Below are 57,472 nucleotides of genomic sequence, written 5' to 3'. Positions count from 1 at the left end.
ACCGGCATGGGCGACGACGGCGCCCGCGGCATGGAGGAAATGAAGCAGGCCGGCGCCTATACCGTCGCGCAGGACGAAGCCACGTCGGTGGTGTTCGGCATGCCGAAGGAAGCGATCGCCCGCGGCGGCGTCGCCAAAATCCTGCCGCTCGACCAGATCGCCCGGGAAATCATGCTGACGCATTCCCGCTTCTGACGCCTTTCCCTTCTACCCTTGGGGAGAAGGTGGCCCGAAGGTTCGGATGAGGGCGCGCGACACGGCAGAACTTTTGCTTGTGGCACCCCCTCATCCCCCTGCCGGGACCTTCTCCCCGCTGGGGAGAAGGGGCAGGTGGCGCCCTCTCATTCCATCTGCGATAACCCCGTCTTGCAGGGGAAGCCGGCGTGTCGCCGGCTGCCTCAACTCTTCTGCCGGAAATTGGCGCCGTCGAACGGCGGCAGGTCGCCCTGGTAGCGGTTCATGCCGATATCCCGCAGTGCGGAGCGGCGATGGATCTCCGCCATCACCGGCTCGAAAATGCTGTTGCGCCGTTCGAGTTCGGCATGCTCGGCGAGGTAGGCCGGCATGAGTTCGGCAATCTCGTCGAAGACGGCGGCCTCGTCGACCGTCGTCAGCCGGCCATCCTGCATGACGATACGGCCGGCGACCATGACGGTCTCGATGGAGGAGCCGTTCTCGGCATAAACGAGGTGCTTGGCCGCATCGTTGAACGGCATGAAGGGATAGGAGCGCAGGTCGAGGATCAACAGGTCGGCCGCCTTGCCGACCTCCAGCGAACCGGTGACATGCTCCAGCATCGCCGTCCTCGCGCCGCCGATCGTCGCCATGCGCAGGATTTCGTCGGCCGTTACCCATTTGCCATGATCCGGACCGGACACGGAATGGACGAGGCCCGCGACGCGCATGACGTCGAAGATGCGGGCCGTGTCGTTGGAGCAAACGCCGTCGGTACCGAGACCGACGGTGACGCCGGCATCCAGCAGGCGGCGCAAGGGCGCGATGCCGGCGCCGAGCTTCTGGTTCGACACGGCGTTGTGGGCGATGGACATGCCCGCCTCGCCCATCAGCCGCATATCCTCGTCGCTGACCCAGACGGAGTGGGCAAAAGTGGTGTTCCGCCGGAGCAGGCCGAGATCGTGGAGATAAGCCACCAGGCTCCTGCCGTAAAACTCATGGCCGGTGACGGCCTGCGTCTTGGTTTCCAGCACATGGGTGTGGAAGGGCACGCCATGCTCCACCGCAAGATCCATGCAGGCCGCCATGAGATCCGGGGTGCAGCGTTGCGGCGCCGAGGGCGCCAGCATGAAATTGAGGCGGCCCGCACGACCATGCAGGTTCGCAAACGCCGACTTGCAATAATCGGCATAGGCGTCCGCCGAGATCGGCGGACCGAAATCGAGCAGCGCCTGCAGCCTTTCCGGCATCACCTCGCGGGCGAATGGCAAGGCATCGAGCGTATGGATGTTCATCACCGCGCTGGAGATGTTGGCGCGGATGCCGGCGTCCTCATAAGCGCGGAAGACGGTGCCCAGCCGATCGAGGTCATGGGCCGGCGGATCGAAAAAATCGTCGCAGAAAGTGGTGACGCCGTTGCGCAGCGATTCCATCGCCAGAAGCAGGCTGCGCAGATAGAGCAGCCGCCCGCCGATAGCATCGTTCATCAGCAGCGGATAGGCGTAGAGCAGCCAGATCTCCAGCGGCATGCCCTCATAGCGTCCGCGGAAGAAGGTCTCGCTGGAATGGGTGTGGGAATTCACCAGTCCTGGCATGACCAACCTGTTGCGACCGTCGATGATCCGGGCGTCCGGCGCGGCCGCGAGATTGTGGCCGATGGCGGCGATCGTCTCGCCGTCGACCAGCAGGTCGGCCTCGAACGGCGCCGTGCCATGCGCCGCATCCACCGTCAGCAGCCTGGCGTTGCGGATGAGGGTCTGGCTCATGGCAGGTTTCCGAGCGATTGCAGCAGAAGGTCGTAATAGAGGGCAGGATCGCCGTCGCGGACCCAGAAGGCGTTGCGGGGCAGATCGGTGATCTGCCACCAGTCGGCCACCGTCATGCCGAGCGTCACCCGGCCGGCAAGCTCGACGGAGACGTTGATCTGGCGGCCTGCGAAGATTTCAGGCGCCAGCATGAAGGCCGGCACGCACGGCCCGTGCAACGGCGCGCCTTCCCAGCCATATTTGCGCAGGTCGAAGGCTTCGGAGAATTCCAGCATCTCGGCCGTGGCGATGCCGCAGCGATTGCCGAGCGCCCGCATCGCCTTCAGCCGCGCCGGCGTCGACAGCATCTTGTGGGTGACGTCGAGCGGCAGCAATGTCGTCTTGATGCCGGCCTTCAGCACGATGTCGGCCGCTTCCGGATCTACGTAGCAGTTGAACTCCGCAGAGGGCGTGATGTTGCCGACCTCGAAGTAAGCGCCGAGCATGGCGACGATATCGGCGATCTTTTCGGCGATATCGGGCGCCTTGCGCAGCGCCACCGCCAGATTGGTGAGCGGCGACAGCGCGCAGATCGTCACCTCACCCGGAAGGGCGCGTACCGTGCCGATGATGAAATCGACGCCGTGCTTCTCCTGCGCCCGAATGGCGGGTTTGGGCAGAACCGGACCGTCCAGTCCGGTTGGACCGTGCACGTGATCGGCGATCACCAGCGGCCGCATCAGCGGCTGGGGGCAGCCGGCGAAGACCGGGATATCCGGCCGGCCGGCCAGTTCCATCAATTTCAGGCAGTTGTCGAGCGTATGGTCGAGATGGATGTTGCCGGCGGTCGCGACCAGCCCGAGCACCTCGAAGGCATCGGTGCGGCCGAGGATCATCAGGATCGCCGCCGCCTGATCCTGGCCGGGATCGGTAAGGATGATCAGCTTGCGGGTCATGCCGCATCCTCGACGCGGCCCGGCGCGCCGCCCTCAAGCCAGGCGTAGAGTTCCCAGGTTTCGCTGTCGGGACCGTAAAAATACAGGCCGCGGGCATTCCAGGCATAATCGGCCGGCGGCCCGACGAACTCGACTTTCCTGGCGGACAGGTCCTGGTACAGCCGGTCGATCTCCGCGGGACTGTCGAGTTTGACGGCGATGAGCACGGCCGAAGCCGAGCCGGCTTTGACACGAACATTGGCATGGTGGGCGATGTGATCCCGCTCCCACAGCGCCAGCGTCAGGCCGGCGCCGGTGAAATCGGCAAAACCGGGAGCACGATGTTTCAGCCGGAAACCGAGCTTTTCAGTATAGAAGCGGATCGAGGCTTCGATATCGGTGACGAGCAGGCAGATATCCTGGATCGGATGGATCTGGGCGAATTCCATGGGCTCTAATCCTCTCTTTACTGGTCTTTCAACTCGCCGAATGAGCCGGCGGTCTTGGCACCGCCGAGCTTGCCGGAGAGCCAGACGCCGAAGACGGTGGCGAGATAGGGCAGTGCCTGCAGCAGGTCGTGGGGCACCTTGTCGCCGAACATCAACTGGGCGCGGATGCCGAGCGCGCCGGCAATGGCGAAGAACAAGGCAGCCGCCGTCGCGCCGATCGGATGGGCCGCGCCGAAGATGACGGCGGCAAACGCCATGAAGCCACGCCCGGCGGTCATGCCTTGCGCAAAGAACTGCAGGCTGCCGGTGGCAAGCTCCGCCCCACCGATGGCGCACAGGATGCCGCCGATCGACAGCGCGATGAGGCGCATGCGCACCGGCTGGATGCCGACGCCGCGGGCAGCGAAGGGGTGTTCGCCGCTTGCAGACAGTTGCAGGCCGAAACGGCTGCGCTTCAGCAGCAGCCATAGGGCGAAGACCACGAAAGGCATGGCGGCGACGAAGATCGACAACACGCCATAAGCGCCGAAGGCCGCCCCGAGTTTTGGCGCGCCGAAGGGGGCCGTGACCGTCGCCTGGCTGCCGAAGATCGATTCCACCGCCAGCGCCGTGCCGCCGATGCCGAGACCGGTCAGGCCGAGGCCGGCGATGATCGGATTGGCTTTCAGTTTTTCGATGACGAACCACGACAGCACGGACGCGATGACGCACATGGCGATGGCGATCACAATCGCCGCCGCATAGGACTGCGTCAGCATGATGCCGAGGATGGTGGCGCAGGCGCCGATGATCATCAGGCCTTCGAGGCCGAGGTTCCAGACGCCGGCGCGCTGGGCGATGACGCCGGCGAGCGTGACGTAGACCAGCGGCGTGCCGGAACGAAGAATGGCGATGATGACGTCATTCATGACGAACGTCTCCCCAGGCGCAGGAATTTCTCGACGAGGTTGGAACGGGCGGTGATGAACAACGCGATAGCGGCATTGATGATGTCGATCGCCGCGGCCGGCAGGCCGGCCATGATCGGCAGGTAGAGTGCCGCGGACGCCAATCCCCCGAAGAAGATCGCGGCGGCGGCGGTGCCGACCACCGAAAGATTGGCGACAAGCGCAATCAGGATCGCCGTAAAACCGTGTGTCGGCAGGAAGCCGGAGGCGATGCGGCCGTTCGGCCCCATGAATTCGATGGTGCCGGCAAGGCCTGCGAGCGCGCCGGAAATGACGAAGCTCGACAGGCCGAGCTGCCAGAGTTTTGCCCCCTGCCAACGCACCATGGTGCCGTTCCTGCCGGCAAGGCTCGCCAGCACGCCGAAACTGGTGCGGTTGACCAGCAGCCACATGAGGATGCCGACGACGATGGCAATGCCGATGATGGTCGGCGACAGGCCGAGCGAATTGGAAATGCGGTAGGCGGCATCGAGCGGCCGGCTGGACGCCTGCTGGCCGCTGCCGGACGGATCCTTGAGCGGGCCGGAGGTGACATAGACCAGCAGCAGGCCGGCGAGGAAATTACCCATCAGCGTGGTGATGACTTCGTCGGTGCCGGAGCGCAGTTTCAGGAGGCCGGGCCACAGCGCCCAGAGCGCGCCGCCCGTCATGCCGGCCAGGAAAATCAGCGGGATGACGATGAAAGCAGGGCCGCCCCTCAAGGCTTCTGCCGCGAAGGCGGCGGCAATTGCGCCGACATAGAACTGGCCCTGCGCCCCGATGTTGAAGAAACCGGCACGGAAGGAAATGCCGACGCCGACAGCGGTGATGAACAGCGGCAGCGCCCATCTCAGGCTCTGCTCGACGGCGCCGGGCCGCAGGAAGGCGCCGTCGACGACGGCCGTCAGCATCTGCGGCGCGTTGTAGCCGGCGAACTGGAAGACCACGGCGCAGAGGATCAGCGAGAAGGAGACGAAAATCAGGCTGCGGAGGATGGCGATGGCCCGGTCCTTCATCGTTGTGTTCCCGTCGCGGCAGCGCCGGCGCCGGTCATGGCGGCGCCAACGGATTGAATGTCATAGGGGGCGGCAAACGCGCCGGCGACACGGCCGGACAGCATCACCACCACCCGGTCGGAGATGTCGAACAGTTCATCCAGATCCGAAGAAATCAAGAGGATGGCAGCCCCTTTATCGCGCGCCGCCCGCAGCGATTCCCAGACGAAGGCGGTGGCACCGATATCGAGGCCCCGCGTCGGCTGGGCGGCGATGATCAGCTTGGCATCGTCATCGATTTCGCGCGCCAGGATGACCTTCTGGGCATTGCCGCCGGAGAGCGAGCCGGCGCGCTGCGACGAGGTGTGGTAGTGGACGCCCCACTTCTTCAACGAACCGTCGCACAGCGCCCGGATGCGGGCGGGATTGACCAGCCGTAACAGTGGACCCTGCAGCAGTTCCCGCGCACTCCAGTTTTCCCAGAGCGAACTGGTGAGGCTCAGGCCCTCGATATTGCGTTCGAACGGGATGATGCGCAGGCCGGCCGCACGGCGCGCCGCCAGCGATTTGCGGGTAATGTCCTCGCCGCCCAGGGCGATGGTGCCGGCGGAAAGGCCGGCAAGATCGGCAATGGCCCGCACCAGCGTCTTCTGGCCGTTGCCTTCCACCCCGGCAATGCCGACGATTTCGCCGGGACGGATGGAAAGGCTGACCTTGTCGAGCGGCGCGCCTTCGCTATCCGGCACGGTGGAGACGGCAGACAATACCAGCGCCGGTGCAAGCGATGCATAGCGCTGATGGCCGGATGGTACGTCGGCATGGGCACCGCCGTTGCCGACGAGAGCATCCCGGTCCCCCGGCTTATGGCCTTTGACGGCATCACCGACGATCAGCGTGGCCAGATGGTCGGCACTGATGTCTGCTGCCAATACCGGCCCTTCGACGCGCCGGCCGCCACGCAGCACGGTGATCGTATCGGCAATGCCCAGAACTTCGCGGATCTTGTGGAGGATGAGGATGACGGTCACGCCGCGCTGCTTCAGCCGGCGGACGCGGGCGAACAACATCTCGATGCCGACCGGCGACAGCACCGCAGTCGGCTCGTCGAGGATGAGGACCCTGGCATCGGTGATCAGCGCCCGGGCGATTTCGATGCTCTGCTGGGTCTCCACCGGCAGGTCGCGGATGCGTTTGGAAAAATCCACCTGAATATCGAGGCCGGCGAGATGGGCGCGCCATTTCTCCGCCAGCCCCTTGCGGGAATAGAGGCGGCCGCGGCCGGGTGCGCCGAATTCCATCGCCTCGGCCACCGTGAACGACGGCGGCAGGGCAAAACTCTGGTGCACCAGTTCGACACCGGCGGCGCGGCTTTCGCGCACATGGCCGGTGCGGATCACCTGGCCGGCGATTTCCACTGCGCCGTTCGTCGGCTGCACCAGTCCGGACGCGACACGGGCGAAGGTCGTCTTGCCGGCACCGTTCTGCCCGACCACCGCATGGATCAATCCCGGTTCGAAAGCGACAGACACGTCCGACAACGCCGTAACGTCGCCGTACCGGACCGTGACGTCACGGCATGCCAAAGCGGGCGGAGAGTGAATGGACATCAACGAGTTCCCGACACGAAATGGAGATGTGCTGGTGTGAAGCGTCTCCGGACAACCGGATCGCGGAAACGCCCTATCTTTTTGTTTTTACGCAATTCCGGGAAAACCGCCACGCGGTTTTCCCGGAAATTTCTCGCGTTACAGGGTGGTGTTGAATTCCACCTTGACGGAACCGTCGAGGATGCCGGCACGCACCTTGTCGACATCCTTCAGCGCTTCCTTGGCCTTGGCCGTCAGTTCGGCCGGACCCTGTTCGGCAAACAGCGGCGAGGCGATGAAATCGATGACGCCGGTGCCGAGGCCGGTATGTTCATGCGTGCCGCCCTTCCAGTCGACGCCGAGCGCCTTGGTGACTTCGTTATAGAGCGAGATGCCGAAATCGAGGCCGACGATGGAGATCACCGACTTCGGACCGAGCGGAAACTGCGCCGGCGACAGGCAGCTGACCATGCGGCCTTCCTTCTCGTTGGCGGCGGCGATGATGCCGCCGTCGGTCGCCGCCGCATCCGTCTGGATGTAGTCGATGCCGTCGTTGAACATCTGGGTGGCGATTTCCTGGCCCTTGGCCGGGTCCTGGAAAGAGCCTGCAAAGGCGGCGGTAACGGTGGCATCCGGCCGAACCGACAGAACGCCGGCTTTCAGGGCGTTAAAATCGGCATTGAGCGGCGGGATCGACACGCCGCCGATGAAGCCGATCTTGCCGCTGGTCGACATCTTGGCGGCAAAGACGCCCGACAGGTAGCAACCGAGATAATAGTCGTAGGAGACGGTGACAACGTTCGGGATCGCCGGCTCGAAGGGGTCGGCGAAGAGCTGAATCCACTTGGTGTCGGGATAGGACGAAGCGAGCGCCTTGAAGGGTTCGGCGACCTCGTTGAAGGTCGAGACGATGATCGAGGCGCCGGCATCGCCGAGCGTGCGGAACACGGTCTCGTAGGTCGCCGGGTCCTGGGCGTAGACGGCGCGATAGGTGAAGCCCTGCTCTTCCGAAAGCTGCTTGAGCTTGGCGATCATGGCGTCGACCGGGCCGTTATCGCCGGCTGCCTGGGTGTGGACCAGAGCCACCAGCCCGCCGGCGGCGCGCGCCATCTGCGGCATCAGGCCGGCAGTGAGACCGAGTGCGGCCGCACCGGCGCCGAGCTGCAGGAAGGAGCGGCGGTCGATGCCGCCGGGAAACGTATTTCCAGTCTTGATGTTCGTCATGTCAGTTCCCTCTTTTGTGTTTATTTTCAAACTCTCGATGTCACTTGTCTTGCGAAATCGGCGGCGAAGACGGAGCAGGGTTCATGATCATCACCTCCTGCTTCTGGATGGCGTCCAGCGCCCAGACGCCGGCGATGAACGTCTGCCATTCCGGGTCGGCATACATGGCTTGCCGCCGGGCCTCGCGGTCGGCGAGGCTGTCATAGGCCCACATCAAAACCGTGGTGTGCAGCGTGCCGATCTCGGAGGCATAAAGACCAACGAAGGTGTTCAGATGCCGCTTCTGGATCGGCAGGCCCTCGGACTCGTATTTCTTCATCCATTTGTCGACCGTGCCCGGCTTGAAGGTATAGGTGCGGTGTTCGAGTATCATCGGGCTTTCCTCAGGCATTCAGAATGAATTCGGCGCATTTTTCGCCGATCATGATGGCGGGCGCATTGGTGTTGCCGCTCGAGATGATCGGCATGATCGAGGCATCCGCCACCCGCAGGCCCTCGACGCCGTGCACCCGCAGGCGGGCATCGACGACGGCCATCGGATCGGTGCCCATCTTGGCAGTGCCGACCGGGTGGAAAGTGGTCATGGCGGTGGCGCGCAGCCATTTCGTCAGATCGGCATCGTTGTCCGCGGTGGGGCTGGGCGCCAGTTCCTGGCCACGATAAGGGTCGAACGCCTTCTGGCCGACGATATCGCGGGTGAGGCGAATGCCGTCGATCATGGTGCGAATGTCGAAATCGGCCTGCAGGTAGTTGGCGAGGATTTTCGGTTTGTCGGTCGGGTTGGCCGAGCGCAGCGTGATTTCGCCGCGGCTGACCGGATTGACCGGCCCGACGCGGATGGTGAAGCCGTGGTTGGCCTCGACGCGCTGCTTCTTGGCGAACGGATTGGGGAAATGCAGGTTCGCGGTCTTTTCCAGGGCCGGCATGAAATGCAGCTGGATGTCGGGCGCGATCAGCCCGTCGTTGGAACGCACGAAGGCGCCGGCCTCGTAGGGGAATGTCGTGGTGATGCCTTCGCCGAACAGCATGCCCTGCGCCACCGCAGGGATGAGCTTGTCAGCACGCAGATCGCCAAACAGCGTGATCGGCTCGCGGCATTCCCAGCTCATGACGCAATCGACGTGATCCTGCAAATTCTTGCCGACGCCCGGCAGATCGAGGAGCGGCTTGACGCCCACCGCCTTCAACTCGTCGGCGGGGCCGATGCCGGAGAGCAGCAGCGCTTTCGGCGTATTGACGACACCGGCCGACAGCACGATCTCGCGCGCGGCCCGCGCCGTCTGCAGATTGCCGTTCACGAGGTATTCGACGCCTGCGGCACGGTCGTTTTCGATCAGCAGCCGGGTGGTTTCCGCCCCTGTAATGACGGTCAGGCTGCCGCGATCCATCGCCGGGCGCAAAAAGGCCCAGGAGGTCGACCAGCGCTTGCCACGCTTGATGGTGAAATCGTAGCGGCCGAAACCTTCTTGCGTCGCGCCGTTGAAATCGTCGTTCAGCGGATAACCGGCTTCTTCGCCCGCCTGGCAGAACACGTCCATCAGCGGATTGTGGCCGCGGGCGCGGCAGACCGTCAGTTCGCCGTCGCCGCCGTGGAATTCGCCGTTGCGCTGGATATGTGCTTCCGAGCGGCGGAACGCCGGCAAAACCTCGTCATAGGACCAGCCGGGAAGGCCGAGTTGCGACCAGCGGTCGTAATCATGCCGGTTGCCGCGCACATAGATCATGCCGTTGATGGTGGAAGTGCCGCCGAGCACCTTGCCACGTGGCCAGTAAAGCGAGCGGTTGTTGAGATAGGGTTCCGGCTCGGTGTGGTAATGCCAGTTGTAGATGCCGGAGTGGAACAGCTTGCCCATCAGCATCGGCAGGCGGAACAACGGATTGCGGTCCTTGCCGCCGGCTTCCAGCAAAAGCACGCGGTTGGCCGGATCCTTCGACAGGCGGTTTGCAAGCACGCAGCCCGCCGATCCCGCGCCGACGATGATGAAATCATATTCCGGTGTCGTTGCCATGGGTCACCATGCGACGGGCTGCGCGCCCATCGCCTCAAGATAAGAATTGCAGAGAAGGAACGGGTTTTCGCGGCCGAGCACGCGGTCGGCGAAGGCCGGATGGTCGCGTTGAATCAGCGCGTATCCATCGGCAAGACCCTCGGCCAAGCCGGCCTGCGCAAAAATATCCGCCGCCGCATCGCCGAAACCGATGAACACCACCGGCCGGCGCATGGCCATCACCGTCTCGATCACCTTCAGCATCAGCGGACGCCAGAACGGCAGGTGGCCTCGCGCCTGGTGCGGATCGATATCCACCTTGAAGCGCGACAATGTCAGGGATGCATTGAGCAACAGCATGCCCTGCCCCACCCAGCGATCGGCGATAGCGGACGGCCCTTCGAAACCGGCGGAGGGGTCGCAAAGCATGCGCCTGACATCCGGCCAGCGGTCGAAATTTTCCGATAGCGCCGTGTCGCCGAAACGTGCTGCTGCGATCAGCTGCATATAGGCGCGGATGCTCTTCGAGAACATCTTGTCGAGTTCGACCCAAGAAGCGAGGTTGCCGGCCTCGAAGGCACGGCCGGTGGCAAAACCCGGCTCCGGATAAGGATCCTGACCGAGGATGACGCAACGCACGTCCTGTGGCGCAATGCCGTCGAAGGCGGCGAGCGCATGGGCACCCTTCGGCTGGCCGGGAAAATGCCTGCCGCGACGTGCCGGGAAGATCGGCTCCCACAGCTCGAAATCGAGATCCGCGTCGACACGATCGAAATGATCGCCGACGGGTCCGAGCGCTGCACGCCAGGCGGCCGGCAGATCGGCCTCCCAGCCGGCGAGCGTCCCAGCCATCGCCTCTTTCAGTGTCATCGGCATCTCGCCGTCCCCATTTTCGTTGTTGACGGGAGACTAGACAAAACCTGACCAAAGTGTCAACTTCCTGAAAATCGAAAAATGACGGTTCGGTCAATTTTTCTCGACCGGATCGTCAACTTTCTGAGTGGTGCCGATCCCTTGCTTTTCCGTGGAAAAGCGAGCAATGGCAGCTGCGCGCTGTTGCCATTTTCGGTTGCCAGTCGGAAGCATGTGGGAGTGGGAGACTGGCATGGCACGGGCACCGAAGGATTCGGACGAGAAAATTCGCGAGCGGAATGTCCGGCTGATCATCAAGGCCGGCATCGAGATCTTTTCGAGAAAGGGTTTCGACGGCACCCGGATCGCCGAGATTGCCGAGGCGTCCGGCCTGCCCAAGGCCAACGTCTATTATTATTTCTCCTCGAAGGAGGAGATCTACACGGCGATCATCGCCCACCTGCTGGCCGGCTGGGACGACGCGCTGAAATACATCTCCGCCGATCGCGAACCGGCGGAAGCCTTCAACCTCTACATCAGGGCCAAGCTCGACTACACCCGCCGGAACATCGCCGAAACCCGCCTCTTCGCCAGCGAAATCATCCAGGGCGCCCGCTTTCTCAAGAAGAAAGACCGCCAGCACATGCGCGACATCACCGACAAACATGTCGCCGTGATCGAAGGCTGGATCGCGGCGGGCAAGATGCTGCCGGTCAATCCACGGCATCTGTTCATCATGCTCTGGGCATCGACGCAGTTTTACGCCGAATTCGAACCGGTCGCCGCCGATGGCCTGCGCAAGCCCCGCCTGAAGGCGGAGGATTACGACATGGCGGCAAAAACCATTGCGGAAACGGTGCTCCGCGGCGTCCTGCCGGCGACATGACCCGTAGGCAGCTTGGCCGGCATCACCAAAAATTGACGGCGCCGGCCGACCGGCCGCCAGAAAGCATGGTACAATCCATCCGCTTGAAACGCAGCGAATGGATTGCCGATGCTCACCACGCTCGCAATGCTCTTCAGCCTCTCCAGCACGCCGCCGCTCGTTGCCCAGGCAGCCGGCAGCGAGGTGGATGTCAAGCTGGTGCTCGCCGTAGACACCTCCCGCTCCATGGATTTCGAAGAGGTCCGCATCCAGCGCGAGGGATATGTCGAAGCTCTACGGCACAAGGAATTCATCGACGCTGTCCGCAACGGCCTGAATGGCCGCATCGCCATCAGCTATTTCGAGTGGGCCGGCCAGGTGGTGCCCGGCTCCGTGATCGACTGGCAGCTCATCGAAACGCAGCAGGATGCGATGGCATTTGCCGATGCGCTCGAACGGCGGCCGATCAACACGCAGCGCAGAACCTCGATTTCCGCCGCCATCGCCCACGGGGCGGCGATGATCGTTTCCAGCCCCTTTTCCGGCATGCGCCAGGTCATCGACGTTTCGGGAGACGGCACCAACAATTCCGGCAATCCGGTCGCAACGACACGCGACAAGGCGGTGGAGGCCGGTATCGTCATCAACGGGCTGACGCTGATGCTGCGCCCCTCCGGCGCGCCCGGCGGCCTGGATAAATATTATGCCGATTGCGTCATCGGCGGGCCCGGCTCCTTCGTGCTGCCGGTCCACAGGATCGAAGATTTCGCCATCGCCGTGCGCCGCAAGCTGGTGATGGAGATCAGCGGCCTGCACCCCCCGGCGCAGGTCCACAAGGTTGCAGATACGGCAAAAACCGATTGCATGGTCGGCGAAAAGCAGTGGCAGGATCTGTTCGACCGCTGACGGTGCGCCGGCCCGGAGACGTCCATTCGACAGTCGTCAGGAACTGCTTTCCAGCCGGTACCGGCTTCCCGGATACAACAGCCGCACCGACGTGACGACCCGCTCCGAGGACCAGGTGCGGCGGCGGATCAGCAGGCAGGGTTCCGAGCGCACGATCGCAAGGTGCTTGCATTCCCACGGCTGCGGCAGCACCGCTTCCACGAACTGCTCCGTATGCGAGATCGGCGCAACGCTGGTCAGGTAGGCGTTCGGCGTGATCCGGGTAAAATCCTGCGCCAGATAATCCGGCGCCACGGCGGGATTGACGAAACGGTCCTCCAACTGGATCGGTACGTCGTCTTCATGATGCAGGATCACCGAGTGGAAGGCCGGCATGCCGACCTCGACTCCCAGAGCCTCCGCCAGCTCGTGGCCGCAAATCTCCATCTGCGCGAGAATCACTTCCGGCGTGTGGACGGAGCCGCGCTCGTTGATCTCGTCGGCAATGTTGCGGACACCCATGAAGGGTGCGCTTTTCTTCTTGCTGGCGACGAAGGAGCCGCTGCCCTGCACCCGGACGATGACGCCTTCGCTGGCAAGCTCCCGCAAGGCCCGGTTGGCGGTCATGCGGCTGACATTCAGCGTTTCGGCAAGCTCGTTTTCGGACGGCACGCGGTGATGCGCCGGCCACTCGCCGGTCTCGATCCGCTTCTTGATGTCCGCCTTCAAGCGCTCGTAAAGCGGCATCTCGCGCGGCCCGGAAGCTCGGATGATCTGATCGCCTTCCGGCATGCGCGCTTCTCCTAACTGCTGTTTCGATGTGCTTACAAAATATGCATCGAAAATAAAGTCTAAACTTTTCGCAAGCCTCTTGCCGACCTTGAAAAACTCTGCCATGTTCCCTATACAACTTTTCAAGGTCACGCAAATGCCGGCACCGAAGTCTCTCTTCTGCAGACAGATATTGCTCCCGGAGGGCTGGGCATCCGACGTGGTGCTGGGTATCGGCGGCGACGGCAGGATCACCTCCGTCGGACCCTGCAGTGAAGCGGCGGGTACTCCGGAAGAAGCGGCCGGTCCAGTGGTTCCGGCCCTGCAAAACCTGCATTCTCACGCGTTTCAGCGCGCCATGGCCGGCCTTGCGGAGATCGCCGGTTCTACCGACGACAGTTTCTGGACCTGGCGCGACACGATGTACCGTCTGGTCGGCCGCATGTCGCCGGACGATATTGAGGCAGTTGCCGCAAAGTTGTACAGTGAACTCCTCAAAGGCGGCTTCGGCCACATCGTCGAGTTTCATTATTTTCATCATGCGGCCGGCGGCCGGCACTATGCCAATCCGGCCGAAACCTCGCTGCGGATCATCCGCGCCGCGAAGGCGACCGGCATCGGCCTGACCCATCTGCCGGTGTTTTATGCCCATGCCGGCTTTGGCGGAACCGAGCCCGGCGAGGGGCAGCGCCCCTTCATCCACGATATCGATCAGTTCCTCTCGCTTCTCGACGCCCTGCAGCCGGAATGCGCCGCAGCGAGCGCAACGCTCGGCCTCGCGATCCATTCGCTGCGTGCAGCCACCCCGGACGAGATGCGGACGATCCTCGCCGCTGAAAAGACCGGTGGCCCAATCCATATCCACGTCGCCGAGCAGGAGCGCGAAGTCGAAGACTGCATCGCGTGGAGCGGACGGCGCCCGGTGGAATTCCTGCTGGACGAGATGCCGGTCGACGATCGCTGGTGCGCCATCCACGCGACCCACATGACGGCCGACGAGACGGCACGGCTGGCACGCTCCGGCGCTGTCGCCGGCCTGTGTCCGGCAACGGAAGCCAATCTTGGCGACGGCATTTTCCCCGCAACCGATTTCGCCGCGCTGGGCGGCGCATACGGTGTCGGAACGGATAGCCACGTCGCAACAACGGTTGCCGAGGAACTGCGCCTGCTCGAATACGGGCAGCGGCTGCGCGACCGCCGCCGCAACCGGCTGGCCACCGGCGCCGGCGCCTCCGTCGGGCGGACTGTGTTCGACGCAACCCTCAAGGGCGGCGCGCAGGCAGCGGGACTGGGCAGCAGTGGCATCCATGTCGGCGCGCGCGCCGATCTCGTCGTGCTCGACGGCAACGATCCGTTCATCGGCACGGCCAAGGACGACCAGATCCTCGACCGCTGGCTCTTCGCGCTTGGAAACGGCGCGGTCCGCGACGTCATGGCCGCCGGCCAATGGGTCGTCCGGGAGGGCCGCCACAACCAGGAAGAATCCATCGACAGCGCGTTCCGGGAGGTTCTCGCCAGGCTCGTCTGAGCCGGAAAATTTACATCCACGTCACTTGAACAGCAAACAAAAGGGGAATTTCATGCTGAACACCAAACTGAAATACACGCTGCTTGCCACCGCGCTGATGCTCGGCGGCTCGTTCACCGGCGCCAATGCCGCCTCCTATTGCGCCGACGGCAAGACCGTCACCTTCGCTGGCATCGACTGGGAAAGCGGCGCGCTGATCACCGAAGTCATGAAGTCGATTCTCTCCAAGGGTTACGATTGCAAGGTGGATTCGATCCCCGGCAACTCGGTGACGCTGGAGCAGGCGACCGCCAACAACGACGTGCAGATCTTCGCCGAGGAATGGATCGGCCGCTCGGATGTCTGGAACAACGCGTCCGCCGCCGGCCAGGTGACCTCGGTCGGCAAGACCTTCGTCGGCGCCTCCGAAGGCTGGTTCGTTCCGGAATACCTGATCAAGGGCGACGAAGCCCGCGGCATCGCAGCCGCCGCGCCCGACCTGAAGAGCGTTTCGCAGCTTTCCGACCCGAAGATCGTCGAGCTGTTCAAGGATCCGGAAGAGCCGTCCAAGGGCCGCTTCCTGAATTGCCCGTCGGGCTGGACCTGTGAAGGCGTCAACACCGCCAAGCTCGAAGCCTACAAGCTGACCGAAACCTACGTGAACTTCCGTCCGGGCACGGGCACCGCCCTCGATGCCGCCATCAGCGCCGCCTATCTGCAGGGCGAGCCGGTGCTCTTCTATTACTGGAGCCCGACCGCCGTCATGGGCAAGTTCAAGCTCGTCCAGTTGGAAGAGCCGGCCTATGACGAAGCCTGCTGGAAGGAACTGACCAGCGCCACCGGCAAGCGTGACGCCGGCTGCGCCTTCCCGGCGGTCGAAGTGGCCTACGGCGTCAACAGCACCTTCGCCAAGGAAGCGCCGGAAATCATCGAGATCCTCGAAAAGGCGACCTTCCCGCTGGAAGAAGTCAATGCCAGCCTTGCCTACATGGTCGACCAGAAGGCCGATGCCGTGGCTGCCGCCGAGCAGTTCCTGAAGACCAAGGGCGATATCTGGGGCGCATGGGTTTCGGCCGATGCCAAGGCCAAAATCGAAGCCTCGCTGAAATAGTCTCAAGCGGCCGCGCGCATCCTTTTGCGCGCGGCCTCCTTCATATTGGCATGTGACCGTCAGCCATCTCAAGGACTTGAGCGATGTTTCCAGAATCCCTGCATGTTTCCATACGTGAGCCGATCAACGCCGCCGTGCAGGCGCTGGTGGTCAATTACGGCTTTGTCTTCAAGGCGATTTCGCACGCCATCCTGCAGGCGATCCTGTTCATCGAATGGATCGTGCGCGGCCTGCCCTGGTGGCTGATGATCATCCTGTTCATGGCGCTGACCTGGCAAGCGACCCGCAAGGTCTCGCTCGTCGCCGTCGTCGCGGTGCTGCTCTTCGTGATCGGCGCGCTCGGTCTCTGGGATCTCGCCATGCAGACGCTGGCGCTAATGCTGATGGCGACGCTGATCTCGGTGGCGATCGGCGTTCCGATCGGCATCTGGCTTGCCAAGAGCCGGCCCATGCGCAGCATCACCCTTCCGGTGCTCGACGTGATGCAGACCATGCCGAGCTTCGTCTATCTCATTCCGGCGATCATGCTGTTCGGCCTCGGCAAGGTTCCGGCCGTGCTGGCGACCATCGTCTACGCCGTGCCGCCGCTGATCCGCCTGACCGATCTCGGCATCCGCCAGGTCGACAGCGAGGTCGTGGAGGCGGCGACCGCCTTCGGCGGCAGCCCGCGGCAGATCCTGTTCGGCGTCGAGCTGCCGCTCGCCACGCCGACGATCATGGCCGGCCTCAACCAGACGATCATGATGGCGTTGTCGATGGTGGTGGTCGCCTCGATGATCGGCGCCCGCGGCCTCGGCGAGCAGGTTCTCAACGGCATCCAGACGCTGGATGTCGGCAAGGGTCTCGAAGCCGGCCTCGGCATCGTCATCCTCGCCATCGTCCTCGACCGCATCACGCAGGGCTTCGGCCGCTCCAAGCTGGAGGACGGCAACAATGGCTGAGATCGAAATCCGCAACGTCTACAAGATCTTCGGCCGCAATTCGACCGAAGCCATGGCCATGGCCCGAAACGGCGCCGACAAGGCCGCCATCCTGGAGCGTACCGGCTGCAGCGTCGGCCTCAACGACATCAGCCTCAAGATCGGCGCCTCCCGCATCTTCGTCATCATGGGCCTTTCCGGCTCCGGCAAATCGACGCTGGTGCGCCACATCAACCGGCTGATCGAGCCGACCAGCGGCCAGATCCTCGTCGACGGCCGCAACGTGCTCGACCTCAATGCCCGCGACCTGCGCGAATTCCGCACCCGCCGCGTCAGCATGGTGTTCCAGAGTTTCGGCCTGATGCCGCACCGCACCGTGCTGCAGAACGTCGTCTACGGTCAGCGCGTGCGCGGCCTCAGCAAGGCCGATGCCAAACCCATCGGCATGAGATGGATCGAGACGGTCGGCCTGCTCGGATACGAGAACAAGTTCCCGCACCAGCTTTCCGGCGGCATGAAGCAGCGTGTCGGCCTGGCCCGGGCGCTGGCCGCCGATACCGACGTCATCCTGATGGACGAGGCGTTTTCGGCGCTCGACCCGCTGATCCGCAACGACATGCAGGATCAGCTGCTGCAGCTGGAAAAGAACCTCTCCAAGACCATCGTCTTCATCACACACGATCTCGACGAGGCGCTGCGCATCGGCGCAGAAATCGCCATCCTCAAGGACGGCAAGCTGGTGCAGGTCGGCACGCCGAGCCAGATCCTCAACACGCCGGCGGACGATTACGTCGCCCGCTTCGTCCAGCGTCGTGCCGGCGCGGAGGCTGGCCATCATGGCTGATACCGTCATTCTCGATACCCCACTGACCTGGAAAGAGATTGCCGCTGTCGCCAACGGCGCGGCGCTCGCTCTCTCCGACCAGGCCCGGCAGCGTATCGTCGCCGCACGCGGCATCGTCGAGGCCTTGGTGGAGCGGGAAATCCGCGGCTACGGCATCAACACCGGCGTCGGCGCGCTCTGCGATGTCATCATCAGCCGCGAGAACCAGCAGGCGCTGTCGCGCAACATCATCCTCAGCCATGCCTGCGGCGTCGGCCAGCCGCTGGAAAAGGCGGAAACGCGGGCGGTGATGGCGGCGCAGATCGCCAACTTCGCCCACGGCTATTCCGGCATCAGCATCGAGGTGATCGATACGCTGCTGGCCCTGCTCAACGCCGACATGCTGCCGGTGATCCGGTCGCGGGGTTCGGTCGGCTACCTGACGCATGCGGCGGCCATAGGCCTGGTGCTGATCGGCGAAGGCGAGTGCCGCCATGGCGGCGCGCTCATCCCCGGCGGCGAAGCGCTGCAACGCCTTGGCCTCGCACCCCTGACCCTGAAGGCCAAGGAGGGCCTTAGCCTCGTCAACGGCACGCCTTGCGCCACCGGCCTCGGCGCGCTTGCGGTCGCCCGCCTGTCACATCTCCTGGACTGGGCCGATGCGGCGACCGCGATGACCTACGAAAATCTCGGCGCCCAGGCCGATCCGTTTGCCGAAATGCCGCTGGCGCTGCGCCGGTCGCCCGGCTTGCAGCAGGTGGGCCGCAACCTGCGCCGCTGGCTCGAAGGCAGCGCGCTGCTCGCCAAATCCGCCGGCAGCCGCACGCAGGACCCGTTGAGCCTGCGTGCCGTTCCCCAGGTCCACGGCGCCGTGCGTGATGCACTTGCCCATGTCATCGAGGTCGTCGATCGCGAACTGTCCAGCGTTACCGACAATCCGGTCGTCTCGGGCTCGGCCGTGGCACCCGAGGTTCATTCGCAGGCGCATGCCGTCGGCGCGGCGCTGGGCCTTGCCATGGACAGCCTCGCGACGGCCGCTGCGGAACTCGCGGCCATCTCCGAACGCCGGATCGACCGTCTCGTCAATCCGCTGGTCAGCGGCCTGCCGGCCTTTCTGGCTGCCGGCAGCGGCGTCTGCTCCGGCTTCATGATCATCCAGTACACCGCCGCGGCGCTCGCTGCCGAAAACCGGCGCCTGGCGGCACCGGCAAGCCTCGACGGCGGCATCACCTCGGCCCTGCAGGAGGACATCCTGACGCACGCCACGCCCGCCGCCGACAAGGCTCTGGCGATCCTCGGCAACCTGCAGACCGTTCTGGCCATCGAGGTCACGGCGGCGGCGCAGGCCTACGACCTGCAGGCCGGAACGGCCGCCAAGGCACGGCGTACCGCAGGCCTCTACGATCGGGTGCGTGAAAAAGTGCCGTTCTATCGCGACGACCGGCCGCTGAACGGCGAGATCGCCAAGATCCGCACCCTGATCGAAACGACCGATATCGGCCCGCAAGGAGAAACGGCATGACTATCCTGCTGCGCAACGCCCGGCTCGCCACGCTGGCGCCCGGCCTTCCTGGCCCCGGCATCGTCGAAAGCGGCGCCGTCCTGATCGAAGGCGACCGCATCGCCTTTGCCGGCGAGGAACGGGATCTCGCCGCACCGTCCGGTGCCCGGGTGGTGGATTGCGAAGGCCGCTGGATCACGCCCGGCCTGATCGACTGCCACACCCACATCGTCCATGCCGGCAACCGCGCCAAGGAATTCGAAATGCGGCTTGCGGGCGCCTCCTACGAGGAGATCGCCCGTGCCGGCGGCGGCATCGTCTCGTCGGTGCGACAGGTGCGCGAGGCCAGCGAAGCGGACCTGATCGCCGAAAGCCTGCCGCGGCTGGATGCGCTGCTCGCCGAGGGCGTGACCACCATCGAGATGAAGTCCGGCTACGGCCTGACCGTCGACGACGAAGTAAAGATGCTGCGCGCCGCCCGTGCCCTGGCAAGACAGCGGCCGGTCGGCCTCTCCACCACCTATCTCGGCGCCCACGCGACGCCTGCGGACTACAAGGGCCGTAACGGCGATTTCATCCGCGACGTCGTGCTGCCCGGCCTGCAGGCCGCCCATGGCGAAGGCCTGGTCGATGCCGTCGACGGTTTCTGTGAAGGCATCGCCTTTTCGCCGGAAGAGATGCGCATCGTCTTCGATGCCGCCAAGGCTCTGGGCCTGCCGGTGAAGCTGCATGCCGACCAGTTGTCCAACCTGCATGGCGCCGCCCTCGCCGCCGAATACGGCGCGCTCTCGGCCGATCATCTCGAATATACCGACGACGAAGGGGCGGCGGCGATGACGAAGGCCGGCACCGTCGCCGTGCTGCTGCCGGGCGCCTATTATTTCATCCGCGAAACGAAGAGGCCGCCCGTCGACCTGTTCCGCAAGCATGCAACGAAGATGGCGCTCGCCACCGACAACAACCCCGGAACCTCACCGCTCACCTCGCTCTTGCTGACGATGAACATGGGCGCCACACTGTTCCACCTGACGATTGAGGAATGCCTGGCGGGCGTCACTCGCGAAGCCGCCCGTGCTCTCGGCCGCCTCGACAGCATCGGCACCATCGAGGCCGGCAAGCGGGCCGACCTCGCGATCTGGGACATCGAGAGCCCGGCCGAACTGGTCTACCGCATCGGCTTCAACCCGCTGCACCAACGGATCTGGAGCGGTTTTCTGCCGGAGGACAAGGCATGAGCGTCTTCGAAATTTCGCAGGGCACCTCGCCCGTCATCCTGGCCTTCCCGCACACCGGAACCGAGGTGCCGCAGGACATCTGGAACAGGCTCAACGACAACGGCCGGATTCTCGCCGATACCGACTGGCATATCCACGATCTCTACGCCGGGCTGCTGCCGCAGGCGACGACGGTGCGCGCCACCTTCCATCGCTACGTCATCGATGCCAACCGCGACCCGGACGGCACCAGCCTCTATCCCGGCCAGAACACCACCGGGCTGGTGCCGGAAACCGATTTCGACGGCAAGCCGATCTGGAAGGAAGGCGAAGCGCCGTCGCAAGCGGATATCGCCGACCGGGTGAAGAATTTCCACGCACCGTATCATGCGGCGCTGCTCGCCGAGGTCGAGCGGGTGAAGGCGCTCCATGGCGTCGCCGTGGTCTACGACTGCCATTCGATCCGCTCGCTCATTCCATTCCTGTTCGAAGGCCGGCTGCCGGATTTCAACACCGGCACCGATATGGGCCGCACCTGCGATCCGGCGATCGAAGCGGCTGCCGCCGACGTCGCCGCTGCCGCCGAAGGCTACAAGGCCGTCGTCAACGGCCGCTTCAAGGGCGGCTGGACCACCCGTCATTACGGCAGGCCGCAGACCGGCGTGCACGCCATCCAGATGGAACTCGCGCAGATCTCGCATCTGGCAACGGAGGCGCCGCCCTTCGCCTATGACGAGCGGAAGGCCGAACGGCTGCGCATCCACCTGAAACACATCCTCACAGGCATCGAAGCCGTTGCAAACCAATTGAAGACGAAGGGGGAATGACATGAACAACCCACGCCACAATACCCGCGAAGTCCGCGCCCCGCAGGGCACCGAGCTGAACGCCAAGAGCTGGATGACCGAAGCGCCGCTGCGCATGCTGATGAACAATCTCGACCCCGACGTCGCCGAACGGCCGCACGAGTTGGTGGTCTATGGCGGCATCGGCCGCGCCGCCCGCACCTGGGAGGATTTCGACCGCATCGTCGCGACGCTGAAGACACTGACGGAGGAAGAAACCCTCGTGGTACAGTCCGGCAAGCCGGTCGGCGTGTTCCGCACCCACAAGGATGCGCCGCGCGTTTTGATCGCCAACTCCAACCTGGTGCCGCACTGGGCCACCTGGGAACATTTCAACGAACTCGACCGCAAGGGCCTTGCCATGTACGGCCAGATGACGGCCGGTTCGTGGATCTATATCGGCACGCAGGGCATCGTCCAGGGCACCTACGAGACCTTCGTCGAGGCCGGCCGCCAGCATTACAACGGCAACCTCAAGGGCAAGTGGATCCTCACCGGCGGCCTCGGCGGCATGGGCGGTGCCCAGCCGTTGGCGGCCGTCATGGCCGGCGCCTGCTGCCTTGCCGTCGAATGCGACGAAACCCGCGTCGATTTCCGCCTGCGCACCCGCTATGTCGATGCCAAGGCGCATACGCTGGACGAAGCGCTGGCGCTGATCGACCAGTGGACCAAGGCCGGCGAAGCCAAGTCCGTCGGCCTGATCGGCAATGCCGCCGAAATCTTCCCGGAACTCGTCCGCCGTGGCGTCAAGCCGGATATCGTCACCGACCAGACCTCGGCCCACGATCCGATCCACGGCTACCTGCCGGTCGGCTGGACGGTGGCCGAATGGCGCGCCAAGCAGGAGAGCGACCCGAAGGCGGTCGAAGCCGCCGCCCGCGCCTCGATGAAGACCCACGTCGCCGCCATGGTCGATTTCTGGAACATGGGCGTGCCGACCCTCGACTACGGCAACAACATCCGCCAGGTGGCCAAGGAGGAAGGCCTCGAAAACGCCTTCGCCTTCCCCGGCTTCGTGCCGGCCTATATCCGCCCGCTGTTTTGCCGCGGCATCGGCCCGTTCCGCTGGGCAGCGCTCTCCGGCGATCCGGAAGACATCTACAAGACCGACGCCAAGGTCAAGGAACTGCTGCCCGACAACAAGCACCTGCATAACTGGCTGGACATGGCGCGTGAGCGCATCGCCTTCCAGGGCCTGCCGGCGCGCATTTGCTGGGTCGGCCTCGGCGACCGTCATCGCCTGGCGCTCGCCTTCAACGAGATGGTCAGGAACGGCGAACTGAAGGCGCCGGTCGTCATCGGCCGCGACCATCTGGACTCCGGCTCGGTCGCCTCGCCGAACCGCGAGACGGAAGCGATGAAGGACGGTTCCGACGCCGTTTCCGACTGGCCGCTGCTCAACGCCCTGCTCAACACCGCCTCCGGCGCCACCTGGGTGTCGCTGCATCACGGCGGCGGCGTCGGCATGGGTTTTTCGCAACATTCGGGCGTCGTCATCTGCGCCGACGGTTCCGACGATGCCGCCAAGCGCCTCGAACGGGTGTTGTGGAACGATCCGGCCACCGGCGTCATGCGCCATGCCGATGCGGGCTACGAGATCGCCCTTGAATGCGCCAGGGAAAAGGGCCTGCGCCTGCCGGGCATCCTCGGTAACTGAAGCAATTCCAGCAAAAGTGCGCAGCGATTTTGCGTTCGGAATTGCGCAAGAACAAAAGTTGGAGATTTCCGCGATTCGAAGAAAAGCGGAAATCTCCAGCCACGCGAAAGGGACCGGATCATGCGTATTCTGCGGGCAGCGGATCACAAGGCGATGCCGTGGAAGAACGGCGGCGGCGTCACCCGCGAGGTGGCGCTGGCGCCGGCGGAAGGCGCCGCCTTCCTCTGGCGGCTCAGCCTTGCGACCATTCGTGAATCCGGTCCATTTTCCACCTTTGCAGGGATCGACCGCACGATCGTCGCGCTGCGCGGCAATGCCGTCGACCTCATGGTGGACGGTGCTCCTGCCACGCGCCTCACCGCGGCGGGCGAGCCCTTTGCCTTTGCCGGTGAAGCCGCCGTCGAAGCCCGGATCGGCGACGGCGAGACCACCGACCTCAACATCATGACGCTGCGCGGCCACGCCCGCCACGTGATGAAACGCATCGCGTGGTCCGGTGACTATTCCGTTACCGGCGAGCATTCGTACACGATGGTGGTTCTCACCGGTTCCGTAGCCGTTGTAGAAGCGGACGGCAGCCATATGCTTGCCGCCGACGACGTGATCGCCGATCTTTTAGCCGGGGACGAACTGACGCTGATCGGCTCCGGCCCGTCCGTCGCCTATCTCGTCGGCATCGATATCCCCTGATCTTCGATTCGCAACGCACCCCGATTATACCCGTCTCAGGAAGAGGCGGGGATATTGGCAGCAGACATACAAACACGCTACACACGCAATGCGGTCGGCAAGACCGATCTTCAACGAAAGGCGTGAGAGATGTCAGTAGAAAAGGTAGCCATTGTGACGGCCGGCGGCAGCGGCATGGGAGCGGAAACGGCAAGACGTCTCGCGGCCGATGGCTTCAGGCTCGCCATCCTCTCCTCCTCCGGCAAGGGCGAAGCCCTGGCAAACGAACTGGGCGGCATCGGCATCACCGGCTCCAACCAGTCGAACGACGATCTCAAGCGCCTGGTCGATGCAACGATGGACCGCTGGGGCCGTATCGACGTGCTGGTCAACAGCGCCGGCCATGGCCCGCGCGCCCAGATCGTCGAGATCACCGACGAACAGTGGCACACCGGCCTCGACGTCTACCTGATGAACGTCATCCGCGCCGTACGCCTCGTCGCGCCGATCATGCAGGCGCAGAAATCCGGCTCGATCATCAATATTTCCACCGCCTGGGCGTTCGAGCCTTCGTCGATGTTCCCGACCTCGGCAGTTTTCCGGGCCGGGCTCGCCGCCTATACCAAGATTTTCGCCGATACCTATGCCGGCGACAATGTGCGGATGAACAATGTACTGCCCGGCTGGATCGACAGCCTGCCTTCCACCGACGAGCGCCGCGACAGCGTACCGATGAAGCGTTACGGCACAAGCGCCGAAATCGCCGCGACCGTCGCCTTTCTGGCGTCGGACGGCGCTGGTTACATCACGGGACAGAACCTCAAGGTGGACGGCGGCCTCACCCGCTCGGTCTGACGGCCGGAAGGGGCTCGGCACCCGACTCTGTCGCTTCAATCCATGTCTCCGCGTGGAGGCGACCCTCATACCAAAATAGCGTCCGCGCAGATGGCGTAATTTCGGGGGCGATTTGAGTGGAGAAAGCGGTGGAGACTGCGCTGCATTTTCCGCGGGACCCAGGTGGGCAGCGGGCCCGTCGGAGAAGGTGGAGTTGCAAAGCTTCAACCCGACCGAAACGGAGACCCCGATGACCGACGAAAGATTCGCCCTTGCCGAGTTTGCTGAAAGAGCGGCGATGCGGATTTTCTTCGCGCCCTTGCCGAAAGCGTGCTGCAAGTGATCACGGAGGCCGACGTCGACGGCCCGATCAGGGCAAGCCGATACGAGCGCGGCGAAACCCGCCAGACCTGGCGCAACGGCTATTGTGACCGCACGCTCGACACGCGGCTCGGCTTATCAAAACGGCATGACCTTGTTGTGATGGGCTCATGACCGAATGAACGATCCTTCCATCCTTGCCAAATGTAATGTGTTGGGTGTTCTCCCTGGGAACTGGATCCTCTACTGTAATGCCAAAACAGCCAGTGATGCAGCGAGCGCCGGCACCATCACCATGAAGCCGATCTTCAGGAAGGCCCAGGCGCCGATATGCAAACCCTCGCGACGTAGCGCACTTAGCCAGAGAATTGTCGCGAGCGACCCGGTGACGGAAAGGTTCGGACCAAGATCGACGCCGATCAGCACTGCGCCGGCGACCTTGTCGGACACATCCGCCAACTGGACGGAGCTTCCTGCGACCAGTCCCGCCGGCAGGTTGTTGACGAGATTGGTCAGCAGCGCGACCAGCGCGCCGGCGCCAGCGATAGTCCAGGTCGGAGATGTCGACGCATGATGAGAAAGGGCCTGCGCGAGACGGTCGATCAATCCCGTTCGGTTCAATGCCTCGACGACGACGAACAATCCGGCGACCAGCGGCAACACGCTCCAAGAGATACCTTTCAACGTCCCTACAGGACTTTGCCGGGTGATGAGCAGGACCGCGGCTGTCGCTACGCAAGCGGCAATAAACGTCGGAAGACCGAGGTCGAAATGCATGAGCGACGCGCCGAGCAGGATGACGGCCGTGCCACACAACGCGAAGCCGGCCAGCTTGCCGCTCCATGACAACGGTACGGCCTGCACATCCAAGGCGACGCTATCGGCCCTGATGACAGAGCGCTGGGTCCAGTACAATGCGAGGAACGTCACGACGATGGACGCAATCGCAGGCAGGCCGAAGGTTGCGAGCCAGCGCGACAGCGGCGGCATGTGCCCGCCCCCGAATATCACCAGATTCGCCGGATTGGAGATCGGAAAGACGAAGCTCGCGGCATTGGCGATGAACGCGCAGATGAACAAGTACGGCATGGGATCGCGCATCTTGGCCGCCTTGCAGGCCGCATATACGGCCGGCGTCAGAACCACCGCGGTCGCGTCGTTCGACAGGAACGCGGTGACCACGACGCCGACGGCATAGATCATGACGAACAGCCGCCTGGGCGATCCCTTTGCACAGGCGGTCGTGATCGAAGCAAGCCAGTCGAACAGGCCTTCCTGGCGCGCGAGTTCGGACAGCAGCATCATGCCGACGAGGAACAGGTAAACGTCCATCCCCTTGGCGACACCGGTCCAGGCCTCGGCCGGGCCAATCAGCCCGAGCCCCACGAGCAGGAGCGCGCCGGCGACCGCCCATATCGCCTCCGGCCAGGCAAAGGGCCTGGTGATGACACCGAGCGCGGTCAGCCCGGCTATACCCCAGGTCATGGTGAGTGCATTCATCATATGTCCAAACCGAATTTCGCAACACCCGCCGGCACATGGCCATCAGCGACCGGTCGTGGCATCCATATCGTTATTTTTCAGCGGAGCAATACTCTCCCGGCCAAGCACGAAGGCTGCGACGGCGAATGCGGCAACGCCGCCATGCACCCAATAGGCAAGCCCGTAGCCTCCCATGTCTGTCAGCCAGCCGGCGACGATATTGCTGAGCGACGCCCCGATCCCCTGCACGGTCATCACCGCGGCAAGACCGACATTGAACCGTCCCGTGCCGGCCAGGATCCGTTCCACCGCAACGGGGGTCGCGATGCCGATCAGTCCGGCACCGATGCCATCGAGGATCTGCACGGGAAAGATGATGGAAAAATCCGTGAACGAGCCGGCAATCGCGCCGCGAGCCGGCAGCGCCAGCAGGCCGATGAGGAAGATGCTCGCCAGGCCAAAACGGCGGATAAGAAACGGCGCCGCGAGCGCCATGACGATCATGGCAAGCTGCGAAACGCCCGTGGTCACTGCCGTGGTGAGGAACGGGGTGCCGAGCCGGATGGAAAAATCCTGGGCAATCAGGCGGCTGATCGGCGCGTTGCCGAAGTGGAAGATCATCAGCGTCACGGCAAGCAGGATAAGCCCCTTGCTGCTGACCAGAACGGAATAGCCGGACGGACCGGGGGCGCCGTCATCATGGGCAAGGCCACGCGCGACGTCATGATTGATCTTCTTGGGGTCGATGGCGAGCGTCGCCACCACGGCGGCCATCGCCGTCAGGACCATCAGCCCGATGATGCCGTTCAGGCCGAACGCGACGGTCGCCGCGTAGATGCCGGCAAGGGAAGCGACGTTGCCGAGATGGTTCCAGAATTCGTTTCTGGCCACCTGATGCGAAAAGCGTTTCTCGCCGACCAGCCCCAGCGTCAGGCCCATCAACGCGGGGCCGACGATGGCGCCGACGATCGCCGTTGCCGACTGACCGCCGAAAACCGACGCGTTACCGGGGCTCGCAAGCGTCCACAGCGCCGCTGCATTGACCAGGATGACGGGAACGATGATCAGCGTGCGTTTGCGGTGAGACGCATCGACCCAGGCCCCGAACAACGGCGTCGCGACCATGCCCAGCACACCGCCGAGCGTGGCGACAACACCCAGCGTCATCGGTGACCAGCCGTGGGTCGCAAGAAAGCCGTCGAGGAACGGACCCAGGCCGTCGCGCGCATCGGCAAGGAAAAAATTGAGGAAGGCGAGCGCCACCAGAGACCGATCGGTCAGGCCTGTCCGTGAAGTGGTTTGCATTCCGGTCTCTTCGTGCACGTGGCGTTATGGGATGTGATGGCAGCCTGAAACGAACGATGAATACGAAAGTTCCAGGCGGCCGATTTTGCTGTAGAACCCCGAATATCGTCAGGGTCCGTCATGGCGCAGCATGTCTTCGATCAGACCGTGGCGCGGCGGTCCGCCGGCCGGCCCAAGCGCTTCGACGCTGCCGTCCTGGCGGATGATGTAGGTCGCATGCAGGAAGCCGTGCTCGAAGCGGCCCTGGACGCTGACGGGTTCGTTGAGCGCGACGAGCTTTCCGCTGTCGCCGGCAGGCCCGGTCTCCACCAGCGCGCGTCCGCTATCGTCCTGGACGATGAACTTGTTGCCGAAGACTTCGGCCACCTTCCCTTTGACGGTCACGAGGCTCCATTCCTGCATCGCCGAAATCGCGACCGGCGTTGTGGGGGCGAGTTCCATGCCTGGACGCGCCAGTTTCATCGCACCGGCGCCGGCGGCCGCGCCGAGCGCCAGGATGGCGAACGCCGTGACGCCGAACGCCGCCGGATGACGCGTCCTGTTTCTGTGCGGCCGATGTGGCCTGCCAGCGTCCGTCTCGTGATGATTGTCGGAAGCGTTATCGTCTATGGTCGACATTTTGGTCTCCTGTCCTTGTTCGACGGGAGAGTTTTAACAGCCCATTGCCATCAGCAGCCTGAACCTTGCGGTTCAGGTTGAGTTAAGCCTGATTGCCGTAACAATGCGGCGTTCCAATCAGAAACGGACCAGCCATGCGCGTGCTTCTTGTCGAGGATGATGCCGACCTGTCCAGGCGCATTGCCGCCAGCTTACGGGCGGAAAGCTTCGTCGTCGACATCGCTCGGAACGGGGAGGATGCCCAGCATGCCGGCCTCACGGAGTTTTACGACGTCGCAGTGCTGGATCTGGGATTGCCCAACATCGATGGCGTGTCCGTTCTCAAAGCGTGGCGCGCCGCCGAACGCACCTTTCCGGTGCTGATCCTGACGGCCCGCAACGGATGGCCGGACAAGGTCGAAAGCTTCAAGGCGGGCGCGGACGATTTTCTGACCAAGCCGTTCAAAGTGGAGGAATTGGTGTTGCGACTGCGCGCGCTCGTGCGGCGCTCGACAGGACATGCGAGCTCGAAAATCGCTTGCGGACCGCTGACGTTCGATGCCCAACTCGGCACTTTCGAACTGAGCGGCCTGCCGTTGAAGCTGACGGCCCTGGAATGGCGCGTGCTGTCATGCCCGATGCTTCGGAAAGACATTATAGTTGACCGGCGTGAACTGATCGAGCGCGTCTATGAGGGCGACGCGGAGGTCGATTCCAATTCCATCGAGGTCATTGTCGCGAGATTGCGGCGCAAGATCGGGCCGGAGTTGATCGAGACGGTGCGTGGACGCGGCTACATGCTGACGGTCGCGTTATGAACGGCCTGGAATTCTTCAGGCGCGCATCGATATCGCGGCGGCTGGTCGGTTTTTCGCTGCTCTTCGTGACGGCGACGGTCGTGGTCGCATCGGTCATTCTCTATCTGATCGTCGCAAGCGTCGTTCGCGAACAGATCGACCAGCGGCTCGACACTCAGATCGACGGGCTGCGCGGCGCGCTTTCTGTTGGCGCGGACGGAACCATTGTGCTCACGACCGCGCTGGACGGGCCGCCCTTCGACCGCCAGGGCTCGGGATGGTATTGGCAGATCTCGGGGGATCGATTGCACGTGACCTCCAGGTCGCTTGCCGGCCAGACCATCGACAGCCCTCCTCGCCCGTTCGACTGGCGGCAAGCCTTGAGCGGGGAGCCCGGTCCGGCAGGCCGCGTGGAGTTGGGTGAAGAGGACCTCTACGTGCGGGTCGCCGGGGCAAGCATCGCTGGCAAAGCGGTTGAGATCGCCGTCACGGCGCCGCAATCGGCGCTGAGTGCGCCGGCGCGGCGCGCTTTGTTCTGGCTGGCGTCCGCAATGGCCTTGCTCGGGGCCGCACTGGTTGCCGGCATCTTTGCCCAGACGCGCTACGGCCTGCGCCCCCTCCGGCAACTCACCGTCGACGTTTCGGCGATCACGGCTGGCAACCTGCCCCGGTTGCCCGATACGGATGTGGAAGAGCTGCGCCCGGCGTCTCAGGCGATCAATCGCCTGGTCGATCAAAACCTCCAGCGGTTGACCGATACGCGCCTGCACTTCGCCAATCTGGCCCATGGCCTCAAGACGCCGATTACCAGTCTCTCGCTTGCGCTCGATTCCACAAACGACCCCAGAGGAGAGATGCGCAGCCTGGTCGGCAGGATCGACCAGCGTATCCGACATCACCTAGCCCGCGCCCGAAAAATAGCCGCCGGTGGACCAGGCCTGAGCATGCCCGTCAGGCCCTGCGTCGATGATCTCCTGCTTGTCATGTCGCGGATTTACGCCGAACGGAGTATCATGGCGCATTGCGAGATCGATCCCAACCTGTCGGTTACCTGCGCTGAAGACGATCTCGACGAGATCCTTGGCAACCTGATCGACAACGCCTTCAAGTGGGCAAGAAGCTCAATCGTTATCTCGGCCAAGTCCGAGGGTAGCATGACCATTATCGAAATTGTAGACGACGGCCCCGGCATGACGCCAGCAGCCGTCGGACAGGCATTCCTCCCCGGAAAGCGCCTTGACGAGACAACGCCAGGCGATGGCTTCGGGTTGTCGATCGCCAGTGAACTTATCCAACTCTACGGGGGTACGATTGCACTCTCCGCTGTCGATAACGCGGGGCTGCGATGCTTGATTTCGCTGCCGCGCGCCGGGCCTTGAAGTGCGCAAAGAAGCCCGGCGCGGTTTGACCGTCCCAGATAAACGGGCCGCTGCTTTAGGCGTAAACTCATAAAATCACTTGTTATTTAGCCGTGCCGATGATTCAGGGCTTTCGAATTAGGGAGCCTTGGAATGATGCGCCGCCGCTAAGAACTCACCGACCACTCCGATTGGGGCTTCAAGGGCCTGAAGCTGCATCCAACCATCAACGGCTATCACCTGGCCGACCCGGAACTGCGCGTGATTTTGTGACGAGCGAAGAAGCGCTGGATCGTGCCGAACCTGAAGAACAGCTCGTGTTCGGCGAGGCAATGGCGAACCTCTTCAATCGTCGCATCCCTGTCCGGTCCCAACGCGTCGAGAATGGTGGTCATATGTGCATCGATCCGGGCGGAGCGTTGGTCTCCACCCAGTGCACGAGGCCGGGCGTCGCCTTGTTCTCGCGCTCGCTTGCGCCAGCGACTGATGCTGGCCGCACTGACATCAAAACGCTCGGCAGCAGCCCGATGCGACAGGCCCTGTGAAACCGCTGCAAGCACCCGAACCCGCAAATCCATCGATGTTGAAATGTAAATCCTTGCTGCGAAGTTCCGCAAAAGTCCGGAGTTTCGCGGCAGATGCTTTCGACAGAAAGTATTCCATATTTTAATCACGAGCCGGCGCGTGGCCGGCCCTTTGACGTGTTTACCAGCAGCAGAAGCCGCCGTCGACGAGAAGATCGACACCCGTCACGAAGCTTGAGGCATTCGACAGCAGGAAGACCGCCGGCCCGACCATTTCATCGACATTCGCCATGCGCTGCATCGGCGTCTGCTCTTCGAACAGTTTCGTCTGGTGCACCATTTCCGGCCGGGTGTTCATCGGCGTTGCGGTATAGCCGGGGCTGATGGTGTTGACGCGGACGCCGCGGCCGACCCATTCCATCGCCATCGACTTGCTCATGTGGATGACGCCGGCTTTCGAGGCATTGTAGTGGCACTGGTTGAGGCCACGGTTGACGATGACGCCGGACATCGAGGCGATGTTGACGATGGAGCCGCGGCCGGATTTCAGCATGGCGCGAGCCTCCGCCTGGCAGGAGAGGAAGACGCCCTTCAGGTTGATGTCCATCATCGTCTGGAACTGGCTTTCCTCCATCTCTTCCGCCGGATTGGCGTTGGCGATGCCGGCGGCGTTGACGGCAAGCGTCAGTGCCCCGAGTTCCGCTTCGGTGCGTGCAACCGCATCGTTCAACGCCGCACTGCTGGTCACGTCAGCGGCGATCTGGATGCTGCGGCGCCCTGCCTTGGCGATGAACTCGGCGGTCTTCGCCAGCCCGTCGTCCGAGCGGCGGTCGAGCAGCGCCACGTCGGCACCGCACTGGGCCAGGCCCATGGCGATCCGCTGGCCGATGCCGCTGCCAGCGCCGGTCACCAGGGCGACGTTGCCGGAAAGATCGAACATTTTCGGCGCATTGAGGGTGATTTCAGACATAGAGTTGTTCCTGTTCAGATCGTTGCCAGTTCCATGACAGAGACGTCGTTGGCGTCTTCGCGGTTCAGGATACCGGCCTGTTTTCCCTGGGCCATCACCATGATGCGGCTGGAGACGCCGAGCACCTCCTCCAGATCGGAGCTGACCACGATCACCGCCACGCCTTCGCGGGCCAGATCGACGATCAGGTCGTAGATCGACGACCGGGCGCCGACATCGATACCACGTGTCGGCTCGTCCAGCACCACCACCTGCGGCCGCTGCGCCAGCCATTTGGCAAGCACCACCTTCTGCTGGTTGCCGCCCGACAGCTCGCCGGCATTCTGGCCGCCGCGGCCCTTGACGCCGAATTTCCGGATGAACTCGTCGGCAAACTCGCGGACGCGGCGCGATGATATCCAGCCCTTGCGGGCGATGACGCCGAGATTGGCGTAAGCGATGTTTTCGGCAATCGAATGATCGAGCACCACGCCCTGATGCTTGCGATCCTCCGGCACGAGAACGATGCCCTTGCGGATCGCCTCTATCGGCGAACGCGGTGTCACGGGCTTGCCGTGCAGCAGCACCTCGCCGGCGGAAATGGGGTCGGCGCCAGTGATGGCGCGCACGAGCTCCGTGCGGCCGGCGCCCATCAAGCCGGCAATGCCGAACACTTCGCCCTTGCGGACGGAGAAATTGATGTCGCGGAACGTGTTGGACGGCGAGCACAAGCCGCGGACTTCCAGCGTCACCTCCTCCGTCGGCGTCGGCAGCGTCGGGAACATGCGTTCCAGCGAGCGCCCGACCATTGCCTCGACGATGGTGCGGATCGGCACGTCACCGGTGTCGAACTCCTGCACCTTGGCGCCATCGCGCATGACGACGATGCGGTCGGCAATCTGGCGGATTTCCTCGAGGCGATGCGAAATGTAGATGACGCCGACGCCGTCCGCCTTCAGCCGCTCGATCTGGCGGAAGAGCAACTGCGTCTCCTCGCCGCCGAGCGCCGCAGTCGGCTCGTCGAGAATGAGCAGGCGGGCATTCAGCGTCAGCGCCTTGGCGATTTCGATCAGCTGCTGCCTGCCGGTCGACAGGCCTTCGACCAGCCGGTCGGGCGAGACGTCCAGGCCGAGCCGTTTCAGGCCGGCCCGCGCCCGCTCCTCCATGCCCTTCCGGTCGATGCGGCCGGCCTTCATCGGATAGCGGCCGACGAAGATGTTCTCGGCAATCGAGAGTTTCGGCAGCAGTTTCAGTTCCTGGTGGATCATGCCCACGCCCTCGTCCATGGCGGCGCGGGGATCGGCGGGCGCATAGGGATTGCCCAGCCAGGTCATCTCGCCCGCAGAGGGCTGCACGGTGCCGGAAATGATGTTCGACAGGGTCGATTTTCCGGCACCGTTTTCACCGAGCAGCGCCACGACCTCCCCCGGATAGATGTCGAGGTCGACACCGTGGAGAACCTTGATCGGACCGTAGGACTTTTGAACGTCTCGGAGCGACAGGATTGGAGAGCGGGTCGTCATGGCGCGGCTGCCTTTCAGGACCGGGTTACGGATGGCTCTTGACGAATTCCGGTGCGTTTTCGCACGTCGTCAGAACGGCGTTCGGCGTCTGGCGCTCTTCGACCTTCTGGCCGGCGGCGACGGCAATCGCGGATTCGACAGCGAGAACGCCCATCTTCTGCGTGCTCTGGGTTGCCGTTGCGATGAACGGACCCTTGCACTTTGCGAGGTATTCGAGCGCCGAGACGTCACCGTCGTAACCGCCGATGATCACCTTGTCCGAGAGGTTGGCAACGTCGACGGCCTTGGCCGCACCCATGGCGAGACCGTCAGCCTGGCCGAAGATGATGGTGATGTCCGGGTTGGCCTGCAGCATGTTCTGCGCGATCGAGAAACCCTCGTCCGCCGACCACATGTTGCTCCACTGCTGGTCGACCAACTCGACACCGCTGTTTTCGTCGATGGCGCGCTTGCAACCGGTGAAGCGGTCGACTTCCGGCGTCGTGCCCTTCTGGCCGTGGATGATGGCCATCTTGCCCTTGCCGCCGGCCTTCTCGATGATGTGCTTGCACACCGCATAGGCGGATTCGACGCTTTCACCGGCAATGAAGGTATCGCCCGGCGCGCCGTCCGGAACGCGGTCGACGTTGATGACGGGGATGCCGGCTTCACGGGCGAGGCGGGTCGGAACGGCAGCAGCCGCTGCACCGGCCGGGATGTAGATGAAAGCGTCGATATCCTGCGTCATCAGGTCCTGCACCTGGCTGACCTGGGTGTTGGTGTCGTTCTTCGCATCGACGACGACAACCTCGATGCCCTTCTCCTTGGCATGCTTTTCGACGCCGAGCTTGATCTGGTTGAAGAAGTCGGCCTGCAGGTTCGGAACGGCGAGGCCGATCTTCTTGATTTCGGCCGCCGCTGCCGGCGCGGCGAAAATTGCAGCAGCAGTCGCCGCCATCAGGATTTTGGACAGTTTCATGGTTTCTCCTCCGAGTTGCCCGGTGGTTTGCTGCCCTGGCAGAAGACCACCTTCCCTTTTGCCGGCCCGCACCATTGCAGACCGTTTTCAGTCCCCCGCAGCGCTGAGGCTGCGGCGTGAAAGTCGTTACTTGCGCTTGCGGTAGGTTTCGGCCGTGACGGCGAGCACGATGACGGCGCCGATGATGACCTGCTGCATGAAGGGCGAGACACTGAGCAGGTTGAGGCCGTTGCGCAGCACGCCGATGATCAGCACGCCGATGATCGTACCGCCGATGCCGCCGGTGCCGCCCGACAGCGAGGTGCCGCCGATGACGACCGCGGCGATGGCGTCGAGTTCGTAGGAAACGCCCGAGGACGGCTGGACCGAGTCGAGGCGGGCCGCCAGCACCATGCCGCCGAGGCCGGCGAGGAAGCTGCAGACCACATAGACGAGCACGGTGGCGCGCTGGACGTTGATGCCGGCAAGGCGGGCCACTTCGGCGTTGCCGCCGATGGCATAAAGCACGCGGCCACCATGGCGATAGCGCTGGTAGAGAAGGCCGATGGCGAAGACCGCGATCATCACGGCAACCGTCAGCGTCAGGAAGCCGCCGAAGCGCACGATGGCCATCATGTTGAACCAGGCCGGAAAACCGATGATCTGCTGGCCGTCGGTGATCATGTTGGCGATGCCGCGCGTCATCGACATCATGGCAAGCGTGGCGATGAAGGCCGGAACATTGAAGCGTGTAATCAGGATGCCCGCGACAAGCCCGTTGGCCGAGGCGGCGGCGAGCGCGAGCGGGATGGCCAGCCACATCGGCACGCCGGCGACGACGTTGAGATAACCGAGCACCATCATCGCCAGCGCCATGACCGAGCCGACCGCGAGGTCGATGCCCCCGATCAGGATCACCAGCGTCATGCCGACGGCCATGACACCCAGCACCGTGATCTGGTCGAGCACGTTGAGGAAATTTCGCACCGACAGGAACTTGTCCGTCGCGAACGAGAGGAAAAGGCAAAGCACGATCAATCCGATCAGCGGGCCTGTCGCTCCGCGGAGCGACGGAATCATTCCGCCTGCAAATCCCTGTCTTTCCTTGATTGCCGCCGTCATCAGCGCTCCTCCTCCCGAACCAGCAAGCGCCTCGCTTCGGCGTCTTGCATAATTATTCAGTAATGTGTGTAAATTCGTAACCGGCATTTCACGACCTGTCAATAGTGCACGCATTCTTAATATTTGATCCAATGCCGCCAATTTCGCTTGACTTGGATCGCAGTCGTGCAAATATATGTGCAACTGTATATTTATTCACAACGAGGATTCCATGCAGCCGAACGATCTCGACCGCATCGCTCGACAGATCCGCCTTCGCGATCTGCAAACGGTTTTCGAAGCCGGCGCCGGCCATATCGGCGGGGAAATGTCAGCCATCGACATTTTGACGGCGCTTTATTTCCGGGTGTTGCGCATCTGGCCCGATCAGCCGAAGAACCCGGAGCGCGACCGCTTCGTGCTGTCGAAGGGTCACGTTGCCCTGGCGCTTTATGTGACGCTGGCGAAGCGCGGTTTCATTCCCGAGGATGAGATCAGCACCTTCCTGAAGCCGCATTCGCGCCTGAACGGTCATCCGAACTGCAACAAGGTTCCAGGCGTCGAGACAAACACCGGCCCGCTCGGCCACGGTCTTCCGGTCGCGGTGGGCATGGCGAAAGCCGCGAAACTGACCGGCGCGAAATACCATACCTATGTCATGACCGGCGACGGCGAGATGCAGGAAGGTTCGAACTGGGAGGCGATCGCCTCGGCCGCGCAATTCGGCCTCGACAACCTGACGCTGATCATCGACCACAACCGGTTCCAGCAGGGCGCGTCGCTGAAGGACACCAACAATCTCGCTCCCTTCCCCGCCAAACTTAGCGCTTTCGGCTGGGACGTGACGGAGATCAACGGCAATTCGATGGACGAAATCGTCCCGGCGCTGGAAAAGCGCGGCAACCGCCCGCACTGCATCGTCGCCCATACCAACAAGGGCCACGGCATTTCCTTCATGCAGGACACGGTCGACTGGCATCACAAGGTGCCCAACGCCGAACAATACAAGATTGCCGTAGCTGAACTGTCGGAGGCCCTGTGATGAAAGACGTTGTGACTTCTCCCAAGCTGCACGACTGCCGCGACGCCTTCGTTGCCGTTCTCGAACGCCTCGGCGCGGAGAATTCCAAGATCGTGGCCGTGTGCAACGACTCGGTCGGCTCCTCCAAGCTCGGCGGCTTCAAGTCGAGGTGGCCCGAGCGCCTGGTCAATGTCGGCATTGCCGAACAGAACATGGTGGGCGTCGGCGCCGGCCTCGCCAATGGCGGCCTCCTGCCCTTCGTCTGCGGCGCCGCCTGCTTTCTGACCGGTCGTTCGCTGGAACAGATCAAGGCCGACATCGCCTATTCCAACGCCAATGTGAAGCTGATCGGCATTTCCTCCGGCATGGCCTATGGCGAACTCGGCCCGACGCACCATTCCATCGAGGATTTCGCCTGGACCCGCGTCCTGCCGAACCTGCCTGTCGTCGCCCCCTGCGATTCCATCGAGACGGCTGCGGCCGTCGAATGGGCGGCGCAGTATGACGGTCCGGTGTTCCTGCGGCTTTCGCGCGTCGGCGTTCCCGACCTGCTGCCAGCGGGCCACAAATTCGAGCTCGGCAAGGCCAACCTGCTGCGCGATGGTGACGCCGTCACTCTGCTTGCCAACGGTACGCTGACTCACCGCATGATGAAAGCTGCCGATATCCTCGCCGAACAGGGCATCGAGGCGCGCGTGCTCAACATGGCCTCGGTTCGTCCCATCGATGTCGATGCGGTCGTCGCTGCTGCCCGCGACACCGGCGCCATCCTGACGGCGGAAGAGCATTCCGTCATCGGCGGCCTCGGCTCGGCGGTTGCGGAATTCGTGGTGTCGGAAGCGCCGGTGCCGATGAAGATCCTCGGCGTACCCGGCATCTTCGCGCCGACCGGCTCGGCGGAGTTCCTGCTGGACGAGTTCGGCATGTCTCCCGCCGCCATCGCCGAAGCGGCTATCACTTTGATCGCACGGAAGTCTCGCGCATAAGCTTGCGTCTGAATTCCTGCTGGGCGCGGCAACCCCTCCCTTTCGCCGCGCTCAAAAATTCCTGCTTGCCGGAGCCGCCATGACGACCGCCATCCTTGCCATCGACCAGGGCACCACGAACTCCAAGGCCGTGCTCGTCTCCACGACCGGCGAGATCCTGTCGCGCGGCGCCTCGCCCGTCGGCATCGAGCATCCGCAGCCCGGCTGGGTCGAGCAGAGCCCGGTGCGCCTGTGGCAATCGGTGCAGGAGGCAATCGCCGCCTGCCTCGAGGCCGGCCCCGCCGTCGACATCCTCGGCATCGCCATTTCCAACCAGCGCGAATCCGTCACCCTCTGGGACGCGGAGACCGGCAAACCGCTTGGTCCCGTGGTCAGCTGGCAATGCCGCCGCAGCGCGCCCGCCTGCGCCGACCTGATCGCCGCCGGCCACGCGCCGCGCGTGCAGGCGCTCACCGGCCTGCCGATCGACCCGATGTTCCCCGGCCCGAAGATGAAGTGGCTGCTGGATCGCGTTCCGCCCGGCCGCAATGTCCGCCTCGGCACCATCGATGCCTGGCTGATCCATTGCTTTACCGGCGGCACTGTCCACGCCTGCGATGCCGCCAACGCCGCCCGCAGCCAGCTTTACGATCTCAACCGCCAGGTCTGGAGCGACGAACTCTGCGCGCTCTTCGGCGTTCCGAAATCCGCCCTTCCCGAAGTGCGCGACAGCGCCGCCCGCTTCGGCGTGACCAAGGGCGTGGCCGGCCTGAAGGACGGCATCCCGATCGCATCCGCCATCGGCGACAGCCATGCCGCCCTCTTCGGCCACGGCGCCTTCGAACCCGGCGACGGCAAGGTCACCTTCGGCACCGGCTCGTCGATCATGACGACGCTGCCGAGCTTCATCGCTCCCGAGCATGGCATCACCACGACCATCGCCTGGTCGATCGGCGGCCGGCCCACCTATGCCTTCGAGGGCAATATCCTGGTTTCGGCCGCGGCCCTGCCGTGGATGGCGGATATGCTGGGTCTTCCCGACGTGCAGGCCCTGACCGACCTCGCCGCCACCGCGGAACCCGGCACGCCCGGCTTCGTGCCGGCCTTCGTCGGGCTTGGCGCACCCTATTGGCATTCCGATGCCCGGGCGCTGTTTGCCGGCATCACCTTCAATACCACCCGCGCGCAGATGGCCCGGGCCGTGACCGATTCCATGGCCTTCCAAGTCCACGACGTCTTCAAGGCGATGTCGGCGCAATCGCCGACGCCGCTCGGCCGCCTCTATGCCGATGGTGGCCCGAGCAGGAACACCTTCCTGATGCAATGTGTTGCCGATACGCTGAACCACGGCCTCACCCAGTGCGACGCGCCGGAAGCCTCGGCGCTCGGCGCGGCCTACCTCGCCGGCCTTACACTCGGCGTCTGGCCGGATCTCGCCGCCATCGCCGCCCTGCCGCGCGCCGGCAATCTGATCACGCCCCGCCCCTGCGATGCCAAGGACAGGCTTCTGGTCTGGCAGGACGCAATCTACCGCTCGACCGTTCCCGGCCCTTCCTCTATGAGTGAATAAAAATTCACAGCTGGAGAAGCCTATGGGACGGGTCAACGAAATGCGACTGATCGCCCGCATCGCTCAGATGTACCACGTCGAGCGCAAGCGGCAGGCGGAGATCGCCGAGATCATGCATATGTCGCAGGCAACCGTCTCGCGCATGCTGAAACGGGCAGAGCAGGAAGACATCGTCCGCACCACGGTCATCCCCCCGCCGGGCACGTTTGCCGAACTCGAAACGGCATTGCGTGAGCGCTACAAGCTGACCGAAGCCATCGTCATCGACTGTTCCGAGGATCGCGACGGGGCGATCATGGCGCGCATCGGCGAGGCTGCGGCTCATTTTCTGGAAGTCACGCTGCAGCAGGACGAGATCATCGGCGTTTCCAGCTGGAGCCAGACGATCCTGCGCATGGTCGACAACATCCATCCGCTGAAGAACGCCAAGGCCAAATATATCGTCCAGATCCTCGGCGGCATGGGCGATGCCTCGGTCCAGACCCATGCGACGCAGCTGACCGCCCGTCTGGCGAAACTCACCGGCGGCGAGCCACGGCTTCTGCTCGTGCAGGGCATCACCTCGTCGCGCGAAGCCAAGCTCGTGATGCTTGCCGACCCGGTCGTGCGCGAAACCATGGATCTTTTCGGTCGTCTCAGCCTGGCGATCGTCGGCATCGGCGCCGTCGAGCCGTCCGAACTGCTGGCGCGCTCCGGCAACGTCTTTTCCCGCCAGGAAATGGCGATGCTGCATGAGGCCGGTGCCGTCGGCGAGATTTCCTACCGCTTCTACGACAAGGACGGCAAGCCCGTCGAAACCCCGCTCAACGACCGGGTCATCGGCCTGTCGCTGGAACAGCTTCGCAAGACCGACCGCGTCATGGCCTTGGCCGGCGGCGAATCCAAAACCCAGGCCATCGCCGGCGCCCTGAAACTGGGCGTCATCGATGTGCTTGTCACCGACAAATTCACTGCAGCCCGGTTGACCGCCTGATCCAGACGGGATCAGTCTTCGGCCGGCCTGCGCATTATGGAGAAAAGACCATGAAACGTTTCGCAGGCCAGACAGTATTCGTCACCGGAGGCAACAAGGGCATCGGGCGCGGCATCGCCAAGCGCTTTGCGGAAGAAGGTGCAAAGGTCGCCATCGCCGCGATCGAAAAGGACACCGATGCTGCCGCCGAAGCGCTGGCTGAGGAAACCGGGGCCGAGGTGATCGGCTTTGCCCTCGACGTCACCGATGCGCAAGCCATCCGCGAAGCCTACGGCGAAGCCGAGGCGAAGCTCGGCACCCTTTCCGTCTCGGTGCAGAATGCCGGCGTCATCACCATCGCCAAGGTCGAGGACCTCACCGAGCGCGAATGGGATCTCAACCTCGACGTCAACACCAAGGGTGTGTTCCTCTGCTGCCAGGAGGCGATCCGCCGCTTCCGCGCCAGCGGCACGAAGGGCCGGCTCGTCAACACTGCCTCCGGCCAGGCGCGCCAGGGCTTCATCTATACGCCGCATTACGCCGCCTCGAAATTCGGCGTCGTCGGCCTGACCCAGAGCCTGGCGAAGGAACTCGCCCGCGAAGGCATTACCGCCAACGCCATTTGCCCCGGCATCATCCACACCGAAATGTGGGACTACAACGACCGCGTCTGGGGCAAGATGCTCGGCGAATACGGTCCGGGCGAACTGATGGCCGAATGGGTCGAAGGCATTCCGATGGGCCGGGCCGGCACGCCCGCCGAGGTCGGTGCCCTCGTCGCCTTCCTCGCCTCGGCCGATGCCGCCTACATTACCGGCCAGACCATCAATGTCGATGGCGGCCTGATCATGTCGTGATCATCTCTGCGGCGCGGATTTCGGCCGCAGATTAATTCCGTGCTCGCGTTTGCTTCGGCTGGCGCGAGCGCATTTTTCAGGCCGACGCCGGAACCGGCGGAGCGATGCCGCTGCGTTTCTCCTGCAAGGCAGACAGAAGAGCGACGAGGCAGCCGAGGGCGAGCGTGACAGCGCCGATCACCGGCAGGCTGCGATATCCGTATCCGCCATCGAGCAAGGCGGCGCCGACGACTGCCGCAATGGCGATGCCGACATTGAAGCCCGAAGGGATGAGCGACGACGCCAGGCCCGGAGCATCGGCGGTCCAGGTCAGGATACGGGCCTGCACCGGAGTGCCGATCGCAAAATTGAGCGCGCCCCAGATGAAGATCGCGACCGTCATCGGCACGGCATAGGGGCTGACCAGATAAAGGACGACGAGCATCCCCGCCTGGACGGCGAGCAGCGCAATCAGCGACGGCATCAGCTTCCAGTCCGCCAGCCGTCCGCCGATGAAGACACCGAGCGTCGCGCCGACGCCGTTGAGCAGCAGCACCCACGGAACGACCATGGCGTCGAGGCCGGTCACCTCCTGCAGCAGCGGCGTGATGTAGGTGAACGGCACCATCTGGCCCATCATCAAAGCGAGCATGATGATCAGCGATGTCCAGACCTGCTGGCGGCCGAGAACGCGCACTTCGCGGCCCAGATGATGCTCCTCGCGGCGCTCCAGCTTCGTTTGCGGGATCAGCAACCAGATGGCGACCAAGGCCATCACGCCGATCAACGTCATCGCCCAGAATGTCGCCCGCCATCCCCAGATCCCACCGATCGCCGCGCCGGCCGGCACGCCGATGATGTTCGAAACCGTCAGTCCCGCCAGCACCAGGGCAACCGCCCGCCCCCGCGCCGAATTCGGCACCAGGCTGACCGCAACCACCATCGCGATGCCGAAATAGGCGCCATGGGCGATGGAGGTGCCGATGCGGAAAAGCAGCATGGCGGCAAAGTTCGGCGCCATCGCGCAGGCGACCTGCCCCAGGCAGAAGGCGATCGTCAGCGCGACGAGAATCGAACGGCGCGAGATCCGCCGGGTCGCCATGGTCAAAAGCGGTCCTCCAACCGCAATGCCCAACGCATAACCGGACACCAGGTAACCGGCGAAAGGGATCGACACGCCAAGCCCTGTCGCCACATCGGGGAGAATCCCGGCAATGACGAATTCCGTGGTGCCGAATGCGAAGGCTGCCAGAAACAGCGCAAACAGGGGTAAAGGCAAGGCAGCCTCAAATATATTATATAGATATTTCTTTATATTATGGAGCAAACTTATCGCAAGTGACATCCGCCGTCTTGCGGCTATCCGCCCGCCATTCCCGGCGGGCGGTTGCGTCGGCGCCTCGATCAGGAAAGGTGGTGCCGTTCCTGCAGGCCGTAAACGGGCGTTTCCAGCCCCGCCTGCCGCGCCTTCAGTTGCAAGGCGAGATACAGCGAGTAGTGCCGAGACTGATGCAGGTTGCCGCCGTGGAACCACAAGGCTTCCTGTTGCGTCGGCTTCCACATGTTGCGGAGCTCGCCTTCCCAGGGGCCCGGGTCCTTCGGGGTATCGGAGCCGAGGCCCCAGCATTTGCCGACCTTGTCGGCAACATCCCTCGAAATCAGGTCGGCGGCCCAGCCGTTCATCGAACCATAGCCCGTGGCATAAACGACGAGGTCGGCGGGAAGCTCGGTGCCGTCCTGCAGCCTGACGCCGGTTTCCGTCAGCTGATCGACATCGGTCCCCGATTTCAGCTTGATCGAGCCGTCGATGACCAGGTCGCAGGCACCGACGTCGATATAATAGCCGGAGCCGCGGCGCAGGTATTTCATGAACAGGCCGGACCCGTCGACGCCCCAGTCATGCATGAAGCCGGCCTTCTCGAGCGCGGCGTAAAAATCGGCATCCCTCTCCTTCATCGTCTCATAGAGCGGGATCTGGAACTCGGGCAAGATCCGGTAGGGGATCGAGGCAAAGATCAGGTCGGCCTTGCGTGTCGTGATACCGGCTGCCACCGCCTGCTCCGAATAGAGCCCGCCAAGCGTGACCTCCATCAGCGAATCCGACCGGACGATATGAGTCGAGGAACGCTGCACCATGGTGACGTCGGCACCGGCTTCCCACAACGCCGCGCAGATATCGTGGGCGGAATTGTTGGAGCCGATCACCACGACCTTCTTGCCCTTGTAGGCGTCCGGCCCCGGATGTTGCGACGAATGCTGCTGTTCGCCCTTGAAAACGTCCTGTCCCTTGAAGACCGGGATGTTCGCCTTGCCCGACATGCCAGTCGCCAGCACCAGTTGCCTGGGTTTCAGGACGACATCCTCACCGTTGCGATTGACGACGACGGTCCACTCCTTGGTCGTTTCGTCATAACTGGCGGATTTGCAGGTGGTGGAGTTCCAGTAGTTCAGCTCCATCACCTTGGTATACATTTCCAGCCAGTCGCCGATCTTGTCCTTCGGCGAGAATATCGGCCAGTTTTCCGGGAAGGGAATATAGGGCAGGTGGTCGTACCAGACCGGGTCGTGCAGGCACAGGGACTTGTAGCGCTTGCGCCAGCTATCGCCCGGCCGATCGTTCTTCTCGATGATGATGGTGGGCACGCCAAGCTGGCGCAGACGCGCACCGAGCGCGATGCCGCCCTGGCCGCCGCCGATGATCACCACGTCCGGCTGTGTCTTGTAGCCGAGTTCGGCCGCCTCCTGCGCGCGCTTTTCCGACCAGGTGGTGCGCGCCCTGTCGTGGCCGTGCTGGACGCCCTTCGGCCGCATCGGTCCCTTCGGCTCCTCGTGTCCCTTCAGCTCCGACATGGTGGTCAGAAGGGTCCAGATCAGACCGTTCTTCAGGCGGATATGCCCGTAACCGCGGGCGGCTCCGGTTTCGAATTCGAACCAGCCCTGGGTAACGCCGTCGTCTTCGCTCGCCACCTCCTTTTCGTCCTGGCGAAAACCGGAGGGAGCGATCGCAGCCAGCTGATGCGTGAGCATATCCCGGATCTGGTCGCGGCCCTCCAGTGTCCGCAGGTTCCAGGTGAAGGTCACCAGATCCCGCCAGTAGCAATCGGCCTGAAACAGGTTCACGACGGCGTCGATATCGCCTTTTTCCAAGGCCTTCCCAAGCTTTGAAAGCACGGTATCGATCTTTGTGCCGGGGCTTTCTTCAAGCATGTCATCTCCTCCACGGTTTGGTTAAATGTCACCTGCAGCCCGGCCGGAACTCCTCTTTCCGGCAGGACCACGGCCGTCTATTTCGTCAGCTCGATCAGGATGTTCAGTTTCGCGTTTGCCGACAATGCCCTTCCCGGTATCCTTGAACGTCAACTGTTACCAGTCAAGCCGGTTGTGGCACGGCCGGGATGCGGTTTGCCCGACCGCTCCCCATGCGCGCCATCGGCCCGCCCGCAGTGGAGCACGGGCGAGCCGATAGGATATTGGCCGATCAGATCGTCGTTTCGGCGACGAATGCCGGGTGGAAGAGGCGCGTGCGGCCGGCGGCCTTTGCTTCGCGATCGAAAACGGTGCCGTTCGGCGCCGAGACGATTTCGAGCTGCAGACCCCAGGGCGCCATGAAATAGCACCATGTCAGGCCGATGTTCGGGCCTTCGGTATAGGCTGTCGGTTCGCCGAGAACCTTGACCTTGTTCGCTCTCAGGAAGGCTATGGCGGCATCCATGTCGTCGACATAGAAGGCCAGGTGGTGGCCGCCGACATCGCTGTTCTTCAGCGGCACCTTTACCTGGTCCGGCGCATCATATTCGAAGATCTCCAGATTCGTGCCGTTGCCGAGGCGCACATACCGGAATTCCTTGATGACACAGCGCGGATCGACGTTCAGGTGCACCTTCATCCAGTCGTCGGGGGCGCCAAAATTCTTCGCCGCCGTGTAGAGTACCTCGGCGCCGAGGATGTTGACGAAGAAATCGCAGGCCTCGTCAAGGTTGGGCACGGTGAAGCCGATGTGCTCCATGCCACGCATACCGGGAATAGGCATAGTCTGTCTCCTCTCTTTTGTTTCGGGCGTCCCCGGCTCCTCCCGGCATGGCCCGCTCGTTCGAAGGTTCGCCTTCTCGACGAACCCTATTGATATTTCTGCGAGAATTCGCTCAGCGCCGCATACTGGCCGGATTTTGCGATCGCCTCGTAGATGCCGCGATAGATGGCGTGCTGCTCGCCGTAGAGTTCCTGCAGTTTCTGGTTCGGCTCGAACGTGCTCTCCACCTGCACCATGGCACCGACTGCCTCGTTGATGCTGGAGAAGGCGCCGGAGCCATAGGCGCCAAGGATGGCGGCGCCGAGCGCCGTGCATTCGCGCTCCTTCGTCACCGTGCTCGGTACGCCGATAACATCGGTCATGATCTGGGCGAAGCCGGCCGACTTGGTGCCGCCGCCGGTCAAGCGGAAGTCGGTCACGCCGCCCTCGACATCGGTCTGGAAGGCGTCGAACACCATCTTCATCTCATGGGCACAGCCTTCGAGCAGAGCGCGGATCAGGTCGTGGCGTTCGTGATAGAGGCCGAGGCCGAGGAAGCCGCCACGAGCGACGGCGTCGTAATAGGGCGTCACCTGGCTTGCCATGAAGGAATGGAACATGGCGCCGTTGGCGCCCGGCTTGGAGCGAGCCGCCTGCTCGACCATGATCGAGTAAGGGCTGAAGCCGCCGCGCTGGTTGCTGGCGTCGATCTCGTTGCGGCCGAGCTGGTCGCGCCACCAGCGCAGCGAGGCGCCGAGCGAGAAGGCGCCGCCCTCGATGTCCCAGGCGCCGGGTACGCCGTGGCCACCCCACCAGAGCTTGTTGCCCTTGATCTTGCTGACATCATCGAGATGGGCGACCATGACGCCCGACGTGCCGACGGTGAATTCGGCCATGCCCTGGCGGATGACGCCCGCGCCGATCGCGGCGCATTGCTGGTCGCCGGCACCGCGGCAGAGGATCATGCCTTCGGGCAGGCCGGTCGCTTCCGCGGCGGCCCTGGAGAGACGCCCGGCTTCTGCCGCGGGCGTGCCGACCGGCGGCAGGCGGTCGCGGCCGATGCCGCAGACGTCGAGGATGCGGTCGCTCCAGTCGAGCTTGGCGATGTCCATCATGCCGTTCAGCGTCAGCGAGGCCGGGTCGGTCGACCAGTCGTCGGCGCCCATCCGCCAGAGGAAGAATTCCTGGCCGTTGACGAACCAGCGCGTCTTTTCGAACAGTTCCGGCCGGTTTTCCCGCAGCCAGACGATCTTCGCCGCCGCCCAGAGCGGGCTGATCGCCATGCCGGTATGCTTCTGGTGTTCCTCCGGCGTGAAGGCGGCATGGATCGCCTCGACGCTTTTCAGCGCCCGGCCGCAGTTCCAGACCAGAGAATTCATCAGCGGAACGCGGTTTTCGTCGAGAATCCCGAAGGTGCCGCGCTGGCTGGACAGGCCGACGGAATGATAGGCCGAAGCCGGCAGATCCGCCTTCGTCACCGCCTGACGCGTCGCCGAACATATGCCGGCCCAGACGTCGTCAAGGCTCTGCTCGATCCAGCCGGGCTGGGGTGAACTGCAACTATATTCCTGGTAACCATTGCCGAGCGCATTGCCATGCTCGTCGAAAATGATCACCGTGCAGCCCGTCGTGCCGGCATCGATACCGACAAACGCTCTTTCTACTGCCGATGCCATATATGCTCCCCTCCCGAAGCTCTGATCTCTACCTCTTGTCCTGCCCGGCCAACCATTCGGTCAGCAGGCGCAGGAATTCCAATCGCTTCCGGGTCTCCTCCTCCGAGAGCCCGGCAAGCAGTCTTGCCTTGGTGCCGAGAACGTCGTCGTCGTCCGAACGAACGACGACCTTGGCGATCGCCTGACGCGTATCCCCCTGCCCTGCCCAGTCGCGATCGACCTCGAAGCCGAAGCGCTGCATCTCCAGCGGCCATGTCGCATCGAGATGACGGGTGCCGTCGGCGCCGGAGAGCCGCACCCGGCAGTGCATGTCGATGACGCCGCCCTCGCGCAACGCTGCCTGCAGCGGCTGCGACATGCTGTCATGCACCGGAATGCCCGATGCAAAATCGCCTTCAACGACTTCGATCACGGCCTCCTCCCCCATGCGACGCAGGAGGTCGCGCAGGATGAGATGTTTTGCCGTGCAGGCGCCGACGCCGGTGCGCAGCGCCGTCAGCGGCGTGCGGTCGGCAACCGAACGATAGGGCATGGCCTGCACCGCCCGGTAGGCCTGCACGACGCCTGCGGTTCCCCTCTCGGTGACCCGTGTTCGCAGAAAGGCATCCAACGCCTCGGAATAGTCGGTCTCGCTCTGCAATCAGCTTCCTCCTCAGAAATACGCATGTCAGAAGTAGGCATGGCCATCCTGGCTATCGAAGACATGCCATTTCTGCCGGTTCACCGTGAGATAGCACGGCTCTCCCGGTTTTCCGGCGAATTCCGGCGAGGTCTTGACCCGGACGCGGCAATCCTCCAGCGAGACATCGACCAGCATGTCGCCGCCCAGAAGCTCGTTGACGAAGATCTCGCCCTGGATCGCCGCGTCGTCCGGCCGCTCCATGGAAATCGACAGCGCATCCGGCCGCACGCCCATGCGAACCGCCCCGCCCTGCGACGAGCCGTTGATCTGCGATACCTGGCCAGCGAGAAGCGGGATCTCGAAATTGCGATGGCGGAGCACGACATCGTCGCCCCGCGACGTCACGCTGCAGGTCAAGAAATTCATCGCCGGCTCGCCGACGAAGCCGGCAACCCAGGCATTCACGGGCTTGTTGAAGATTTCGGACGGCGTTCCCCACTGTTGCAACTCGCCATCATGCATGACGGCGATGTAATCGGCCATCGACAGCGCCTCGAGCTGGTCGTGCGTCACATAGATCATCGTCGTGCCGAGCGTGCGCTGCAGATGCTTGATTTCGCCGCGCATGTGAGCGCGCAGTTTGGCATCGAGGTGGGCGATCGGCTCGTCGAACAGGAAGAGTTTCGGTTCGCGGACAATGGCGCGGCCGATGGCGACACGCTGCTTCTGTCCACCGGACAATTCATGGGGGCGACGGTTGAGCAGGTGCGCGATCTCCAAAAGGGTCGCCGCAGCTGTTACACGTTCCTTGACCACCGTTTCGTTGATCTTGCGCAAACGCAGCGGATTGGCGATGTTGTCGAACACCGACTTGTGCGGATACAGCGCGTAGTTTTCGAAGACCATCGCCACGTCGCGGTCCTTCGGCGCGAGGTCGTTGATCCGCTGGTCGTCGAACAGGATGTCGCCGGCGCTGATATGCTCCAGGCCCGCCAGCATGCGCATGGTGGACGACTTGCCGCAGCCTGAGGGGCCGAGGATCGAGACGAAGCTGCCATCCGGGCAGAAGATGTTGAGGTCTTTGACCGCCGGGGTCTCGCCGTAATATTTCCAGACGTTCTTGATGGTGACAGATGCCATTTCAATCCTCCAAACACGGTTTTGGCGCGCGCCACGCCGCCTGGCCGGCGCGCTGCCGATATCATTCCTTGACGGCGCCCATGGTGAGACCGGTGACGAGATATTTGCGGATGACGAGGCCGAGCGCCATCATCGGCAGGGTGGTCACCACACCGGCGGCCATGATCGCGCCCCACTGGATGTTCTGCGGCTGGACGAGCTCGCGGGTGGCAACCGGCAGCGTCTTGGCGCCGCCCGAACCGATGATCGCCGCAAACAGGAAGTCGTTCCAGGCAAACAGGATGCAGAGCACGACGAAGGCGCCGATGCCGGGGGCGACGAGCGGCAGGATCGACCGGAACGCCTGGAAGCGGGTAGCGCCATCGACCATCTGCGCTTCCTCGATCGCAAAGGGCACGTTGTCGAAGAAGCCCTTGAGGATCCAGATCGCGAACGGCAGGTTGAACGTCGTATAGGCGAGGATCAGGCCGGGCAGCGTTCCGACGAGATCGAGCGAACGGAAGATCGAATAGAGCGGCACCATGACGGCGACGACCGGCGCCATGCGCGTCGAGATGATCCAGAAGAACAGGTCCTGCTTGCCGCGGAAATCGACACGCGACAGGCTATAGGCGGCAAGCGACCCGAAGATCACCGAAATGACGGCGGAGCCGCCCGCCGCGATCAGGCTGTTGGCGATATAGGTCGCGAAGCTGTTGTCGACGAACAGGCTGCGATAATGCTTCAGCGTCGGCGTGAACTCGAAGAAGATGCCGATGCCCGACCAGTCGCCGACGGCAGGAAGCTTGAATGCTTCGAGCAGGTCCTTGAAGGACGACATGAACATGACCAGGAAGGGCAGCAGCGTCCAGACGAGATAAAGGACGACGAAGACGATCGAGGCGTATCGCGCGATGCGGGTGAAGGGTGTTTCGTAAGAAACGACGTCACGGGATGCCATGATGGATCAGCTCCTGCCGGACTTGGGGTTTTCGAAGACCCGGACGAGGATCTTGCCGAGAATGATGGTCACCAGCAACAGGGTCAGCGCGATGGCGGCACCGCGGCCGAGCTTGAAGAACTTGAAGGCGACCTCGAACAGGTAGACGGGCAGGATCTTCGTGGCGCTGCCGGGTCCGCCGCCGGTGAGCACCAGCAGGCTGTCGATGAAGCGGAAATTGTCCATGAAGCGTAGAAGAACGGCGATCAGCAGGACCGGATAGAGGTTCGGAAGCGTGATCGAGAAGAAATTCCTCAGCGGCGAGGCACCGTCGACCATGTTGGCTTCCAGCTGGTCGCGGGGTACGCGTTTCAGGCCGGCAAGGGCGATCAGGGTGATCAGCGGCGTCCACTGCCAGACATCGACGACGATGACCGCGATCATGGCCGTGTCGGCCCGTGCCAGGATCGAGGCGCTGCCGAGGATGCCGAGGCTTTGCAGGATCCAGTGATACCAGCCGAAGGTGCCGTTGTAGAGGAACAGCCAGAGCAGGCCGGCGACGGCAGGCGCCATCATCATCGGCATCAGCAGCGCCGTTACCAGAAAGCGCTCATAGCGGGAATTGTTGACGACGACGGCGAGCATGACGCCGACGGTCAGCTGGACGGCAAGGCAGATGACGCTGTACTTCAGGAGCAGGATCCAGCCGTTGATGAAACGGCTATCGCTGAAAAGCTTGACGTAGTTGTCGATGCCGACCCATTTGCCGCCGCCGATGTCGACATCCTGCAGCGACAGGAAGATCAACCAGAAGAACGGATAAAGCGAAATGAAGGCGAGGATCGCGATGGCCGGTGCCATCAGGTAGAAATAATACCGCTTCGGCGCCGGCGGATTGAAGCTGCGCGGCCTCTCCGTCACCTCGGTTCTCGGTTTCGCCTCGACTTCGACGGAATGCGAGCGAGCGCGGAAAAGCTGCGTCCCGACGTCATGCGGAACAAGGGGCATATGCGATGTATCGGTCATGCGAATTCGCTCTCGCCGGCGCTTTGTCTGCTGGCGCCAGAACAAAGCCGTCAGGGGTGGCAAGGGCCGGCAGCAGCGCTGGCGCTGCTGCCGGCCGGTGATCGTCGCAAACGGGTCAGGCGCCGTTCAGCTCGTCGATTTGCGTCTGCAGCGATTTTGCCGTTTCTTCCGGCGACATTTCGCCGGACAGCATGCGCTGCGTTTCGGACGCGATCAGCGAATGATACTCGTTGGCTTCAGGGATCTTCGGACCGAGCACGAAATTCGGGTCCTGGATGCCGACGCCATAAGCGGCTTCGAAGGTGAGCGCGTTCGGCATCTTGCTCGGACGCTTCTGCGCTTCCTTGACTTCAGGCATGTCGAGCACCGACTGGCGGGTCGGCGTGCCGCCGAGACCCTTGAGAACGTCGAACTGCAACTGCCTCGACGTCGACCAGATGGCGAAGAGGTAAGCTGCACGCTGGACCTGCTCGGAAGCATTCTTGTTAATGCCGATGCCGCCGATGCCGCAGTTCGTGCCGTTGACGGACTCGCCGCCATTCTTGATCCAGCTCGCCTCGCCCTTCGGGCAAACGGCATAGGCCGTCTTGCCGCCGGCCGCACGCGATGTCTTTTCGTCTTCGACGGAGGCCGCGAACTCGTGATACTGCACCTGCATGGCGATGTTGCCGGACTGATAGACAGTGTTCAGCTCCAGCGTGCCGTTCGCCAGGTTGTCCGGGTGAGAGACGTCGGCGAGTGCCTTGAACTTCTCCAGCATCAGCACGGACTGTTCGTCGCCCCACTTGGTCTTGCCCGGCTCCTTGGAGCCCAGCTTGTCGTCGATGTCGAAATCGGTCCAGCGGCCGTGCGAGAACAACAGGCGCTGGATGTCCAACTGCGTCGTCCAGGCGAACGACCCCTGGTGCTGGGCGTAACCGTAGGGCACGTCGGCGCCGCCTTCCTTCAGCTTCTTGAAGAAGGTGGCGTAGTCGAGGACGTTCTTCCAGGTGGTATCCTTGGTGAATTCCATCCGGTAGCCATATTCGGCTTCGAAACTCTTCGAATGCTGCTCGAACAGGTCCTGGCGGTAGAAAGTGACCGGGATCGCCGCGTCGTACGGCAGGGCGATGACCTTGTCCTTGCTGTAGAAGCGACCGCAGGCGTTCAGGAAGTTTTCGACCCAGGCGCCGTCGCCGTAACCGTCCGGATCCTGAGGCAGGGCGTCATCGCCGAACATCGGCGTGAGATCGGCATAAAAATCGGCGAACGGCGCGCCGATCGGCTTGTCCTGCACGTAGTTCAGGATGTAGTCGGACTTGCCGGAACGCAGGTCGATACCCGCCTTCTGCTGCACGACCGGCAGGTCGTCGGTCAGAACCTCGACCTCGATGCCGGTGAGGTCATAAAAGGCCTTGATGTTATCGCGGATCGCGAAAGACGGCGGGGTATTTTCCGACAGGAACGTCAGCTTCGAGCCGGCGAACTGTTTCCATTTCGCATCGTCCGAGGATGCGGCCTGGACGCGCGTGCTCATGATCGTCGAATTCAAACCAATCGCCAGCGAACCGGTGCCGAGCATCGTGGCACCGATGCCGCCAAGCTCCAGGAACCGGCGACGGGTCACGCGTTTGTATAAGGCATTCTTCGGCCTGTGAAACATATCTCTCTCCCAAAAAGCTGCGAAGGCGCAGCCACCCTCCAAAGCGGCCTGGAGCCGGCTCCTCTCCGGCAACGAGGTCGAGCGTCATCTCATCTGGACGCAATGGAAACTTATGCGCGCGAAAATGTTTTGTAAATTATTTTCTTCAAATTCCGGAGAGATTCTTTTTCTCCCGGCTTCGCGCCGAAAACAGGAGTGAACAGAACGCAATTTCGCATTTTAAGTCCGCTTTTTTGTTGAGTTTTCAAATCTTGAAGAAAATTTCCATATAATTCAGTTTTGTAGGCCGTCCTGGCGATATCTTTCGCGGCCAGTCACAGGACACCTGTCCCACGGTGGAAATTGCCAACAGACACACGCTCTCATTGCGCGGGGTCATCCTCCACCAGAAATCCGATGCAAACGAGATGCAGGACCAGGGCGCAAAGGGCTGCTCATTGGCCTATGCGGCCGGAAGCGGGTACCGCTGTCTTCGACATCGGCACCGCCCGGCCTCAGCCGTTGTCCGAAAGGCGACGCGTCGGGTTACGACGGGGTGACATCCGATCCGGCCTTCGCCAGAACCGAAGCGAGCGCGGCCGGCAGTTCCGAAAAGCTGTCGATCAGCCGGTCGGCCCCGAGCCCGTCCAGCGGCGTCTTGGTGTAACCGTAGGTGAGCGCGATCACCGGCACGCCGGCCGCCTTGCCGGTGGCGATATCGACCTCGGAATCGCCGACATAGATGATCGGTTCGCCGCCGCCGGCGACCCGCGCCGTTTCCGTCAGGTGTCGCGGATCGGGCTTACCGACCTTGAACGTGTCCGGCCCGGCCACGATCGCGAAGAAACGCCCGAGGTCGAGATCCTCGACGATGAGGCGGGCGAAGCGCTCCATCTTGTTGGTGCACACACCCATGCGCCAGCCTTCGGCCAAAAGCTTTTCCAGCACCGGCACCACGCCGGCATAGGGCCGCGTCTCCTGCGAGACGCGGGCGCCATAAATCTCCGTAAACCGCTGGACGGCGGCCTTGCCGCCCTCCTCGTCCCAGGCGACCCCGCGCTCGGCAAGCGCGCTGCGGACCAGATTGGGAATGCCGTGGCCGATCAGTCGCCTCGCCGTCTCGGTGCCGATAGCATCCAGCCCTTTTTCCGCCATCAGCGTATCGAGCGCGCCGGCAAGATCAGGGACACTATCGACCAGCGTGCCGTCGAGATCGAAGACGATCGTACCGATCGTCGCGGTTGGTTTTTGGTTCATGTCGGTCTCCCAGGGCAGTTCCGCGTTTCTCCGAATCGCGAAACCGCGCCACCGTGTTGAGGTTGCGCAATTCCAGCAAACCGCTTCGCACTTTTCCGGGAATTGTACTAGCCGTGAATCGCGCCGGCTTCGGAAGCCAGCACAGCCTCATGCAGCGCTTCGGACAGTGTCGGATGCGGAAAGATCGTGTGGACGAGATGTTCGCGCGTGGCGCCGAGCGTCATGGCGAGCGAAAACACCGGCACCAGTTCGCTGACCGAAGGACCGATCATATGGGCACCGACCAGCTTGCCGCCGGTGCGCTCGAAAAGCACTTTCACCCAGCCCTCCGTTTCGCCCAGCGTCACCGCCTTGCCGTTGCCGCGGAAACTGAAGCGGCCGATATCGACCACCCGCCCGGCGTCGACAGCCGCTTGCTCGCTCAGGCCGATCGAGGCGACCTGCGGCGTGGCGAAGATGCAGGACGGCACCGGGCCGAGGCCGCCAGTCACCGCCCGCCCGGCAATCGCCTCGACGCAGCGCACGCCTTCATGCTCGGCCTTGTGGGCAAGCATCGGTGGGCCGGCGACATCGCCGATGGCGTAAAGGCCGGGGACATTGGTACAGCCGAGCCTGTCCGTCGCGATGGCGCCGTTGCGGAACGCCACACCCAGCCTTTCCAGGCCGAGGCCGCCGACATTGGCGACGACGCCGGCGGCGGAGAGCAGTTTTTCGGCCTCGATTTTTCGCGAGGTTCCTTCTGCTTCGGTGAGATCGACCAGCACGCGGCCGGCATCGGTGGACGTAGCGGCGATTTCGGCCCCGGTAACGATCTCGATGCCACGCTTGCGCAACGCCTTGCTCATCTGCTCGGCGATTTCCGCGTCCTCCTGCGGCAGAATACGCGGCAGGCGCTCGATCAGCGTCACCTTGGCGCCAAGGGCATTGTAGAGGCTGGCGAATTCGACGCCGATCGCACCGGCCCCGACGATGGCAAGCGATGCCGGAACGGCATCCGCCATCATGGCATGGTGATAAGACCAGATGTGCTTTCCGTCCGGGATGAGGCCCGGAAGGCGGCGCTCGCTGGCGCCTGTGGCGATGACGATGTGGGAGGCGCTGTAATCACCGGGCGGCAGCGTGCCTTTCGGCGCCTCCGACACCGCCGCAGAAACCGTGACGCGGCCAGGCTCCGGGATTTCCGCCGTGCCCCAGATCACGTCCACCTTGTTCTTGCGCAGCAGGAACTGCACGCCGGCATTGAGCTGGCCTGCGACACTGCGCGAGCGGGCGACGATCGCCGGCATATTGATAACCGGCTGTCCCGCCGCGATGCCGAAGGTGGCCGAATGGCGGGCATGGTCGAGGATTTCCGCCGAATGCAACAGCGATTTCGTCGGGATGCAGCCCCAGTTGAGGCAGATACCGCCGAGATGGCTGCGTTCAACGATTGCCGCGCGCAGGCCAAGCTGCGCCGCCCGGATCGCCGCGACATAACCGCCGGGTCCTGCCCCGATGACGATGACATCATAAGCCGACATCCGGCGGTCCTTTCATGCAATTCGGGAAATCGGGTTGCGCCGGCACCGGCCACGCGCCAGGGCGACGCGTGGCACGGCCGGGAGGTGAAGCGCTCAGCCGGCGCTTCGGATCGTTTGGGCGACCAGCCGCCCGACGAGCGGCGCGGCTTCGAGTTGCGGCAGGTGGCCGACCTGGGCAAGGCGGTGCAGGGCCACATGCGGCGGCACGGCCTCGGCCTGATCGGGCGGCACGATGCGGTCTTCGCGGCCGACGATGATACGGGCCGGTCCACCGAAGCGACCGAGCGCATCGCGCACCGAGAAGAGCTGGGTGTTCCCGGAGACGATGCCCGCCGCGAGTCGCGCCTGGTTCTGCGCCATGGCGGTGCCTTCGCGGCCGGCAAGCGTTGCGCGGACCAGCACGCCCGGCAGATCCGCCGGATCGTGGACCAGGAGATCGAGCCAGGCCTTCAACACCGTTTCACTGGCGGACGACAGGAAACCGGCGAAATAATCGCCGTTGATCTTGGGGCCGAGGCCGGCCGGCGCGATCAGCGTCAATGAGCGCACATCGAGATCCCCGCCGCCGGCTATGGCGGTCGCAACGGCCGCGCCCAGCGAATGGCCGACGAGATGCAGCCGGCCGATGTCCTGTGTGCGAAGCGTGTTGCGTACGGCGCCGACCAGGTCGTCGAAACTATCCGCCGCCGCTCCGGCCGCCGCGCCATGCGCCGGCAGGTCGATGGCGATGATCGGATTGGTGATGCCGAGATGCGACAGGAACGGCCGCCACGCCGACAATTCACCGCCGAAGCCGTGGATGAACAGGACGGGATCGCCCGTGCCCGATTGCAATGTCTTGAGCACGCCGGATCCGGCTGCCGAAGAGGGCTGGCTCGCGCTGCCCCGGAACGCGACGACCGAAGCCGTTTCCGCCGAGCGGCTGCGCTGGTAGGCGATGACGTCCTGCTTGACCACGGCGCCCTTCGGGCCGGTGCCCGGAATGGCGGCGATATCCAGCCCGGCACTGACGGCGAGGCGTCGGGCCAGTGGAGACGAGCCCCCCGTGCCGGTCTTGAGATAGGCGGTTTCCGTCACATGCGCGGTTTCGACGGCCGGAGAAGCGATGGGCTCCCTGGCAGTCTCGACGATGGCCTGCGCATCCTCGCCGGAAAATGCCTCGGCTGCAGGAGCCGGCACGGCCTCCAGTTTTTCGCCTTCCTCGCCCACCATCATCAACGGTTCGAGGACGACGGCCGTGTCGCCGACCTTGTAGCGGATGTCCAGGATCGTGCCGGTTTCGAAGGCCTCGACCTCGAAGACGGCCTTTTCCGATTCAACTTCGGCGACGATGTCGCCTTTTTTCACCTTGTCGCCAGGCTTGACGAGGATCGCCGTGACCTTGCCTTCGGTCAGATCCTGACCGACCTGCGGCATAAGAATGGGACGTGCCATGACGGTTCTCCTCAAGCCACGCGGCGGCGCAGGGTTTCGACGGATTGGGCGACGAAATCGACCGTCCGCCGGGTGGCGGCGGCGAATTCGGCCGCCGTTGCGGCAAAGGCACCGAAGTAGGAAAACTCTTCCGGCTTCATGCCGTTAAATTCATAGGCCTGACGAAAATAGGGAATGCGCATCAGCTTCTCGATCACCTCCGCCGGCGCATCCTCGTCGATCGCCTTCGGGTCGAATTCCGGCAGCCGGTCCTCGGCCTGCATCAGCTGGGCGATATAGCCAGGCGGGCATGTATATACAAAGTCGCCGCCGGCGATCTTGGCGATATGCCAGCTTGACGCCGAACCGCCCGGCCCTTCGTCCGCAACACGCATGGAGCATTGCAGCATCTTGCTCGGATGATTGCGCTTCTTGCCGTAGCGATAGGCCCGCTTCAGCACCGCCATTTCGCCATGAACGATATCCTCCGGCGAGAGCGCGATGCCGCGCGCTTCGGCCTGGGCCTTGAGGTCGCCGATATTGCCGAGCCGGGACGACATGTGGGTGATGACCGAGCGCCATGTCGACAGATCGATGCCCTCAGCCTTCGCCCGGTCGAGACCGCGCGAGACGGCGTTCATGCAGGCGACATATTGCGACACGGTGAAGGAGGTGGTGTTGTTGGTGGAAATGCCCCTTGCGGTCAGTTCCTCGATGACTTCGTAACCTTCCTTCGATCCCGGGATCTTCACCATGACATTCGGCGCGATTGCCGCGAGCTGAAGCCCCTGCTCCAGCATGCGTGCCCTGTCGGTGACGAAGCGGGGATCGACCTGACCGGAGAGGTAGCCATACTTGCCGCCGGACCTGTCGAAGACCTTGCGGATCATCGCCGCGCCGCGCCGGACGACGTCGAGATAAACCGTCCAGTAGATATCCTCGATATCGTCGACATTGCGCTCGGCGGCGATGCGGCGGATCTCTTCCGTCCAGAAGGCCGGATCGGCCTGGATGGCCTGCGCGGACAGCGGAGGATTGGTGGTCACGCCGCGAAAACCCATCTCACCGGTCTTTTCGGCATGGTCGGGATCGAAGAGGCGCGTCAGCTGTGCGGCCCAATCCGCCTGCTTTTCCGCCGGCGCGGACTTGAGAACGGATTGTTTCCAGCTTTCATAGACGAGCGGCGAGGAATCCCACCAGATCTCGCATTGCGGATTGGTGGCCGCCAGTTTTTCCAGGACATGCAGTGCCATTGTCGTGCTCCATATCTGTCCGGGGTTATTCGGCAGCGATCGCGACGGGCTTGGCATGCAGCGAACGCTTGACGGCGGCGACGATATCGTCGACCTGCGGCACGCTCGCCTTTTCCAGCTCCAGGTTGAACGGGATCGGAATGTTCAGGCCGGCAACGATCTCGATCGGCGCGTCGAGATGGTAAAAAGCTTCCTCCTGGATGATCGAGGCGATGTCGGAGGCGACGCCGCCGCGGCGCACGGCTTCCTGGACGATCACCGCCCGGTTCGTCTTGGCGACCGAGGTGAGGATCATTTCCTTG

General features: G+C 63.6%; 52 protein-coding genes and 2 pseudogenes (2 of these 54 cut by a window edge). 21 read left to right on the top strand and 33 right to left on the bottom strand.

All coding sequences use genetic code 11. The annotated features are described in order from the left end of the window. A protein-coding gene (locus DEM27_RS19820) for a protein-glutamate methylesterase/protein-glutamine glutaminase (RefSeq protein WP_109459978.1) crosses the window boundary here: on the top strand, positions 1–195 show its final stretch. The gene continues 900 nt to the left of window position 1, outside the view; the window shows 195 of its 1,095 coding nt (coding positions 901–1,095); the start codon falls outside the window, past its left edge; the stop codon is at positions 193–195. 203 nt (positions 196–398) lie between these two features. Here DEM27_RS19820 and DEM27_RS19815 read toward each other — a convergent pair whose 3' ends face one another. The 10 genes from DEM27_RS19815 to DEM27_RS19770 form a co-directional block, all read right to left on the bottom strand. Beyond that, positions 399–1,940, bottom strand: a complete 1,542-nt coding sequence (locus DEM27_RS19815; RefSeq protein WP_109459977.1) for an amidohydrolase family protein — start codon at positions 1,938–1,940, stop codon at positions 399–401. Further along, positions 1,937–2,875 carry a nucleoside hydrolase gene (locus DEM27_RS19810; RefSeq protein ID WP_109459976.1) on the bottom strand — a complete coding sequence of 313 codons (939 nt, stop codon included), beginning with the start codon at positions 2,873–2,875 and terminating at the stop codon, positions 1,937–1,939. Before DEM27_RS19810 ends, DEM27_RS19815 begins: the two co-directional genes overlap by 4 nt. Continuing rightward, positions 2,872–3,303 carry a VOC family protein gene (locus DEM27_RS19805; RefSeq protein ID WP_109459975.1) on the bottom strand — a complete coding sequence of 144 codons (432 nt, stop codon included), beginning with the start codon at positions 3,301–3,303 and terminating at the stop codon, positions 2,872–2,874. Before DEM27_RS19805 ends, DEM27_RS19810 begins: the two co-directional genes overlap by 4 nt. A 17-nt stretch (positions 3,304–3,320) precedes the next feature. Next, complete coding sequence (locus DEM27_RS19800) at positions 3,321–4,211, bottom strand: ABC transporter permease (RefSeq protein WP_109459974.1); 891 nt, start codon at positions 4,209–4,211, stop codon at positions 3,321–3,323. Continuing rightward, positions 4,208–5,245 carry an ABC transporter permease gene (locus DEM27_RS19795; RefSeq protein WP_109459973.1) on the bottom strand — a complete coding sequence of 346 codons (1,038 nt, stop codon included), beginning with the start codon at positions 5,243–5,245 and terminating at the stop codon, positions 4,208–4,210. The genes DEM27_RS19800 and DEM27_RS19795 overlap by 4 nt, the downstream gene beginning before the upstream one ends. Next, complete coding sequence (locus DEM27_RS19790; protein ID WP_109459972.1) at positions 5,242–6,831, bottom strand: ABC transporter ATP-binding protein; 1,590 nt, start codon at positions 6,829–6,831, stop codon at positions 5,242–5,244. Before DEM27_RS19790 ends, DEM27_RS19795 begins: the two co-directional genes overlap by 4 nt. Before the next feature lie 138 nt (positions 6,832–6,969). After that, positions 6,970–7,995: a BMP family ABC transporter substrate-binding protein gene (locus DEM27_RS19785; RefSeq protein WP_109459998.1), complete on the bottom strand. Its 1,026-nt coding sequence runs from the start codon at positions 7,993–7,995 to the stop codon at positions 6,970–6,972. Between the two features lie 79 nt (positions 7,996–8,074). Then, positions 8,075–8,407 (bottom strand): NIPSNAP family protein, encoded by a 333-nt coding sequence (locus DEM27_RS19780; protein WP_109459971.1) that lies wholly within the window; start codon positions 8,405–8,407, stop codon positions 8,075–8,077. Between the two features lie 10 nt (positions 8,408–8,417). Further along, positions 8,418–10,043: a GMC family oxidoreductase gene (locus DEM27_RS19775; protein WP_109459970.1), complete on the bottom strand. Its 1,626-nt coding sequence runs from the start codon at positions 10,041–10,043 to the stop codon at positions 8,418–8,420. 3 nt (positions 10,044–10,046) lie between these two features. Beyond that, entirely contained in the window at positions 10,047–10,874 is an 828-nt protein-coding gene (locus tag DEM27_RS19770; RefSeq protein WP_109459997.1) for a uracil-DNA glycosylase family protein, read from the bottom strand. 253 nt (positions 10,875–11,127) lie between these two features. Between DEM27_RS19770 and DEM27_RS19765 the strand changes: the two genes are divergently transcribed. Together DEM27_RS19765 and DEM27_RS19760 are read left to right on the top strand one after the other, a co-directional pair. After that, a complete protein-coding gene (locus DEM27_RS19765; RefSeq protein WP_109459969.1) occupies positions 11,128–11,760 on the top strand; it encodes a TetR family transcriptional regulator C-terminal domain-containing protein in 633 nt (210 codons plus the stop codon). A gap of 108 nt (positions 11,761–11,868) precedes the next feature. Next, complete coding sequence (locus DEM27_RS19760; RefSeq protein WP_109459968.1) at positions 11,869–12,645, top strand: DUF1194 domain-containing protein; 777 nt, start codon at positions 11,869–11,871, stop codon at positions 12,643–12,645. A 36-nt stretch (positions 12,646–12,681) separates the two neighbouring features. Here the strand turns inward: DEM27_RS19760 and hutC are convergent, their stop codons facing one another. Next, positions 12,682–13,416 (bottom strand): histidine utilization repressor, encoded by a 735-nt coding sequence (hutC, locus tag DEM27_RS19755; protein WP_109459967.1) that lies wholly within the window; start codon positions 13,414–13,416, stop codon positions 12,682–12,684. Between the two features lie 136 nt (positions 13,417–13,552). On the opposite strand from hutC, the gene hutF reads away from it, so the two are divergent. From hutF to DEM27_RS34690, 11 genes and pseudogenes are all read left to right on the top strand, one after another. After that, positions 13,553–14,923, top strand: a complete 1,371-nt coding sequence (gene hutF, locus DEM27_RS19750; RefSeq protein ID WP_109459996.1) for a formimidoylglutamate deiminase — start codon at positions 13,553–13,555, stop codon at positions 14,921–14,923. A 52-nt stretch (positions 14,924–14,975) separates the two neighbouring features. Further along, positions 14,976–16,013, top strand: a complete 1,038-nt coding sequence (locus tag DEM27_RS19745) for an ABC transporter substrate-binding protein (protein WP_109459995.1) — start codon at positions 14,976–14,978, stop codon at positions 16,011–16,013. 83 nt (positions 16,014–16,096) lie between these two features. Beyond that, positions 16,097–16,954 carry an ABC transporter permease gene (locus DEM27_RS19740; protein WP_109459966.1) on the top strand — a complete coding sequence of 286 codons (858 nt, stop codon included), beginning with the start codon at positions 16,097–16,099 and terminating at the stop codon, positions 16,952–16,954. Next, positions 16,947–17,777, top strand: a complete 831-nt coding sequence (locus DEM27_RS19735) for a quaternary amine ABC transporter ATP-binding protein (protein WP_109459965.1) — start codon at positions 16,947–16,949, stop codon at positions 17,775–17,777. Before DEM27_RS19740 ends, DEM27_RS19735 begins: the two co-directional genes overlap by 8 nt. Beyond that, positions 17,770–19,278: an HAL/PAL/TAL family ammonia-lyase gene (locus tag DEM27_RS19730; protein WP_109459964.1), complete on the top strand. Its 1,509-nt coding sequence runs from the start codon at positions 17,770–17,772 to the stop codon at positions 19,276–19,278. The genes DEM27_RS19735 and DEM27_RS19730 overlap by 8 nt, the downstream gene beginning before the upstream one ends. Beyond that, positions 19,275–20,492: an imidazolonepropionase gene (gene hutI / locus DEM27_RS19725; RefSeq protein ID WP_109459963.1), complete on the top strand. Its 1,218-nt coding sequence runs from the start codon at positions 19,275–19,277 to the stop codon at positions 20,490–20,492. Before DEM27_RS19730 ends, hutI begins: the two co-directional genes overlap by 4 nt. Further along, entirely contained in the window at positions 20,489–21,298 is an 810-nt protein-coding gene (hutG, locus tag DEM27_RS19720) for an N-formylglutamate deformylase (RefSeq protein ID WP_109459962.1), read from the top strand. Before hutI ends, hutG begins: the two co-directional genes overlap by 4 nt. A gap of 1 nt (position 21,299) precedes the next feature. Continuing rightward, positions 21,300–22,973, top strand: coding sequence for a urocanate hydratase (gene hutU, locus DEM27_RS19715; protein ID WP_109459961.1), 1,674 nt, complete (start codon positions 21,300–21,302; stop codon positions 22,971–22,973). A gap of 120 nt (positions 22,974–23,093) precedes the next feature. Continuing rightward, positions 23,094–23,663 (top strand): HutD/Ves family protein, encoded by a 570-nt coding sequence (locus tag DEM27_RS19710; RefSeq protein ID WP_109459960.1) that lies wholly within the window; start codon positions 23,094–23,096, stop codon positions 23,661–23,663. 129 nt (positions 23,664–23,792) lie between these two features. Next, entirely contained in the window at positions 23,793–24,497 is a 705-nt protein-coding gene (locus tag DEM27_RS19705; protein WP_109459959.1) for an SDR family oxidoreductase, read from the top strand. 229 nt (positions 24,498–24,726) lie between these two features. Further along, positions 24,727–24,932: pseudogene (locus DEM27_RS34690) on the top strand (transposase); the annotation flags it as partial. Positions 24,933–25,040: 108 nt separating this feature from the next. On the opposite strand, the gene DEM27_RS19695 reads toward DEM27_RS34690, so the two are convergent. The 3 genes from DEM27_RS19695 to DEM27_RS19685 form a co-directional block, all read right to left on the bottom strand. Then, complete coding sequence (locus tag DEM27_RS19695; protein WP_109459994.1) at positions 25,041–26,297, bottom strand: arsenic transporter; 1,257 nt, start codon at positions 26,295–26,297, stop codon at positions 25,041–25,043. 45 nt (positions 26,298–26,342) lie between these two features. Next, the gene (locus DEM27_RS19690) at positions 26,343–27,584 is read right to left on the bottom strand and encodes an MFS transporter (protein ID WP_109459957.1); all 1,242 of its coding nucleotides are present in this window, start codon (positions 27,582–27,584) and stop codon (positions 26,343–26,345) included. A gap of 108 nt (positions 27,585–27,692) precedes the next feature. Beyond that, positions 27,693–28,202 (bottom strand): hypothetical protein, encoded by a 510-nt coding sequence (locus DEM27_RS19685; protein ID WP_109459956.1) that lies wholly within the window; start codon positions 28,200–28,202, stop codon positions 27,693–27,695. A 134-nt stretch (positions 28,203–28,336) separates the two neighbouring features. On the opposite strand from DEM27_RS19685, the gene DEM27_RS19680 reads away from it, so the two are divergent. Together DEM27_RS19680 and DEM27_RS19675 are read left to right on the top strand one after the other, a co-directional pair. After that, positions 28,337–28,999: a response regulator transcription factor gene (locus DEM27_RS19680; protein WP_109459955.1), complete on the top strand. Its 663-nt coding sequence runs from the start codon at positions 28,337–28,339 to the stop codon at positions 28,997–28,999. After that, positions 28,996–30,357, top strand: a complete 1,362-nt coding sequence (locus DEM27_RS19675) for a sensor histidine kinase (protein WP_109459954.1) — start codon at positions 28,996–28,998, stop codon at positions 30,355–30,357. Before DEM27_RS19680 ends, DEM27_RS19675 begins: the two co-directional genes overlap by 4 nt. A 221-nt stretch (positions 30,358–30,578) precedes the next feature. Here the strand turns inward: DEM27_RS19675 and DEM27_RS19670 are convergent. From DEM27_RS19670 to DEM27_RS19650, 5 genes and pseudogenes are all read right to left on the bottom strand, one after another. Beyond that, positions 30,579–30,914, bottom strand: a pseudogene (locus DEM27_RS19670) (helix-turn-helix domain-containing protein); the annotation flags it as partial. A 127-nt stretch (positions 30,915–31,041) separates the two neighbouring features. Further along, positions 31,042–31,830: an SDR family oxidoreductase gene (locus tag DEM27_RS19665; RefSeq protein ID WP_109459953.1), complete on the bottom strand. Its 789-nt coding sequence runs from the start codon at positions 31,828–31,830 to the stop codon at positions 31,042–31,044. Positions 31,831–31,844: 14 nt separating this feature from the next. After that, entirely contained in the window at positions 31,845–33,332 is a 1,488-nt protein-coding gene (locus DEM27_RS19660) for a sugar ABC transporter ATP-binding protein (protein WP_109459952.1), read from the bottom strand. A 25-nt stretch (positions 33,333–33,357) separates the two neighbouring features. Further along, entirely contained in the window at positions 33,358–34,290 is a 933-nt protein-coding gene (locus DEM27_RS19655; protein ID WP_109459951.1) for a substrate-binding domain-containing protein, read from the bottom strand. A 126-nt stretch (positions 34,291–34,416) separates the two neighbouring features. Beyond that, a complete protein-coding gene (locus DEM27_RS19650; protein WP_109459950.1) occupies positions 34,417–35,391 on the bottom strand; it encodes an ABC transporter permease in 975 nt (324 codons plus the stop codon). A 211-nt stretch (positions 35,392–35,602) separates the two neighbouring features. Between DEM27_RS19650 and DEM27_RS19645 the strand changes: the two genes are divergently transcribed. The 5 genes from DEM27_RS19645 to DEM27_RS19625 all read left to right on the top strand — a co-directional run bounded on the left by DEM27_RS19645 (position 35,603) and on the right by DEM27_RS19625 (position 40,735). Continuing rightward, complete coding sequence (locus tag DEM27_RS19645; protein WP_165823497.1) at positions 35,603–36,412, top strand: transketolase; 810 nt, start codon at positions 35,603–35,605, stop codon at positions 36,410–36,412. Further along, positions 36,412–37,377: a transketolase family protein gene (locus tag DEM27_RS19640; protein WP_109459948.1), complete on the top strand. Its 966-nt coding sequence runs from the start codon at positions 36,412–36,414 to the stop codon at positions 37,375–37,377. Before DEM27_RS19645 ends, DEM27_RS19640 begins: the two co-directional genes overlap by 1 nt. Before the next feature lie 79 nt (positions 37,378–37,456). Next, a complete protein-coding gene (locus tag DEM27_RS19635) occupies positions 37,457–38,926 on the top strand; it encodes an FGGY family carbohydrate kinase (protein WP_109459947.1) in 1,470 nt (489 codons plus the stop codon). Between the two features lie 22 nt (positions 38,927–38,948). Further along, complete coding sequence (locus DEM27_RS19630) at positions 38,949–39,899, top strand: sugar-binding transcriptional regulator (protein WP_109459946.1); 951 nt, start codon at positions 38,949–38,951, stop codon at positions 39,897–39,899. A 50-nt stretch (positions 39,900–39,949) separates the two neighbouring features. Next, the gene (locus DEM27_RS19625; RefSeq protein ID WP_109459945.1) at positions 39,950–40,735 is read left to right on the top strand and encodes an SDR family oxidoreductase; all 786 of its coding nucleotides are present in this window, start codon (positions 39,950–39,952) and stop codon (positions 40,733–40,735) included. A gap of 76 nt (positions 40,736–40,811) precedes the next feature. Here DEM27_RS19625 and DEM27_RS19620 read toward each other — a convergent pair whose 3' ends face one another. The 14 genes from DEM27_RS19620 to DEM27_RS19555 all read right to left on the bottom strand — a co-directional run. After that, complete coding sequence (locus DEM27_RS19620; RefSeq protein WP_205908930.1) at positions 40,812–41,993, bottom strand: MFS transporter; 1,182 nt, start codon at positions 41,991–41,993, stop codon at positions 40,812–40,814. Positions 41,994–42,118: 125 nt separating this feature from the next. Next, positions 42,119–43,921: an NAD(P)/FAD-dependent oxidoreductase gene (locus tag DEM27_RS19615; protein ID WP_109459943.1), complete on the bottom strand. Its 1,803-nt coding sequence runs from the start codon at positions 43,919–43,921 to the stop codon at positions 42,119–42,121. Between the two features lie 271 nt (positions 43,922–44,192). Next, a complete protein-coding gene (locus DEM27_RS19610; protein ID WP_109459942.1) occupies positions 44,193–44,744 on the bottom strand; it encodes a VOC family protein in 552 nt (183 codons plus the stop codon). A gap of 86 nt (positions 44,745–44,830) precedes the next feature. Continuing rightward, positions 44,831–46,399 (bottom strand): FGGY-family carbohydrate kinase, encoded by a 1,569-nt coding sequence (locus tag DEM27_RS19605; RefSeq protein ID WP_109459941.1) that lies wholly within the window; start codon positions 46,397–46,399, stop codon positions 44,831–44,833. A gap of 28 nt (positions 46,400–46,427) precedes the next feature. Further along, positions 46,428–47,039 (bottom strand): hypothetical protein, encoded by a 612-nt coding sequence (locus DEM27_RS19600; RefSeq protein WP_109459940.1) that lies wholly within the window; start codon positions 47,037–47,039, stop codon positions 46,428–46,430. Between the two features lie 27 nt (positions 47,040–47,066). Next, on the bottom strand, positions 47,067–48,161 hold the full coding sequence (locus DEM27_RS19595) for an ABC transporter ATP-binding protein (protein ID WP_165823496.1): 1,095 nt from the start codon (positions 48,159–48,161) through the stop codon (positions 47,067–47,069). A gap of 61 nt (positions 48,162–48,222) precedes the next feature. Further along, complete coding sequence (locus DEM27_RS19590; protein WP_109459939.1) at positions 48,223–49,101, bottom strand: carbohydrate ABC transporter permease; 879 nt, start codon at positions 49,099–49,101, stop codon at positions 48,223–48,225. A gap of 6 nt (positions 49,102–49,107) precedes the next feature. Next, a complete protein-coding gene (locus DEM27_RS19585) occupies positions 49,108–50,106 on the bottom strand; it encodes a carbohydrate ABC transporter permease (protein WP_109459938.1) in 999 nt (332 codons plus the stop codon). Between the two features lie 115 nt (positions 50,107–50,221). Then, positions 50,222–51,748, bottom strand: coding sequence for an extracellular solute-binding protein (locus tag DEM27_RS19580; RefSeq protein ID WP_109459937.1), 1,527 nt, complete (start codon positions 51,746–51,748; stop codon positions 50,222–50,224). Between the two features lie 525 nt (positions 51,749–52,273). Then, positions 52,274–52,984, bottom strand: coding sequence for a phosphoglycolate phosphatase (gph, locus tag DEM27_RS19575; RefSeq protein ID WP_109459936.1), 711 nt, complete (start codon positions 52,982–52,984; stop codon positions 52,274–52,276). Positions 52,985–53,091: 107 nt separating this feature from the next. Further along, the gene (lpdA, locus tag DEM27_RS19570) at positions 53,092–54,504 is read right to left on the bottom strand and encodes a dihydrolipoyl dehydrogenase (protein WP_109459935.1); all 1,413 of its coding nucleotides are present in this window, start codon (positions 54,502–54,504) and stop codon (positions 53,092–53,094) included. Positions 54,505–54,597: 93 nt separating this feature from the next. Further along, positions 54,598–55,938 carry an acetoin dehydrogenase dihydrolipoyllysine-residue acetyltransferase subunit gene (locus DEM27_RS19565; RefSeq protein WP_109459934.1) on the bottom strand — a complete coding sequence of 447 codons (1,341 nt, stop codon included), beginning with the start codon at positions 55,936–55,938 and terminating at the stop codon, positions 54,598–54,600. A gap of 11 nt (positions 55,939–55,949) precedes the next feature. Further along, entirely contained in the window at positions 55,950–57,170 is a 1,221-nt protein-coding gene (locus DEM27_RS19560; protein WP_165823495.1) for a transaldolase family protein, read from the bottom strand. A 25-nt stretch (positions 57,171–57,195) separates the two neighbouring features. Continuing rightward, positions 57,196–57,472, bottom strand: partial view of an alpha-ketoacid dehydrogenase subunit beta gene (locus tag DEM27_RS19555; RefSeq protein ID WP_205908929.1) — the final stretch only. 728 nt of this gene lie beyond the right edge of the window; only the last 277 of its 1,005 coding nucleotides appear in the window; its start codon lies beyond the right edge, outside the window; it ends in the stop codon at positions 57,196–57,198.

The sequence above is a fragment of the Rhizobium album genome (assembly GCF_003122325.1).
Lineage (GTDB): Bacteria > Pseudomonadota > Alphaproteobacteria > Rhizobiales > Rhizobiaceae > Metarhizobium > Metarhizobium album.
Note: the sequence above shows the minus strand (reverse complement) of the source record. Positions and strands in the feature narration are given on the sequence as shown.

Excerpts from the sequence above, each read along its gene's own strand:
- hutI (WP_109459963.1), top strand. The coding sequence starts at position 19,275 with ATGACTATCCTGCTGCGCAACGCCCGGCTCGCCACGCTGGCGCCCGGC.
- DEM27_RS19735 (WP_109459965.1), top strand. The coding sequence starts at position 16,947 with ATGGCTGAGATCGAAATCCGCAACGTCTACAAGATCTTCGGCCGCAAT.
- DEM27_RS19805 (WP_109459975.1), bottom strand. The coding sequence starts at position 3,303 with ATGGAATTCGCCCAGATCCATCCGATCCAGGATATCTGCCTGCTCGTC.
- DEM27_RS19605 (WP_109459941.1), bottom strand. The coding sequence starts at position 46,399 with ATGGCATCGGCAGTAGAAAGAGCGTTTGTCGGTATCGATGCCGGCACG.
- DEM27_RS19695 (WP_109459994.1), bottom strand. The coding sequence starts at position 26,297 with ATGAATGCACTCACCATGACCTGGGGTATAGCCGGGCTGACCGCGCTC.
- DEM27_RS19810 (WP_109459976.1), bottom strand. The coding sequence starts at position 2,875 with ATGACCCGCAAGCTGATCATCCTTACCGATCCCGGCCAGGATCAGGCG.
- hutC (WP_109459967.1), bottom strand. The coding sequence starts at position 13,416 with ATGCCGGAAGGCGATCAGATCATCCGAGCTTCCGGGCCGCGCGAGATG.
- DEM27_RS19635 (WP_109459947.1), top strand. The coding sequence starts at position 37,457 with ATGACGACCGCCATCCTTGCCATCGACCAGGGCACCACGAACTCCAAG.
- DEM27_RS19615 (WP_109459943.1), bottom strand. The coding sequence starts at position 43,921 with ATGCTTGAAGAAAGCCCCGGCACAAAGATCGATACCGTGCTTTCAAAG.
- DEM27_RS19625 (WP_109459945.1), top strand. The coding sequence starts at position 39,950 with ATGAAACGTTTCGCAGGCCAGACAGTATTCGTCACCGGAGGCAACAAG.
- DEM27_RS19705 (WP_109459959.1), top strand. The coding sequence starts at position 23,793 with ATGTCAGTAGAAAAGGTAGCCATTGTGACGGCCGGCGGCAGCGGCATG.
- DEM27_RS19730 (WP_109459964.1), top strand. The coding sequence starts at position 17,770 with ATGGCTGATACCGTCATTCTCGATACCCCACTGACCTGGAAAGAGATT.
- DEM27_RS19795 (WP_109459973.1), bottom strand. The coding sequence starts at position 5,245 with ATGAAGGACCGGGCCATCGCCATCCTCCGCAGCCTGATTTTCGTCTCC.
- DEM27_RS19665 (WP_109459953.1), bottom strand. The coding sequence starts at position 31,830 with ATGTCTGAAATCACCCTCAATGCGCCGAAAATGTTCGATCTTTCCGGC.
- DEM27_RS19590 (WP_109459939.1), bottom strand. The coding sequence starts at position 49,101 with ATGGCATCCCGTGACGTCGTTTCTTACGAAACACCCTTCACCCGCATC.
- DEM27_RS19710 (WP_109459960.1), top strand. The coding sequence starts at position 23,094 with ATGCGTATTCTGCGGGCAGCGGATCACAAGGCGATGCCGTGGAAGAAC.
- DEM27_RS19655 (WP_109459951.1), bottom strand. The coding sequence starts at position 34,290 with ATGAAACTGTCCAAAATCCTGATGGCGGCGACTGCTGCTGCAATTTTC.
- gph (WP_109459936.1), bottom strand. The coding sequence starts at position 52,984 with ATGAACCAAAAACCAACCGCGACGATCGGTACGATCGTCTTCGATCTC.
- hutG (WP_109459962.1), top strand. The coding sequence starts at position 20,489 with ATGAGCGTCTTCGAAATTTCGCAGGGCACCTCGCCCGTCATCCTGGCC.
- DEM27_RS19690 (WP_109459957.1), bottom strand. The coding sequence starts at position 27,584 with ATGCAAACCACTTCACGGACAGGCCTGACCGATCGGTCTCTGGTGGCG.
- DEM27_RS19685 (WP_109459956.1), bottom strand. The coding sequence starts at position 28,202 with ATGTCGACCATAGACGATAACGCTTCCGACAATCATCACGAGACGGAC.
- DEM27_RS19610 (WP_109459942.1), bottom strand. The coding sequence starts at position 44,744 with ATGCCTATTCCCGGTATGCGTGGCATGGAGCACATCGGCTTCACCGTG.
- DEM27_RS19640 (WP_109459948.1), top strand. The coding sequence starts at position 36,412 with ATGAAAGACGTTGTGACTTCTCCCAAGCTGCACGACTGCCGCGACGCC.
- hutF (WP_109459996.1), top strand. The coding sequence starts at position 13,553 with ATGCCGGCACCGAAGTCTCTCTTCTGCAGACAGATATTGCTCCCGGAG.
- DEM27_RS19770 (WP_109459997.1), bottom strand. The coding sequence starts at position 10,874 with ATGGCTGGGACGCTCGCCGGCTGGGAGGCCGATCTGCCGGCCGCCTGG.
- hutU (WP_109459961.1), top strand. The coding sequence starts at position 21,300 with ATGAACAACCCACGCCACAATACCCGCGAAGTCCGCGCCCCGCAGGGC.
- DEM27_RS19565 (WP_109459934.1), bottom strand. The coding sequence starts at position 55,938 with ATGGCACGTCCCATTCTTATGCCGCAGGTCGGTCAGGATCTGACCGAA.
- DEM27_RS19740 (WP_109459966.1), top strand. The coding sequence starts at position 16,097 with ATGTTTCCAGAATCCCTGCATGTTTCCATACGTGAGCCGATCAACGCC.
- DEM27_RS19790 (WP_109459972.1), bottom strand. The coding sequence starts at position 6,831 with ATGTCCATTCACTCTCCGCCCGCTTTGGCATGCCGTGACGTCACGGTC.
- DEM27_RS19560 (WP_165823495.1), bottom strand. The coding sequence starts at position 57,170 with ATGGCACTGCATGTCCTGGAAAAACTGGCGGCCACCAATCCGCAATGC.
- DEM27_RS19595 (WP_165823496.1), bottom strand. The coding sequence starts at position 48,161 with ATGGCATCTGTCACCATCAAGAACGTCTGGAAATATTACGGCGAGACC.
- DEM27_RS19660 (WP_109459952.1), bottom strand. The coding sequence starts at position 33,332 with ATGACGACCCGCTCTCCAATCCTGTCGCTCCGAGACGTTCAAAAGTCC.
- DEM27_RS19780 (WP_109459971.1), bottom strand. The coding sequence starts at position 8,407 with ATGATACTCGAACACCGCACCTATACCTTCAAGCCGGGCACGGTCGAC.
- DEM27_RS19650 (WP_109459950.1), bottom strand. The coding sequence starts at position 35,391 with ATGACGGCGGCAATCAAGGAAAGACAGGGATTTGCAGGCGGAATGATT.
- DEM27_RS19745 (WP_109459995.1), top strand. The coding sequence starts at position 14,976 with ATGCTGAACACCAAACTGAAATACACGCTGCTTGCCACCGCGCTGATG.
- DEM27_RS19800 (WP_109459974.1), bottom strand. The coding sequence starts at position 4,211 with ATGAATGACGTCATCATCGCCATTCTTCGTTCCGGCACGCCGCTGGTC.
- DEM27_RS19765 (WP_109459969.1), top strand. The coding sequence starts at position 11,128 with ATGGCACGGGCACCGAAGGATTCGGACGAGAAAATTCGCGAGCGGAAT.
- DEM27_RS19630 (WP_109459946.1), top strand. The coding sequence starts at position 38,949 with ATGGGACGGGTCAACGAAATGCGACTGATCGCCCGCATCGCTCAGATG.
- DEM27_RS19645 (WP_165823497.1), top strand. The coding sequence starts at position 35,603 with ATGCAGCCGAACGATCTCGACCGCATCGCTCGACAGATCCGCCTTCGC.
- lpdA (WP_109459935.1), bottom strand. The coding sequence starts at position 54,504 with ATGTCGGCTTATGATGTCATCGTCATCGGGGCAGGACCCGGCGGTTAT.
- DEM27_RS19580 (WP_109459937.1), bottom strand. The coding sequence starts at position 51,748 with ATGTTTCACAGGCCGAAGAATGCCTTATACAAACGCGTGACCCGTCGC.
- DEM27_RS19775 (WP_109459970.1), bottom strand. The coding sequence starts at position 10,043 with ATGGCAACGACACCGGAATATGATTTCATCATCGTCGGCGCGGGATCG.
- DEM27_RS19680 (WP_109459955.1), top strand. The coding sequence starts at position 28,337 with ATGCGCGTGCTTCTTGTCGAGGATGATGCCGACCTGTCCAGGCGCATT.
- DEM27_RS19815 (WP_109459977.1), bottom strand. The coding sequence starts at position 1,940 with ATGAGCCAGACCCTCATCCGCAACGCCAGGCTGCTGACGGTGGATGCG.
- DEM27_RS19585 (WP_109459938.1), bottom strand. The coding sequence starts at position 50,106 with ATGACCGATACATCGCATATGCCCCTTGTTCCGCATGACGTCGGGACG.
- DEM27_RS19760 (WP_109459968.1), top strand. The coding sequence starts at position 11,869 with ATGCTCACCACGCTCGCAATGCTCTTCAGCCTCTCCAGCACGCCGCCG.
- DEM27_RS19675 (WP_109459954.1), top strand. The coding sequence starts at position 28,996 with ATGAACGGCCTGGAATTCTTCAGGCGCGCATCGATATCGCGGCGGCTG.